The 56336-nt window shown below is 61.0% G+C and carries 54 protein-coding genes and 1 tRNA gene (1 of these 55 running past the window's edge); 24 read left to right on the top strand and 31 right to left on the bottom strand.

Features of this window, described 5'->3' with window-relative positions:
• Positions 1 to 6 (top strand) — tRNA-Ala (locus GOB86_RS06585) (it extends 70 nt beyond the left edge of the window).
• A gap of 137 nt (positions 7 to 143) precedes the next feature.
• Here the strand turns inward: GOB86_RS06585 and GOB86_RS06580 are convergent.
• A complete protein-coding gene (locus GOB86_RS06580; RefSeq protein WP_165991567.1) occupies positions 144 to 533 on the bottom strand; it encodes a hypothetical protein in 390 nt (129 codons plus the stop codon).
• Positions 534 to 913: 380 nt separating this feature from the next.
• On the opposite strand from GOB86_RS06580, the gene GOB86_RS06575 reads away from it, so the two are divergent.
• Genes GOB86_RS06575 through GOB86_RS06565 form a run of 3 tightly spaced genes read left to right on the top strand, consistent with a single transcriptional unit; the run spans position 914 to position 4907 of the window.
• On the top strand, positions 914 to 1375 hold the full coding sequence (locus GOB86_RS06575; protein ID WP_165991566.1) for a (2Fe-2S)-binding protein: 462 nt from the start codon (positions 914 to 916) through the stop codon (positions 1373 to 1375).
• Positions 1372 to 3582 (top strand): xanthine dehydrogenase family protein molybdopterin-binding subunit, encoded by a 2211-nt coding sequence (locus GOB86_RS06570; RefSeq protein WP_165991565.1) that lies wholly within the window; start codon positions 1372 to 1374, stop codon positions 3580 to 3582. Before GOB86_RS06575 ends, GOB86_RS06570 begins: the two co-directional genes overlap by 4 nt.
• Positions 3582 to 4907: a cytochrome c gene (locus tag GOB86_RS06565; protein ID WP_165991564.1), complete on the top strand. Its 1326-nt coding sequence runs from the start codon at positions 3582 to 3584 to the stop codon at positions 4905 to 4907. The genes GOB86_RS06570 and GOB86_RS06565 overlap by 1 nt, the downstream gene beginning before the upstream one ends.
• A 125-nt stretch (positions 4908 to 5032) precedes the next feature.
• Here the strand turns inward: GOB86_RS06565 and aldA are convergent, their stop codons facing one another.
• The 3 genes from aldA to GOB86_RS06550 form a co-directional block, all read right to left on the bottom strand.
• Positions 5033 to 6478 carry an aldehyde dehydrogenase gene (aldA, locus tag GOB86_RS06560; protein ID WP_165991563.1) on the bottom strand — a complete coding sequence of 482 codons (1446 nt, stop codon included), beginning with the start codon at positions 6476 to 6478 and terminating at the stop codon, positions 5033 to 5035.
• 101 nt (positions 6479 to 6579) lie between these two features.
• Positions 6580 to 7443: a LysR family transcriptional regulator gene (locus GOB86_RS06555; protein ID WP_165991562.1), complete on the bottom strand. Its 864-nt coding sequence runs from the start codon at positions 7441 to 7443 to the stop codon at positions 6580 to 6582.
• A gap of 13 nt (positions 7444 to 7456) precedes the next feature.
• Positions 7457 to 8293 (bottom strand): aldo/keto reductase, encoded by an 837-nt coding sequence (locus GOB86_RS06550; protein WP_165991561.1) that lies wholly within the window; start codon positions 8291 to 8293, stop codon positions 7457 to 7459.
• Positions 8294 to 8325: 32 nt separating this feature from the next.
• Between GOB86_RS06550 and GOB86_RS06545 the strand changes: the two genes are divergently transcribed.
• The gene (locus GOB86_RS06545) at positions 8326 to 8472 is read left to right on the top strand and encodes a hypothetical protein (RefSeq protein WP_165991560.1); all 147 of its coding nucleotides are present in this window, start codon (positions 8326 to 8328) and stop codon (positions 8470 to 8472) included.
• Here GOB86_RS06545 and GOB86_RS06540 read toward each other — a convergent pair.
• The 8 genes from GOB86_RS06540 to GOB86_RS06505 all read right to left on the bottom strand — a co-directional run bounded on the left by GOB86_RS06540 (position 8469) and on the right by GOB86_RS06505 (position 15139).
• Entirely contained in the window at positions 8469 to 9083 is a 615-nt protein-coding gene (locus tag GOB86_RS06540; RefSeq protein ID WP_242012532.1) for a thioredoxin domain-containing protein, read from the bottom strand. The genes GOB86_RS06545 and GOB86_RS06540 overlap by 4 nt on opposite strands.
• 33 nt (positions 9084 to 9116) lie before the next feature.
• Entirely contained in the window at positions 9117 to 10478 is a 1362-nt protein-coding gene (locus GOB86_RS06535; RefSeq protein WP_165991559.1) for an outer membrane beta-barrel protein, read from the bottom strand.
• 170 nt (positions 10479 to 10648) lie between these two features.
• Positions 10649 to 11146 (bottom strand): c-type cytochrome, encoded by a 498-nt coding sequence (locus tag GOB86_RS06530; RefSeq protein ID WP_165991558.1) that lies wholly within the window; start codon positions 11144 to 11146, stop codon positions 10649 to 10651.
• A 2-nt stretch (positions 11147 to 11148) separates the two neighbouring features.
• Positions 11149 to 11739 (bottom strand): methylamine dehydrogenase (amicyanin) small subunit, encoded by a 591-nt coding sequence (mauA, locus tag GOB86_RS06525; RefSeq protein WP_165991557.1) that lies wholly within the window; start codon positions 11737 to 11739, stop codon positions 11149 to 11151.
• The gene (locus GOB86_RS06520) at positions 11726 to 12331 is read right to left on the bottom strand and encodes a redoxin family protein (protein ID WP_165991556.1); all 606 of its coding nucleotides are present in this window, start codon (positions 12329 to 12331) and stop codon (positions 11726 to 11728) included. Before GOB86_RS06520 ends, mauA begins: the two co-directional genes overlap by 14 nt.
• The gene (locus GOB86_RS06515) at positions 12328 to 12918 is read right to left on the bottom strand and encodes a MauE/DoxX family redox-associated membrane protein (protein WP_165991555.1); all 591 of its coding nucleotides are present in this window, start codon (positions 12916 to 12918) and stop codon (positions 12328 to 12330) included. The genes GOB86_RS06520 and GOB86_RS06515 overlap by 4 nt, the downstream gene beginning before the upstream one ends.
• Positions 12915 to 14111, bottom strand: coding sequence for an amine dehydrogenase large subunit (locus tag GOB86_RS06510; RefSeq protein WP_165991554.1), 1197 nt, complete (start codon positions 14109 to 14111; stop codon positions 12915 to 12917). Before GOB86_RS06510 ends, GOB86_RS06515 begins: the two co-directional genes overlap by 4 nt.
• A 140-nt stretch (positions 14112 to 14251) precedes the next feature.
• On the bottom strand, positions 14252 to 15139 hold the full coding sequence (locus tag GOB86_RS06505) for a LysR family transcriptional regulator (protein ID WP_165991553.1): 888 nt from the start codon (positions 15137 to 15139) through the stop codon (positions 14252 to 14254).
• A 61-nt stretch (positions 15140 to 15200) separates the two neighbouring features.
• On the opposite strand from GOB86_RS06505, the gene GOB86_RS06500 reads away from it, so the two are divergent.
• From GOB86_RS06500 to GOB86_RS06485, 4 genes are all read left to right on the top strand, one after another.
• Positions 15201 to 15704 carry a PACE efflux transporter gene (locus tag GOB86_RS06500; RefSeq protein ID WP_242012531.1) on the top strand — a complete coding sequence of 168 codons (504 nt, stop codon included), beginning with the start codon at positions 15201 to 15203 and terminating at the stop codon, positions 15702 to 15704.
• A 159-nt stretch (positions 15705 to 15863) separates the two neighbouring features.
• Entirely contained in the window at positions 15864 to 16100 is a 237-nt protein-coding gene (locus GOB86_RS06495) for a (2Fe-2S)-binding protein (protein ID WP_165991552.1), read from the top strand.
• A gap of 83 nt (positions 16101 to 16183) precedes the next feature.
• Entirely contained in the window at positions 16184 to 17146 is a 963-nt protein-coding gene (locus GOB86_RS06490; protein ID WP_165991551.1) for an NAD(P)H-dependent glycerol-3-phosphate dehydrogenase, read from the top strand.
• A gap of 263 nt (positions 17147 to 17409) precedes the next feature.
• Positions 17410 to 17943 (top strand): Dps family protein, encoded by a 534-nt coding sequence (locus tag GOB86_RS06485; protein WP_165991550.1) that lies wholly within the window; start codon positions 17410 to 17412, stop codon positions 17941 to 17943.
• Between the two features lie 116 nt (positions 17944 to 18059).
• Here GOB86_RS06485 and GOB86_RS06480 read toward each other — a convergent pair whose 3' ends face one another.
• On the bottom strand, positions 18060 to 19691 hold the full coding sequence (locus GOB86_RS06480; protein WP_165991549.1) for a bifunctional aspartate transaminase/aspartate 4-decarboxylase: 1632 nt from the start codon (positions 19689 to 19691) through the stop codon (positions 18060 to 18062).
• 136 nt (positions 19692 to 19827) lie between these two features.
• Positions 19828 to 21039, bottom strand: a complete 1212-nt coding sequence (locus GOB86_RS06475) for an AI-2E family transporter (RefSeq protein ID WP_253543766.1) — start codon at positions 21037 to 21039, stop codon at positions 19828 to 19830.
• Between the two features lie 216 nt (positions 21040 to 21255).
• On the opposite strand from GOB86_RS06475, the gene GOB86_RS06470 reads away from it, so the two are divergent.
• Complete coding sequence (locus GOB86_RS06470) at positions 21256 to 22017, top strand: TetR/AcrR family transcriptional regulator (protein WP_165991547.1); 762 nt, start codon at positions 21256 to 21258, stop codon at positions 22015 to 22017.
• A 45-nt stretch (positions 22018 to 22062) separates the two neighbouring features.
• Here GOB86_RS06470 and msrB read toward each other — a convergent pair whose 3' ends face one another.
• Positions 22063 to 22470 carry a peptide-methionine (R)-S-oxide reductase MsrB gene (gene msrB / locus GOB86_RS06465; RefSeq protein ID WP_165991546.1) on the bottom strand — a complete coding sequence of 136 codons (408 nt, stop codon included), beginning with the start codon at positions 22468 to 22470 and terminating at the stop codon, positions 22063 to 22065.
• A 340-nt stretch (positions 22471 to 22810) separates the two neighbouring features.
• Here msrB and GOB86_RS06460 point away from each other — a divergent pair, with 340 nt between their 5' ends.
• The 4 genes from GOB86_RS06460 to GOB86_RS06445 are packed head-to-tail and all read left to right on the top strand — an operon-like array spanning position 22811 to position 28571.
• Positions 22811 to 24265 (top strand): sodium:solute symporter, encoded by a 1455-nt coding sequence (locus GOB86_RS06460; RefSeq protein ID WP_408737332.1) that lies wholly within the window; start codon positions 22811 to 22813, stop codon positions 24263 to 24265.
• 39 nt (positions 24266 to 24304) lie between these two features.
• On the top strand, positions 24305 to 25282 hold the full coding sequence (locus GOB86_RS06455; RefSeq protein WP_165991545.1) for an N-acetylmuramic acid 6-phosphate etherase: 978 nt from the start codon (positions 24305 to 24307) through the stop codon (positions 25280 to 25282).
• Positions 25282 to 26310: an N-acetylglucosamine kinase gene (locus GOB86_RS06450; RefSeq protein ID WP_165991544.1), complete on the top strand. Its 1029-nt coding sequence runs from the start codon at positions 25282 to 25284 to the stop codon at positions 26308 to 26310. Before GOB86_RS06455 ends, GOB86_RS06450 begins: the two co-directional genes overlap by 1 nt.
• Positions 26307 to 28571: a beta-N-acetylhexosaminidase gene (locus tag GOB86_RS06445; protein WP_242012530.1), complete on the top strand. Its 2265-nt coding sequence runs from the start codon at positions 26307 to 26309 to the stop codon at positions 28569 to 28571. Before GOB86_RS06450 ends, GOB86_RS06445 begins: the two co-directional genes overlap by 4 nt.
• Before the next feature lie 27 nt (positions 28572 to 28598).
• Here GOB86_RS06445 and GOB86_RS16365 read toward each other — a convergent pair whose 3' ends face one another.
• The 3 genes from GOB86_RS16365 to GOB86_RS06435 all read right to left on the bottom strand — a co-directional run bounded on the left by GOB86_RS16365 (position 28599) and on the right by GOB86_RS06435 (position 30947).
• Positions 28599 to 29702 carry a cation:proton antiporter domain-containing protein gene (locus GOB86_RS16365; RefSeq protein ID WP_253543769.1) on the bottom strand — a complete coding sequence of 368 codons (1104 nt, stop codon included), beginning with the start codon at positions 29700 to 29702 and terminating at the stop codon, positions 28599 to 28601.
• Positions 29687 to 30298, bottom strand: a complete 612-nt coding sequence (locus GOB86_RS16360; protein WP_253543770.1) for a cation:proton antiporter — start codon at positions 30296 to 30298, stop codon at positions 29687 to 29689. Before GOB86_RS16360 ends, GOB86_RS16365 begins: the two co-directional genes overlap by 16 nt.
• A 97-nt stretch (positions 30299 to 30395) precedes the next feature.
• A complete protein-coding gene (locus GOB86_RS06435) occupies positions 30396 to 30947 on the bottom strand; it encodes a DUF4142 domain-containing protein (protein ID WP_165991543.1) in 552 nt (183 codons plus the stop codon).
• A 498-nt stretch (positions 30948 to 31445) separates the two neighbouring features.
• Here GOB86_RS06435 and GOB86_RS06430 point away from each other — a divergent pair, with 498 nt between their 5' ends.
• On the top strand, positions 31446 to 31943 hold the full coding sequence (locus tag GOB86_RS06430) for a hypothetical protein (protein WP_165991598.1): 498 nt from the start codon (positions 31446 to 31448) through the stop codon (positions 31941 to 31943).
• Between the two features lie 26 nt (positions 31944 to 31969).
• On the opposite strand, the gene GOB86_RS06425 is transcribed toward GOB86_RS06430, so the two are convergent.
• Positions 31970 to 32875 (bottom strand): LysR family transcriptional regulator, encoded by a 906-nt coding sequence (locus GOB86_RS06425; protein WP_165991542.1) that lies wholly within the window; start codon positions 32873 to 32875, stop codon positions 31970 to 31972.
• Positions 32876 to 33018: 143 nt separating this feature from the next.
• Between GOB86_RS06425 and GOB86_RS06420 the strand changes: the two genes are divergently transcribed.
• On the top strand, positions 33019 to 33792 hold the full coding sequence (locus GOB86_RS06420) for an SDR family oxidoreductase (RefSeq protein ID WP_165991541.1): 774 nt from the start codon (positions 33019 to 33021) through the stop codon (positions 33790 to 33792).
• 237 nt (positions 33793 to 34029) lie between these two features.
• Positions 34030 to 36282, top strand: coding sequence for a TonB-dependent receptor (locus GOB86_RS06415; RefSeq protein WP_165991540.1), 2253 nt, complete (start codon positions 34030 to 34032; stop codon positions 36280 to 36282).
• A gap of 41 nt (positions 36283 to 36323) precedes the next feature.
• Here the strand turns inward: GOB86_RS06415 and GOB86_RS06410 are convergent, their stop codons facing one another.
• The gene (locus tag GOB86_RS06410; RefSeq protein ID WP_165991539.1) at positions 36324 to 37457 is read right to left on the bottom strand and encodes an MFS transporter; all 1134 of its coding nucleotides are present in this window, start codon (positions 37455 to 37457) and stop codon (positions 36324 to 36326) included.
• Between the two features lie 188 nt (positions 37458 to 37645).
• On the bottom strand, positions 37646 to 38185 hold the full coding sequence (locus tag GOB86_RS06405) for a DUF1269 domain-containing protein (protein WP_165991538.1): 540 nt from the start codon (positions 38183 to 38185) through the stop codon (positions 37646 to 37648).
• 201 nt (positions 38186 to 38386) lie between these two features.
• Here GOB86_RS06405 and GOB86_RS06400 point away from each other — a divergent pair, with 201 nt between their 5' ends.
• Positions 38387 to 38785 (top strand): hypothetical protein, encoded by a 399-nt coding sequence (locus tag GOB86_RS06400; RefSeq protein ID WP_165991537.1) that lies wholly within the window; start codon positions 38387 to 38389, stop codon positions 38783 to 38785.
• A gap of 202 nt (positions 38786 to 38987) precedes the next feature.
• Here GOB86_RS06400 and GOB86_RS06395 read toward each other — a convergent pair whose 3' ends face one another.
• The 4 genes from GOB86_RS06395 to GOB86_RS06380 form a co-directional block, all read right to left on the bottom strand.
• Positions 38988 to 39584: a histidine phosphatase family protein gene (locus GOB86_RS06395; protein WP_165991536.1), complete on the bottom strand. Its 597-nt coding sequence runs from the start codon at positions 39582 to 39584 to the stop codon at positions 38988 to 38990.
• Positions 39585 to 39591: 7 nt separating this feature from the next.
• Positions 39592 to 40524 (bottom strand): ribose-phosphate pyrophosphokinase, encoded by a 933-nt coding sequence (locus GOB86_RS06390; protein WP_165991535.1) that lies wholly within the window; start codon positions 40522 to 40524, stop codon positions 39592 to 39594.
• Between the two features lie 228 nt (positions 40525 to 40752).
• A complete protein-coding gene (locus GOB86_RS06385) occupies positions 40753 to 40971 on the bottom strand; it encodes a hypothetical protein (RefSeq protein WP_206752699.1) in 219 nt (72 codons plus the stop codon).
• Positions 40962 to 41099 (bottom strand): hypothetical protein, encoded by a 138-nt coding sequence (locus GOB86_RS06380; RefSeq protein ID WP_165991533.1) that lies wholly within the window; start codon positions 41097 to 41099, stop codon positions 40962 to 40964. The genes GOB86_RS06385 and GOB86_RS06380 overlap by 10 nt, the downstream gene beginning before the upstream one ends.
• Before the next feature lie 114 nt (positions 41100 to 41213).
• On the opposite strand from GOB86_RS06380, the gene GOB86_RS06375 reads away from it, so the two are divergent.
• From GOB86_RS06375 to GOB86_RS06360, 4 genes are all read left to right on the top strand, one after another.
• Positions 41214 to 42677, top strand: coding sequence for an MATE family efflux transporter (locus GOB86_RS06375; RefSeq protein ID WP_165991532.1), 1464 nt, complete (start codon positions 41214 to 41216; stop codon positions 42675 to 42677).
• A gap of 22 nt (positions 42678 to 42699) precedes the next feature.
• Complete coding sequence (locus GOB86_RS06370) at positions 42700 to 42909, top strand: hypothetical protein (protein ID WP_165991531.1); 210 nt, start codon at positions 42700 to 42702, stop codon at positions 42907 to 42909.
• A gap of 9 nt (positions 42910 to 42918) precedes the next feature.
• The gene (locus tag GOB86_RS06365) at positions 42919 to 43497 is read left to right on the top strand and encodes a YqaA family protein (protein WP_165991530.1); all 579 of its coding nucleotides are present in this window, start codon (positions 42919 to 42921) and stop codon (positions 43495 to 43497) included.
• 158 nt (positions 43498 to 43655) lie between these two features.
• A complete protein-coding gene (locus GOB86_RS06360; protein ID WP_165991529.1) occupies positions 43656 to 44663 on the top strand; it encodes an SDR family oxidoreductase in 1008 nt (335 codons plus the stop codon).
• A 108-nt stretch (positions 44664 to 44771) separates the two neighbouring features.
• On the opposite strand, the gene GOB86_RS06355 is transcribed toward GOB86_RS06360, so the two are convergent.
• From GOB86_RS06355 to GOB86_RS16355, 4 genes are all read right to left on the bottom strand, one after another.
• The gene (locus tag GOB86_RS06355) at positions 44772 to 46652 is read right to left on the bottom strand and encodes a Hint domain-containing protein (RefSeq protein ID WP_165991528.1); all 1881 of its coding nucleotides are present in this window, start codon (positions 46650 to 46652) and stop codon (positions 44772 to 44774) included.
• Positions 46653 to 46774: 122 nt separating this feature from the next.
• The gene (locus GOB86_RS06350; RefSeq protein ID WP_165991527.1) at positions 46775 to 47674 is read right to left on the bottom strand and encodes a 4-(cytidine 5'-diphospho)-2-C-methyl-D-erythritol kinase; all 900 of its coding nucleotides are present in this window, start codon (positions 47672 to 47674) and stop codon (positions 46775 to 46777) included.
• Positions 47671 to 49542, bottom strand: a complete 1872-nt coding sequence (locus GOB86_RS06345) for a tetratricopeptide repeat protein (protein WP_165991526.1) — start codon at positions 49540 to 49542, stop codon at positions 47671 to 47673. The genes GOB86_RS06350 and GOB86_RS06345 overlap by 4 nt, the downstream gene beginning before the upstream one ends.
• Positions 49543 to 49553: 11 nt before the next feature.
• Positions 49554 to 49685 carry a hypothetical protein gene (locus tag GOB86_RS16355; RefSeq protein ID WP_277875458.1) on the bottom strand — a complete coding sequence of 44 codons (132 nt, stop codon included), beginning with the start codon at positions 49683 to 49685 and terminating at the stop codon, positions 49554 to 49556.
• A gap of 38 nt (positions 49686 to 49723) precedes the next feature.
• Between GOB86_RS16355 and GOB86_RS06340 the strand changes: the two genes are divergently transcribed.
• A complete protein-coding gene (locus tag GOB86_RS06340; protein ID WP_194301111.1) occupies positions 49724 to 50569 on the top strand; it encodes a uracil-DNA glycosylase in 846 nt (281 codons plus the stop codon).
• A gap of 211 nt (positions 50570 to 50780) precedes the next feature.
• A complete protein-coding gene (locus GOB86_RS06335) occupies positions 50781 to 52721 on the top strand; it encodes a transglycosylase SLT domain-containing protein (RefSeq protein WP_165991525.1) in 1941 nt (646 codons plus the stop codon).
• Between the two features lie 282 nt (positions 52722 to 53003).
• Here GOB86_RS06335 and GOB86_RS06330 read toward each other — a convergent pair whose 3' ends face one another.
• A complete protein-coding gene (locus GOB86_RS06330) occupies positions 53004 to 54305 on the bottom strand; it encodes a hemolysin family protein (RefSeq protein WP_165991524.1) in 1302 nt (433 codons plus the stop codon).
• A gap of 255 nt (positions 54306 to 54560) precedes the next feature.
• Positions 54561 to 55772, bottom strand: a complete 1212-nt coding sequence (gene hpnH, locus GOB86_RS06325; RefSeq protein WP_165991523.1) for an adenosyl-hopene transferase HpnH — start codon at positions 55770 to 55772, stop codon at positions 54561 to 54563.
• Positions 55773 to 56336 lie beyond the last annotated feature (564 nt).

The following is a 56336-nucleotide window of genomic DNA, read 5'->3' as shown; positions in this document are numbered from 1 at the left end:
CCACCAACCGCCTTGTTCTGTTGTTATTTCCATTCAAAATTTGAATTTTTTGTAAATCCTGACCTCTCAGGTTTACAGCCTGTGCGCCCAGCGGTTGGCTCTGCCTGCCCTTAAGGCGGCAATAGCCCCCCGCCATGCCTGCATCAGTCTGCGCTGAGTGCCCCGCGTTCCAGAGCGGCTGTCATGCCAATGCTCCGCACACCGGCTGCCTTGGAATTTGCCTGAAAGGCATTTTTCAGGCTTTCGACCGCATCACGGACAAGTTGCACCATGGCATCCCTGTTCTGGTACCCCCCCAGTTCCAGCGAGTTCTGGTACAGGCTCCACACCGTGGACCAGATAATGGCGGGTGTAAGGTAGAGAGACCACTCGTTATCCGCAGGCAGTGCGTTTTTAATATCCTGCAAAAGCTGTGCAATTTCCTGCAGATCAAGGGAAATTGCTATATCTTCGCAGGCCTTGTTTTCAACACCTGCGGCAAGGTGCGCCAGCTTCCACAAAAGCGCGTCCGGTGTACCTGGGGTGGTATTCATACAGAATCGTCCTCTCATGGTTATGCAACTATATGATGGACGTGGCAGCAGAGCGGAGCAACGCCGCCGCCAGCGCAGCAGAGTTTCCGCCAGATCAGATAGCGCGTAATCCGGGCACCACCCCATAGCCACGCCAGCCAGCATGGGCACAACATGCGCGGACCAGTCCACAGGGCCGCCTTGTGGATGCAGTAAGCGCAGTGCAAAGCCCGCCGGAATAGGGGCAGCAACAGTCGGGCAGTGCTCGCATATATATGAATATATTCTTGAATATACAGATAATTTTTCAAAAAATCCGAACACTTTATCGGCTCATCCCATTTCGGAAACACACCAATTCCATTACATTGAGGAGTTCAGACCTGCCCCAAGGAGCCACCATGCTGAGCCTGAACATAAACGGACAATCCCACCAGGTGGATGTCGACCCGGACACCCCCCTTCTGTGGGTTCTGCGCGATGTTCTGGGCCTGAACGCCACCAAATTCGGCTGCGGCATAGCCCAGTGCGGTGCATGCACCGTGCATATGGATGGCCGGGCCGTGCGGGCATGCAACCTGCCGGTGGGGCTGATCGGGGAGCAGCACATCAGCACGCTCGAAGGGGTAGCCCCGACCGACCCGGTGGCAAAGGCCGTACAGGCAGCATGGGTAGCGCTGGACGTGGTGCAATGCGGCTATTGCCAGCCGGGGCAGATCATGGCCGCCATTGCCCTGCTGCGCAGTGTGCCCAACCCCACGGATGAGCAGATAGACAGCGCCATGTCCGCCAATCTGTGCCGCTGCGGCACGTATGTGCGTATTCGCGCAGCCATTCACCACGCGGCGGGAGCACTGGCATGACCACACCAACACCACGCCCCACCATGGCCAGCCGCAGGCAGTTACTGGGGGCCGGTGGCGCGCTCGTGCTGGCCACATTCTGGCCCACCATGCACCATGGCCGCGCACAGGGCGCTGCCCGCTCTGGTGGCACCGCCGCTGAACAGGGCATGCTGGTCGAAAACGCGCAGGGGGTCTTTGCCCCCAACGCCTATATCCGCATTGCCGCAGACAACCGCATAACCCTTATTCTGCCCAACGTGGAAATGGGACAGGGCATTTACACGTCTTCCGTCATGCTCATTGCCGAAGAGCTGGGCATAGACATGGCGCAGGTCGCAATAGAGGCCGCACCTCCGGGAGCCGGGGCTGAAATTACGGGTGGTTCCACCTCGGTCATGACCGAGTGGCTTCCACTCCGTCAGGCGGGGGCCGCCGCACGCAGCATGCTGGTGCAGGCAGCCGCCGCACGCTGGCAGGCACAGGTGGCGGACTGCACAACCCGCTCGGCCACAATTATCCACGTGCCTACCGGCCGTACCCTGCCCTTTGGTGCGGTGGCCGCACAGGCGGCAGCCCTGCCCGTGCCGCAAAAACCCACACTCAAGGACCCCGCCACCTACACCCTGCTGGGCAAACCCCAACACCGCATAGACAGCACGGTCAAAGTGGAAGGCCGCGCCATTTTTGGCATGGATGTGCAGGTACCGGGGCAAAAAATCGGCACTGTTGCCGCCTGCCCGGTGGAGGGCGGCACGCTGGCCAGCATGAACCGGGCCGCAGCCCTTGCCGTGCATGGTGTGCAGGCCGTTCTGGTCAATGCCCCCAACAACACGGTCTGCGTTGTAGCCGACCACTACTGGGCCGCCCGCAAGGGCCTGCGCGCGCTCAAACCCCAATGGCACTACGGCCCCAACGCCCATGTGACCACCCAGACCATATATGACCAGTTGCACGACGGGCTGAGCGGCCCCGCCATTGTGGCCAACACAAAGGGCGATGCCCCGGCCATTATTGCTCATGCCCCCACCACGTACACCGCCACCTACCAGCAGCCCCTGCTGGCCCACGCCCCCATGGAGCCCATAAACTGCACAGCCCATGTGCGGCCTGATGGATGCGACATATGGACCGGCACGCAAATTGCCGACCGCGCGCGGGACACGGCAGTCGAACTGACCGGCCTGCCAAAGGAGAAGGTAGCCGTACACTGCCAGTATATTGGCGGGGGTTTTGGCCGCAGGCTAGAGCATGAATATGTTACCCAGTGCATAGAATTCGCACGCCAGCTCCCCTACCCGCTCAAAATCATCTGGAGCCGCGAGGAAGATCTGACGCGCGACCGCTACCGCCCCGCCTATGTGGACCAGATGACTGCGGCACTGGATGACAGGGGTTTTATAACCGCCCTGACCCACCGCATTGTCGGCCCCGCCGTGGTCGCACGCTGGGACCCGCCCGAACTGACCAAGGATGGGTATGATGAGGACCTTTCCGTCACCACCATTATTACCCCTTACACCTATCCCGCCTACCGGCTGGAATTTGCCCGGCGCGAAGCCCCCGGCGTTGTTACCGCATGGTGGCGCGGTGTTGGCGGCACACGCGGCCTGTTTGTGGTCGAAGGGTTTATAGACGAACTGGCCCACCGCGCAGGAGCGGACCCCGTAGCCTACCGGCGCGCCATGCTGGCGCAAAACCCCCGCGCGCTGGCCGTACTGGACAAGGCTGCACAGCTCGCAGGCTGGAACACCCCTTTGCCACCGGGACGCGCACGCGGTGTGGCCGTGCAGTTTGCCTTTGGCTCCTACATGGCCAGCATTGCGGAAGTGGAAATGCCAGAGCCAGACAACGTAATTATCCACCGCGTGACTGCCGTGGTGGATTGCGGGCGTGTGCTCAACCCCGATCAGGTTGTCTCCCAGATCGAAGGCGGGCTGATTTTTGGCTTTAGTGCCGCTCTTTATAACGAGATCACGCTCGAAGGGGGCCGGGTGCAGCAGAACAACTTCAACACATGGCGCATCATGCGCATGAACGAAGCTCCACGCAAAATAGATGTTCTGCTCATGCCCAGCACGGAAGACCCCGGCGGCATTGGCGAAGTCGGAACCGCTGCCGCTGCCCCCGTTCTGGCCAACGCCATGGCGGCGGCACAGGGGCGGCGCTACCGCACGCTGCCGCTCCTTTCCCCCCGCAATGGGGCAACTGGCAAGGAGCAGGGCTGATGCGTAACCCCAAGCACACACGCAGCATAACCGGCCAGCCTGACACTACTCTGCCCCGTTACCCATTGGACCGTGTTTATGCCTGCCTCCGTGGTTCTTTTTCCGCCTGCCTCCTTGGCGGCGTAGCCTTGCTGGCCGCCACGCCCCATGCCCATGCCGCGCCCCCCGCAAGCGTGGAAAACGGGCGGTATCTGGCCCGCGCTGCGGATTGCGAGGTCTGCCACACAGCCGAAGGCGGCACACCCTATGCCGGTGGCCGGGCCTTCAGCCTGCCCGGAATTGGGGTTATGTACGCCCCCAACATTACCCCGGACAAAACCGCAGGCATTGGCACATGGACCGACCAGCAGTTTGTGGATGCAGTGCGCAAGGGGGTATCCCCTCACTGGAAGCACCTGTACCCCGCCATGCCTTACCCCGCTTATGCGCGCATGAGCGAAGCACAGGTCAGGGACATACGCGCCTATCTGGCAACGTTACCGGTATCTCCCCAGAAAACACCTGAAAATGCAATCAAATTTCCGTTTTCCATACGTGGGCTCATGGTGTTCTGGAACATGCTCAACGGCCCCGCCGCCAGCTACGCGGATGATCCGGGCAAACCGGCGGACTGGAACCGGGGGCGCTACCTGGTGGAAGGGCCGGGCCATTGCGCGGACTGCCACACCCCGCGCACAGCCACCTTCGGGCTGGATGGCAAGCGCGCGTTGGGTGGCAATGTGGTCAATGGCTGGCGGGCATATAACCTGACATCGGACAAACAGAGCGGGCTTGGCGCATGGAGTGATCAGGATCTTGCGCAGTACCTTGCCACCGGCCATGCGGATGGCCACGGCACGGCGGCGGGGGATATGGCCGATGTTGTGGGCCACAGCCTGCGCTACCTGAGTGCCCCCGACATCCACGCCATGGTGGTGTACCTGCGCAGTATCCCCCCCCTGCATACGGCCGAAGATACTGTGGAGCGCACCACACCCCCGGCGGGGGATGCCACATTACCCCAGACCACACGCGGCGCACGCCTGTATGCTTCTGCCTGTGCAGGCTGCCACATGCCCGATGGCACAGGCCGCCAGTCCAGCTTTGGCACCATAACGGGTGCGCGTTCGCTGGGGGCGGATAACGGGCGCAACCTTGTGCAGATTCTTGTGCAGGGCAGCGGCATGCAAACCACAACGGGTGTGCAGATCATGCCGCACTTTGCCGGTGGTGGGCTGAGCGAGCGTGATCTGGCCGACATTGCCAGTTTTGTTATGACCCACTTTACCACGGCGACACCCCACAACATGGAACAGGCCGTGCATGACGCCAAAGAGGCAAAATAACCTGCACCTAATGTAAAACCACTGCTTAACGCGGGCTTTATACCAACCACACAAACAAAAAGGCTGCGGAGCCATAATGCTCCGCAGCCTTTGCTTTTAGCCTGATAACGCGCGCCAAACGCCAATCAGGCATTCAGGTAGATGGTCTTGGTCTGCACGTAGGCTTCCAGCCCGTGCTGCCCGTCCTCCCCACCAAGACCACTGTTTTTGTAACCATGGTGGAAGCCCTGCGGTTCTTCCCCTGCTCCTCGGTTCACGTACACCTCGCCAAATTCCAACTCCCGCGTCATACGCAGCACCCGGGCCAGATCCTTGGTAAACAGGTATGCGGACAGGCCATACTGGCTCTCGTTCGCCAGTCTCAGGGCTTCATCAAAGTCACGCACCTTGAGCAGGGACAAAACCGGGCCAAAAACCTCGTTATGCACAATATCCATGCCGTGGGTCACATTGCTCAGCAGAGTTGGGGCATAGTAGGTGCCGTGGTCATACTGGCCGCCTGTCAACCGGTGGCCACCCAGTTCCAGCTTTGCCCCCTGCGCAATGGCTTTTTGCACCATGGCGTCCACCTTTTCCAACTCCGCCAGACTGACCTTTGGCCCCATGTCCGTGCCCTCCTGCATGGGATCTCCCACTTTGAGCTTTTCCACGCGCGCACGCAGGCTTTTTGCAAACTGATCGTACACCGCCTCATGCACGTAAGTCCGCTCGTTAGCGGTGCAGACCTGCCCGCCGTTAAAAAAGCGCGCACTGACCGCAGCTTCAATCGCTGCCTCAATATCCGCATCGTCCATAACAATAAACGGTGCCTTGCCACCCAGTTCGAGCCGCACTTCCTTCAGGTGTTCAGCCGCCGCCGCCATGATTTTTTTGCCCGCAGGAGTGGAGCCGGTCATGGTAATAAACGGCACATTCGGGTGGGCCACCAACGGCACGCCAACATCGGGGCCATCGCCCGTTACCATGTTCAGCACACCTTCTGGCAAGCCTGCCTCCTGCGCCAGCGCCGCTAGCGCCATTGCAGAGAGTGGGCTTAGCTCATGGGGTTTGACAACAATGGTGTTACCCGCAGCCAGAGCGGGGCCAATTTTGCGCGCGCACAGTGCGAGCGGGAAGTTCCATGCCGTAATAGCCCCCACAACGCCGTGGGGCACACGGTCGATCAGGATTTTTTCGCCCTCACGCTCACCGGGAATAATTTCGCCTTGCAAACGGCGCGTATTTTCCGCGGCAAAGCGCAAAAGCCCCGCGGCAAAATCCACTTCCACCCGTGCCTCCGCAATGGGTTTTCCCATTTCGGACGTAATAATGGTGGCCAGTTTTTCCTTGTCCCGCACAAGAAGGTTTTCAAGTGCGTACAGATAATCCGCCCTGACGGAGGCTGTTTTGGCACTCCACGGCCCAAAGGCCTTGCGGGCAGCGGCCACGGCCTTGTCCACATCCGCAACGCTGCCTTTGGCGGCAGCAGCCACCTCCACCCCATTTGCCGGGTTTTTGATGGTTACGTACTGGCCGGATGCAGGTTTGACCCACTGGCCGTTTATAAACAGATCATGTTTTTTAACAGACATTTCCAATAGTCTCCTTACCGTTCTGGTCATGAGTATTGGGGATGGCGCACCACTTTAAAAGTGATGATATGTGAGCAATAAACTCACAAAAAATGAATTCCCTATTCAGCGCAGCCGCGCAGATGGTCCACAAAGCGTATGAGCAGCGGGGTTGCCCCATCGCGCCGCCACACGCAATAAACCGGGGCTGCGGGCAGGTCTGGCGGGGTCATAACGTGCAGACCCTGTGCTTGGGCGGCTGGTAGCATTACATCGGGGCAACAGCAGACCCCAAGGCCCGCGCGCACGCAGGCAAAAATAACCTGATAGGACTCAATTGTCTGAATCCGCCTTGGCGTAACCCTGTTCTTTTTCATCCAGCTTTCAAACACGCTGCGATAAAAACAATCCGAGTTGAACAAAAGGACATCCGTGCGGGCCCAGTTGATAGCAGCAACAGACGGCACATGGGCCGGTGCGACAAGCCGCAGATGCTCCGTAAAAACCAACCGGCTTTGCAGCAATGGGTGTTCGATCGGCCCGTCGGTCAGGGCCAGATCAAGCTCACGCTCCATTAACATCTGCTCCAGCGTGTAGCTCGCACGTTTGAGCAGGTGCAATTCCACATCCGCGAACGCCTGCATGAAGGAAGGGAGCCGCTGGGGCAAAAAATGGTGTAACGCCACATCCAGCGCCCCCAGCCGGAGCACGCCACGGGGCACGTCGGGTTCAAAAAAATGCTCAAGGGCCGAGGCTTTTTGCACAACCTCATGCGCCTGAGCGTAAAACGCCCGCCCTGCCGGGGTTTCGATCAGCCGTCCCTTTTCCCGCAGGAACAGGGGCTGGCCAACAATCTGCTCCAACTCCCGCAGGCGAGCCGTTACGTTGGAGGCAACACAGTTCAGGCGGCGGGAGGCAGCCACAATCGAGCCTGCCTCCATAACGGCGCAAAAAAACCTGAGCTGTGCGAGCTTGAGGCTATCCATGCCCCAACGGCTCTTAGAACTCCTCGTACGTTGCGGGGTCCTGCCCGAAGGAGCGCCCATCGGGGCGGGCGAGGGTTGCAATATCCTTCATGTCCTGATCCGTCAGTTCAAAGTCGAACACGGACATGTTTTCAAGCTGGCGCTCCCGGTGCGAGGCTTTGGGAATGGGCACGGACCCGACCTGCACATGCCAGCGCAACACCACCTGCGCCGAACTTTTGCCCAGCCGTTTGGCAATGCCCGCGATCAGGTCATCAGACAGAATTTTGCCACCACGACCAATCGGGCTCCAGCCTTCGGTCACAATGCCGTGCTTCTGGTGATAGGCCCGCATATCGTCCTGCGGGAAGTAGGGCGAAAGCTCGATCTGGTTGATGGTGGGCAGCACCCCGGTCTCGGCATTCAGCTTGTCCAGATGCTCGGCCAGAAAATTGCACACGGCAATGGAGCGCACATAACCACGCTTTTGCGCCTCGATCAGGGCCTGCCATGCCTCCACATACAGCCCCTGCTTGGGGTTGGGCCAGTGGATGAAGTACAGGTCGTAATAGTCCAGCCCTGCTCGGTAGAGGGATTCCTCAATACAGGTCAGGGCCTCATCATATTTCTGGTGGCGGCCGGGCAGTTTGGAGGCAATGCTCAACTCCTCGCGCGAGCGTCCGCTTTTGCGCACGGCTTCGCCCACGGCTCCTTCGTTTTCGTAATTAAAGGCGCTATCGAGCGCACGGTAGCCAACGTCCAGCGCGCTCACCATGCCTTGCACGCCCGCTGCGCCGTTCAGTTTGTATGTACCAAAAGCTATAAGTGGAAAGCTCCGGCCATCGTTCAGGGTTAGTTCAGGAATGCTCACGCCTGCGTTCTCCTTGATTATGGATGGACCCTGTGCAGTCCCCCGCACGGATTATTCTCAACGCTTCTGTGTGCATGAAGGTTCCGCCATCCACAAGGCGGGATCAGGCAGGCCGGGTACGCATGGTAAGCTGGCACGCAGCCACAAACAGGGCCACCAACCCGGCCTTGCAGCCTTAAACGGTAGCCCGGCCAGCTTTGCGGGTATGGGTAATATAAGCCTGCACCGTGCCAAACCCGCTCTCCCACGCATTGAGCAGACTTTCCAAGTGTTCACGGTTGTTCACCAGCCCGCGTGCAATCAGTTCGCCCTGCTGGTCCAGCAAAAAGGCGGCGGGGAGTTTGTCCACCTCCAGCGCCCGGCCCAATGCGGGGTCATTGATAAACCGGGCGGGCGGCGTACCCGTCTGCTGTGCAAAATGGGCCTGCACTGCCGGGTTATCATCCCCCGCCAGAACCAGCTCCAATTGCTCCGCCGCGCAAAAGCTGCGGGCAAGAGGGATAATTTTGCGCGAGATCGGGCACGTGGCGGACACAAACAGAAGCAGGCGGGGCATGGCCCCACCGGCTAGCGCCATGCTCTGCCCATCCAGCGTTGCAAACGCACCTGTGGGGCAGGCATCCCCCGGCTGGGGGCCGCGTGCGTTGGTTAACGCACCCACGGGGGCAATTTCCTGAAAAAGCCTGCGCAGCCTTAGCACCATGCGATACGCTACAAAAAACGCCGCACAAAGCAACAGGCTCAGCATACCATTCATGAGAACAAGGGTTTGCAGGCCTGCCTGTGTCATGCTTCCGCCCCCTCGCCCTTCCGGCCTGTGCGATCAGTAAGACCAGATGGCATCGCAACTGAACCAGAACATGTTGTTGGTGCCGTTGTTGGCGTAGTTGACGGTCGGGTCATCCGTGGGAGAAACGCGGTTGAACGGACGGGTGCCGTTGAGCGACTTGTCCAGCCGCACTTCGGGGCGGATGGAAAAGCTGCCGCGTGGCAGTTTGAGGAACTCTGGCCGGTAGGTCACACCCACGGTCAGTTCCCCATAGGTGGTGCCCGGTGCGTAATCGTAGGAGTAGCTGCGCCCGCGCAGTTCGTTCACGTAGGACATGGTGGAGGTATTGTTGTCCACCACGTCGCCGTTATTATCCCGGAAAATTTCGCCTCGTGCATTGAAGGTGAGCCAGGGCGAGAAGTCATGCGAGAAGTAGGTGGTAATGCCGTACACGTCGTCCTGTAGGTAGTCATCGTGGAAGTAGGTGGCATTGAGCGTAATGGAGCTGGTGTCGTTCAGTTTGTATGTCGCCAGAATATCGCCAATATATTCCATTTTCTGGTTGGCTCGGTTGCCAATGTCATACACGCTCTGCTGCGGGCCAAGGTAACCGATTGCCGCCACATCCAGCTTGCCATCCATAAGCCCGCTCAACTGCACGCCAAAATACCCTTTGGGGCGCTTGTTGTTTTTGGCCCCGCCAAACGTGGTGGAGTTGCCTGCGTTCACCCCCATAACCCACGCAACCGTGTCGGTCATGTGCCATGTGGCCAGCACGCCCACGGTTTCGAACGGGACAATGTAATCGGATGAATAGTTGTAGGAATAAAACGGACGTTCCAGCGCATCCGTCCCTTCAAAACCCTGAATACCGTATTGCTGGCCAATCTGGAGGTCTATGCCCCCCTTGCTCAGCCATGGCAGATGCGCATCAATATGGGCCTGTGTGGGAGCCCACTGGTACATGCCCGTCAGGTTGCCATCGCCCATGCCAATGGTCGGGTTAAAGCGCGCATCCGAACCGTACAGCACCTCAAACACAAACCCTATGCCGTAGCCCCCGCCAATATCGGTCGTGGGGTGGGAGAGTGTGCCTGTAATCTGGTTAAGTGTGGCGGTGTTGGCCCGGTCCACGTAGGACTGCGCCCAGTTGCGGCCTGTGTGTGTCCACGGGTTACCGTTAACACCGGCTTCGACCACAAGGTGGCCTTCCAGATCGTCAAACCATGTGTGGTTCTTGGTGGGTTTAAGATTAACCTCTTCCTTGTCCGCCTGTGCTTTTTCCGCCGGGGTTTCTTCCAGCACCAGAGGGCGAGCGGCATCACCGGGGGTTATTTTTTCCTGCGCCAGAGCGGGCAGCGCCGCCAGTTGCATGGTCAGCCACATGCCTACAGGCAAAGGACGGCGAAGAAACATTCGTTTTTAGCTCCACAAATCAGAACGAAAAGGTCCGGCAAAGCGGGTGAATAGAGTTTGTGCTTGGTACAGGCTGGATGAGGACTGATCAAAAGTCATTTTAAGTTTTCATGTCATCTGGCACTCTTGCCGTCCGTGCTGTGGCCTACGGGCCACAGCACCCGTAACGCTCAGCCCTTGCCCGGTCTGTGCGCGCAGGCCGCAAGCGAGCGCTCCAGCACATGTGCGCGCAACGCCATAAAGTCCGGGCCAGAGAGCGGATGTGCCCGCCACGTATGCACCTCGGCCGCCGTATAGGGCTTAAAGTCCGGCGGTGTGCTGGTTCCACCTAACGTGATCAGCACAAAGTTCATAACATCCGCGAGTGTCTGGTCATCCCGGATGAGGGACATGGACACACCGGGCACACGCACCAGATAGGACCGCCCTTCCTGCGTGCAGGCAAAGCTGCCCACACTATTGCGCAGCATGGGCACAAAGGTCGGGCCGGATATGCCCTCTATCCCGTGGCACCCACCACAGTGCGAAACATAAACCGACTGTGTGTGGCTTAAAGTTGTCGCACCTACCACGGCATCTGGCACCGCATGGGCACGCACGGCACCAGCCATAAGAGCCAGCACCGTAACGCAGGCAGGCAGAACACAACGCAACAACGCTGCGCGCATGATCAGGAGGCTTTCCCGATCACGGCTGCGGTGGAGCAGTTATACATTTCCGACGTGCCGGTGCCAAAGCACCAGATAATGTCGTTATTGGCCATGGGGCGGTAGGAAGGCTGGTCGCCATCCGTGCCAAGGCAGGTCACCTCGTTACACGAATCCTGACCACAGCAGTCACGGTAGGCAATCATGTAGGAATTGCCATCCTGCGGGTTGTAGCAGCTCCCGATCCACGATGTGGGGGACGGTGCCGTACCCGGCGGGCAGCTATGCACACCACCACCACAGGAGGTGCAAAGATTGCCGTCAATGGCGCAGTAACGCCAGTAATCGCACGCATTGGGGTCCTTGACCTGCGCCTTGGCCCCAAACGGCGTTGGGGCTTTGGATGCAACCTTGCCCGCGGCAGACGTTGCGGCCGAAGCACGGCTGACCGGCAGCAGGGGGAACAGCGGCACAGCCGCCGCAAGCCCACCCAGACGGGCCACCACACCACGGCGGGACGTGCGGCCTGCAAAATGGCGCAGCACGGATTCAGTCAGACGGTCGAACAGGGACACGCCCTGTTCCGTTTTTTGAGTGTGTTCAGAAGGCAACATGCGCATTCGCTCCTGTATCGGCTGGCGCTGCGGGGTGGGTGGAGGCCACGCCGTCCAGCACCCCTTCAATCTGCCGGCGGGTATTAACAAGTTTTTTGGCCAGTATGGTGCCGCGCTCATCAAGCAGCACCACGGATGGCATACGATTGATCTGAAGGACCAGAGCCAGTTCAACCCCGGTCACAAGGGGCACGCCCTGCATTTCTGGTCGGGCCTGCTGCATGGCTTTCAGTTCGGGCTCGGGACCGTCCCCCACAAACACAAGGTCCAGCCCGCGTTCGGCAGCAATCTGGCGCGCAATGGGGGAAACCCGTTTGCACACAGGGCACTCCGCCGCCACAAACAGCAAAAGCTGCCTGCGGCCTGCGGGAAGCACATCCCCCACGGTAAAGGGCGCGCCATCAAGCGTGTGCAGGATCAGACGCGGAACAACCTGCCCCACATCCAGACCGGGCTTGACCTCCTGATCCCCCAGTGGGGCAAGCCGTTCGTGCAGCACACCAATCTGGCGGGCCAGTGCGACCAGCACCACGGCAAGCACCAGCACCAGCAGCACAAGAACCGCCTGCCACACGTAAAGCAGAACGATCATGCTCCGTGCTCCTGCCCTGCCGAACCGGGCACCTGCACCGGCGGGAGCACCTGCATGGCCTGCCACAACAGGTACACGCACACACCCCCCACAACACCCTGCCCCCAGACCAGAGGCAGAACCCCATGCCCGAACGCAAGGCCCACATACGGCACAAGAGCAACCCCGGCACAGGCCAGCGTACGCAGCACTACCGCCCATGAAAGCTTTTGACCGGCAACACCGGGCGTGCAACCACAGGACAGGTCCGTGCGCCCACGCAGCACGTTCATGCCCATGGCGCAAGCAAACACGACCAGCAAAGTTGCCGCCGCAATGCTACCAGCAGACGCCCCGATACCTGAAAACAGCAGGATAGCTACGCCAGTTTCGGACAGGGCAAGCGCCCATGCCGCACTTTCGTAAGACCAGTCCGGTAGCAGACGGTATGCGGCCAATGTGCCCAAAAACGTGTCATGCGCACGCAGTTTGGCAACACCGGCGACCAGAAACAGCGCACCCACGCCACCAGCACACAAAGCCGCAACCAGTTGCCCTGCCTCAGCGCACCATACAGGCACCACGGAGACTGACGCCTGAAGGCTCATCCTTCACCCGGCGCAACCGTGAAAATTAAAGACGTGCCAAGCCCTTTCATGGTCCGCAACAGCTTGCCGGTGCGGGCGTCGGAGATAAAGAAGTTCCCTTCCTCATCCGCCGTAAACATCAAAGGAGCCGCATCCTGCGTGATGCCAACCATGGTGCTGGCGACCTTGAGCGGCATGCGGCGGATCCGCTTGTGCGTGTCCGTGTTGTACACCCATACCTCGGTCCCTGCATCCTTATGGGTCCAGAAGGTGCCACGGTGCATGAGCACGTACAGTTCGTGTGCCTCTTTGTGCAGGGCGGACATCTGCCACCCACCCGGACGCCATGTGACCTCAAACGGTGCGGTGGCATCGGATGCGGGTTTAAGCCCGGCCCCTTCCTGCAAGGACCATGCAGGTTGCACAACACTATTGGCGGACAGGGTGGTTGGGTAAACCTTGCCGCTATAGCTGATAAAATACGTTGCGCCGTCTTTGGCCACACTGGGGCTTTGTTCAAAAATACCGTCTTTATCGGGCTCAAAGAACGCAGTGCTGTGGGTTACACTGGCTTTGCCATCGGCCTCGATGCTGACATTGCTCAGCGTACCATCACCACACAGGGAAGAAAAACCGGCATTGCCCCAGGCGTAGGCCAGTGCGCAACCGGGGATTTCCACCGTATGGGTAACCTTGTGTTCCTTTGTGTCCACCACTTCCACCGCATTGGCGGGGCTCATCTGGTACACATAGACCCGTGCGCCATCGGCACTGATGGCCAGATTGTTGCGCTTGGGCGTAACCAGCGCGCGCGAGGGCAGTTTTTCGTCCGCCGTGAGCTTGAGCGTCTGGGCATCGTATTCGGCCAGCAGGTCATTGCGCGCGCCACGATTGCCGCGCTCCCATGTGGTTTCCCCCACATAAAAGTGGCTGGCGTCGGGGGTGAGCACCACGTTGGGGTTGTAGGCGGCCTGCACCATGCCCAGCAGAACGCCACGGTCGGCGTCCACCACATCCACACGGCCATCCTTGTTATGGGTGTAAACCGCGTCTTCCACCAAAATGGTGTGGGGGCTGTAGGGCTTTAGGGTGACCACGTCGCTCTGCTCGGTTTGCAGGACGGGTTCGGCGGCCTGAACGGTGGCTGCTGAAAAAAAGGCCGCACTGCCAAGAAGCAGGCCAAGCCATGATTTGCGGGGGCTAAGAACGGACATGCAGACCTGTTTTTTCTCTCGTTTCCATCAGGATTTTCGTATCATAGCCGTTACTGTTGCCTTTTCAACACAAAATTAAAGACACATGTCGGGAACCCGACACAACTGCGGATCGGTCGGCCGAAGCTCCCCCCTCCAGTCTAGAAATTCCCTTCTTTTTTGAAGAATCGTTGCAAAAGCCACCGCGCAGCAACCCCGTGCGAACCCTTGGCGTGCCAGACCACCGCAAGAGGCACCAGACGGTCCCCGGCATCAAATTGTTGCTCAAGTGCAACTATATCGGGCGCTGCGGGGGAGGCCGCCAGAACATGGTCGGACACAAAGGCCCAGCCTATGCCGTGGCGCACCAGTTCCAGAATGACCCAGTGGCTTTCCACCCACCAGACCTCCCCCGCCACGCGCAGGTAATGCCGCTCACGCTCGCGCCCACGCGCAGCCACCAGAATCTGGCGGTGGCGTTTAAGGTCCTCCCACGCCACGGGGCCACCTTGTGCGAGCGGGTGGTTGCGCCCGCACACCAGTTTGAGCGGCACCCGCCCAATGGTGCGGAACGCAAGCTCGGGCGGCATGCGGTGCTGCTGCCACATAACGCCAAGCTGGGCCGCGCCATCACGCACAAGCTGGCCCACATCCTCCATGAGCGGGAACAGGATTTCCATTTCCACATGAGGGAAGGCCTGTGCGAACTCGGCAAAAACCGGGCCAAGGGCGTGTTCTGGGTATAGTTCGTCTATGGCGACAACCAGTTTGTTCTCCACCCCGCTTTCCAGCGAGCGGGCAACGCCTATCAGATGTTCGCGCCGGTCCAGCACCACGCGGGCCTCACGCAGCAGGCGTTCGCCATCCACGCTCAGCACCGGGGTGCGCCCCGTGCGCACGAACAGGACCACCCCAAGGTCCACCTCCAGATTGGCCACATGCGTGCTTATGGCCGACTGCGCCCGCCCCAGCGCGCGGGCCGCAGCAGAAAAAGACCCGGCATCCACCGTGGCCACAAAGGCTTCAAGCTGTTCGAGAGAAACGTTCATCCATCTGTTTTTCTGATAGGTTCCATCTTTTCTTTACTATCAGGCGCGATAGATTGCCGCCATGTCAACTTACTCCTCCACCCACCCCACGGCCCTGAGCACGGCAGGGCAACCCGCAACGCAAGCCGCCCCACCTGCGGTGCCCATGCGCTCGGGCATGGACCGCCTGCGCCATGTTCTGTTGTTTGAGGCCTTTGCGCTGGCCATTACCATTCCCTCTGGCAGCGCCCTGTTTGGCCTGCACGAATCCGCCATGGGCGTTATTGGCATTGGCAGCGCCATAACCGCCATGGTGTGGAACTACCTGTACAACATTGCCTTTGACCGGGTGATGGGCCGCCTTTACCACACCACGCGCAAGACCATGCGGGTGCGCGTGGTGCATACTCTGGTGTTCGAGGCAGGGTTGCAGCTCGCACTTGTGCCGGGCATTGCGCTGTACACCCATGCCTCCATGGTTGCCACACTGCCGCTCTCGCTCTCGCTCGCCCTGTTTTATCTGGCCTACGCCTTTTTGTTCAACATGGCTTACGACCGGCTCTTCCCCCTCCCCCACCGGGGTTGACCCCACGCGCGACCGTGGAACTGGGGGCCGAGCCCCTTCCCCCGATCACTTTTTGGAGGCGTCCAGCACACGATATGCGCAATATGCGCAGAAAGTATTGCGACTAATTCTCATTTATGGTTGAGTAGGATCAGACTCGCAATCTTGAGGTGCAAAGTAATGGTTGTCTGCTCCTGCAACCTACTGACTCATAAAGACGTTGAAGCCGCCGTGGCCGATGGCGCAAACCACCCGCGTGAGATTTATGCCGCGCGTGGATGCAAGGCCCAGTGCGGCAACTGCGTTAAAGGCGTTGTGTGCCTGCTGCGTGAAGCCAAGCTAAGGCACATCCAGCAGGCTGAACTGGCCGCCCATGCGGCACGCCAGCAGGGTGTGGCTCTGGCAGCCTCCGCCTGAATACCAGCACGCCCGACCAACACCTGCCACCCCCACCTTTCCCACGCTTGCGCAGGAGCCGGGCTTCTGGCACCGATGCGGATATGAGCGATCCTGTTTTTGTATTGGGCGGGGGGGCATGGGGCACTGCACTGGCCCTGCACGCCACGCGCACCGGAGTGCCGGTGTACCTGTGGGCGCGCAACGCGCAGACCCTACCCAACGGGGCCATGCCGCGCCTGCCGGACTACCCGCTCCCCCCCACCATTCACCCCTGCTCCACACTGCCACAGGTTGCACCACGCTGTGTTCTGGTGGCGGTGCCCACGCAGTATCTGGCCTCCGTCCTGCCCATGCTGCCCGCAGGCGTTGCCGCCATACTGTGCTGCAAGGGCATAGAGCGCAAAACATTGGCTTTTCCGCTGGATATTCTGGCGCGCGAACGCCCCGATGTGCCCGGTGCCGTGCTGTGCGGCCCCAACTTTGCGCGTGAAATTGCCGCGGGCCTGCCCGCTGCCGCTGTGCTGGCCGCCCCCGATGCCGCGCGGGCACAAAGCCTGAGCAGCCTGCTGTCCACCCCCCTGTTCCGCCTTTATGCCAGTACGGACTGTGTGGGGGTGCAACTGGGGGCTGCCGCCAAGAATGTTATTGCCGTGGCCTCCGGCGTGACCATTGGCGCAGGTCTGGGCGAGAACGCCCGCGCTGCCCTGATTACCCGTGGGCTGGCCGAAATAACCCGGCTGGCCATTGCCCTTGGCGGGCAGGCCGCAACACTGGCAGGCCTTGCGGGGTTGGGGGATCTGCTGCTGACCTGCACCGGAGCCTCCTCTCGCAATTATCAGATGGGTCTGGCACTGGGGCAGGGCATGACCACCCACACAGCACTGAACAGCCTGCCCGGCGTGGCCGAAGGGGTTACAACGGCTGCCGCTCTGCAAGCCCTTGCCCGCGCACATGGGGTGGAAACCCCCATTACCGACTGCATTGCCGCCTTTATGGAAGGGCAGATCACGTTGGCCCAGGCCACACACAGCCTGCTCAGCCGCCCGCTTAAAAGCGAGGTGTAACCAACCCACCACCCCGAACACTCCGTGCTCCGTGCTCCGTGCTCCGTGCTCCGTGCTCCGTGCTCCGTGCAGCACCTACGCACAGGCCGGGGGCAAGGCAAAAGTCTGGCGGGGTGGGGTTACGGGTTTGTCACGTTTATGTGAGAGCCGGAGTCTTTGCCCATGCGGGGTTGCATCTGCGCACGCGCTTTCCACGTTGAGTGTAGCGGCGGAGGAACTCCTCGGTCCGCAGACTGACATTTATTGGAAAGGCTGGCATTCCCATGACCAAACCCAATGCTTCGGAACTCCACATCAAGGAATATCTTGGCACCCCCACAGACCTGAAGGCCGACAAGGTCAAGGCTGTTGCGGCTGGTCTGGCCGAGGTTCTGGCCGATGTGTTCGCCCTGTACATCAAAACCAAGAACTTCCACTGGCATATGAGTGGCCGCCACTTCCGTGACTACCACCTGCTGCTGGACGAGCAGAGCCAGCAGATTTTTGCCATGACCGATCCCATGGCCGAGCGTGCGCGCAAAATTGGCGGCACAACACTCCACTCCATTGGGGAGATCGGCCGCAAGACCGCCATTTTGGATAATGACGCGCTCTACGTGACCCCCGAGGACATGCTGGCCGAACTGCGTGAGGACAACCTGACCCTGACCAGACGCCTGCGCGCGGTGCATGACCTGTGTGATGATGCGCACGACGTAGCCACCGCCAGCCTGCTGGAAAACTGGATTGACGAAACAGAGCGCCGCACATGGTTCCTGTTTGAAAGCACGCGTCCGGTCTTTGGCAAAAACGACTGACACGTCTCCCCCTCAAGTGGCCCCAAGGTGGGGCAGAGGGGGCATAACTGGCGGGTTGGAGCAGGGTTATGCCCTGCCCCGGTCCATGCCGCTCCGGCTTACTCCGCCCTTGGCCCCTAATGCGCCAAGGGGGCGGGGGCTTCGGCCTTAACCCCTTTTTCCGTGCAGTAACGGGCGTAATATTCATCTGCCATGCGCCGCAGGGCCGTGCCTATGGCTGCGTACTGGTGCTCGTTCAGATTGGCGAGCGAGGCGCGGGCCGAAGGGCGTTTGACGGCAAACCCATCTCCGGGCAGCAGTACAACGCCCGTTTCCTCCGCAATGCGGAACAGGATGGTCTGGTAATCCACCTTGGTCATCAGCCAGCGTGCAAAGCGACGGCCATAAAGCTGGGTCACCACGTTGGACAGGTCGATCAGCGTGTAATAGTGGGTGCTGCCCTCATCATCGGGCGCATTAACGCCAAGGTCGCGGTACAGGGCCAGTTCGCGCCGGTGCAGCAGGCGTTTGAGCGCGGATTTATAGGCATCGCGCCCATCCATAAGGGCAAAGAGCGCGAACAGCACCATCTGCACCTGCTGGGGGGTGGACAGGCCCGCTGTGTGGTTAAGGGCTACGGTGCGACTGTCAGCTACCAGCCGGTCAATAAACTTAAGGCCGCGCACATCGGGGGTCAGGGAGGCGTAACGCTTGTCCAGTTCCTGCTTTTCGGCCTCGGGCAGAGCGGCTAGCGCACGGTCCAGCACGTTGTTCTGGTGCATGGCCACAGCCCCAAGCCGCCAGCCGGTCGAGCCAAAATACTTGGAGAACGAATAGACCAGCACCGTATTGTGCGGGCAAATGGCGTAAATGGAGCGGAAGTCATCGGCAAAGGTGCCGTACACATCATCGGTCACAATAATCAGGTCGGGGCGTTTTTTTACAATTTCGGCAATCCGGGCCAGCCCCGCATCGCTCATGCGCACCGATGGCGGGTTGCTGGGATTGACCACCAGAAAAATCTTGACCGAGGGGTCAAGCAGCTTGTCCAGCTCCTCTGGCGGGTACTGCCACCCGGCCTCGGGGTCCGCGTTAATGGCCACTTCGCGCAACTGGTAGTCCCGCAGTTCGGGAATTTCCACGTAAGGGGTAAAGACCGGCATGCCAATGGCGGCCTTATCCCCCGGGCGGATCAGCCCGTTCTGGCGCAGGGAGGCAAAAATATAGCTGATGGCCGCAGTCCCCCCTTCCAGCGCAAACAGGTCTGTTGTGCTTTCGGGCATGGTCCCGCCTGCCATTTCGTGCAGCAGGTAGTGGCGGACTACTTTTTCCGCATAACGCAGCATGCGCGGGGGCGTTGGGTAGTCACACCCCAGAATACCCGCTGTTGCTTCCAGCAAAAAGGCATCGGCGGGCAGGCCCATCTGGTCACGCACATAGGACAAAGCACGGCGCAGGAACGCAACGCCGGGCACATTTTTGTTGGCAACCAGAAAAGCCTCGAACCGTGCCTCTATACCCTCACGCCGGGGCACGCCGCCCACGCCCTCCGCCATGCAGGAGAATGTGAGGGCGGAATCGGCTGCGGCAAACATACCAAGCTGAAAAAAGCCCTGCCGGGGTAGTGTTGCCAAAAAGTTGGGGTTGCCCCGCCCTGCGTCCAGCATGGCCCGCTGCGCCCGCCCCGAGGCCAGCCGGATCAGTTGATCCTTGAGTTCAAACGGGCTGAGGTGCCGGTATTTTTGAAAATCGTCGGCTGGGCTGGACATCCCGTGCTTCCTTCAAGCGGATATTCTTGTTGTGTGGAATGTGCATGCACACAAGCGGGAAAACCACCCCCAAAAACGCAGATCGTGCCTGTTTTGTCCTGTTTTTTACCTTTTTATGCTAAAATATAGAGTTGGGTCAGACCTGTTCGTCCTCTGGCAGCGGGGTGGTCAGGTGGTCTATGACCGCCAGCAGCACAGCGGTAATGGGCGAGGCAAAGGCAAAGCCCCACATACCCAGAAAAGCGCCAAAAATGGTCTGGGACAAAATGGTCAGGGCTGGCGGCATGCTAACCGCCCGTTTTTGAATGAAGGGGGACATGACATACCCCTCAAACGCCTGAATAAAGGCATACAGCCCCGCCACCATAAGAGCCTCACGCGGGCTGATGGATAACGCGATCAGCAAGGCAGGCACCGCCCCGATAAACGTGCCCAGATAGGGAATAAAATTGGCCGTGCCCGCAACCAGCCCCAGCGGAAAAGCCAGCGGCATGCCCAGCAGGGACAGACCAACCCACGTGAGCACACCCACCACGGTCATATCCAGCAACTGCCCCGCAACCCAGGCGGACAGCACATGCGCCGTGGTTCGGATCAACTCACGCGCGGTGCCACGGTAGCGGGTGGGCACAAGCCGCAGCAGACCATTGGCATACAGGTGGGGGGAAAGCGCAAAATACACCCCCGCGATCACAATAACCACCAGAGTGCCCGCAGACCCGAAGGTGGACGTCAGCACGTTGGTCATGGACCCGGCAAAGTCCATGCTCCCCCCGGCCCCTTCCGAGCCAAGGGGGCCGGATGTCTGGTTGCCGCCAAAAAAGCGGGGCATGTGGTTGAGCACGGAATGCCCAACCGGATTTTTGTCCAGTGCGGCATGCAGCGCATCACGCTCATGGGTCAGGGCGGCATACAGGTGGGAAAGCTGGGTCACCAGTTCGGGGCCGGACACATGCACCACAACCGACACACCGCCAACAAGGGCAGCAAGGAACAGCACCACCGCCACCCATTGCCGCACGGGCAGCACCCGGCAGATCAGCCGCGCAGCACCATGCAGGACCACCGCAACAAGGGCTGCGGCAAACACGACCATAACCACCGCCCCACCGGCGTAAATGAACAGCCCCACACACAACGCCGCCACCACGGCCACGGCAAGCTGGTAAAAGCGCCGCAGAATACGCTCCAGCTTTTGCACGCCATACGCCAGAACAGCGATCTGCTCCGCGCTGGCCGTAATCCCGGCATCCGGGCCTTGGGGGGGGGCAAGCCCCGCGCGCGCACTGCTCTGGTCCGCCGGTTCGGACCTATGAGCGTCTTTGCTCTCAAACGTCTGCTGTTCCACTGGGGTTATTTCCTGACATGATCGCGCACCACATGGTATGTGTGTTTTGTGTGTGGCGGAAAAGGGCCGCCGCAACACCCCCTTTTTCTTGCAACACATTCTTGCGCTGCACGGAAAGACCTCGAAATAAAAACACGACACGGGTATAAAACGGCCACATTGCAGATGTGTTACCATACCCCCACCCAACACCTGCTAACACAAAGCGGATAATCGTTGTCTAAGCCCCCTGCCCCCCGTTCACCCAAAGGGTACCTGAGCAAGGCCCTTACCTTTGCCGCCCGTCCCCTGGACATGGCAAACCCCTGCCTGCAGGGGCGTAAGCGGCGCTGTGGACGGCCCACAACCGATGTGACGGAAGATCTGGACCAGTATCTGCTGGAAATAGCGGCGGGCCTGTTTGTGCAGCATGGCTACGCGGGCACCTCCATCGACCAGATCGCCCGCAAGGCCTGTGCGAGCAAACAGACAATCTACCGGCGTTATTCCTCCAAGGAGGCGCTGTTCATTGCGGTTGTGACCAATCTGACCGGCTCCGTTCTGCGGGCTATGGAACAGACCCCCCTGACCAACCCGCTGGAGGAGCTGCGCCACATCAGCCGCCTGATGCTGGACCTGACCCTACGGCCCGATGCGCTGGGCACCTACCGGATTCTCATAGCGGACGGCCACCGCCACCCCTCCTTGCAACAACAGGCGGTAGCGGCCATTGGGCAGCCTTTTCACAACAACTTTGTCCGTCTGCTCAAGGCAGCGGAGCAGAAGGGGCAGATCAACCCCGGCCACGCAACGGACACAACCGCCCGCCTGCTGACCGGTATGGTAACCGGCTGGCCAATGGAAGACAGCCTGTTCGGCCTTGACCCGCTCAAGACCGAGGAAGAGCGCGAAGCGTTTTTTAGCAAGGCGTGGTCTTTTTTCCTTACCGCCGTGGGGGGCGGGCAAACGGCCGACGTTGCGCAGGACGTGCAGGCCTGAGCGCAAAAGCGGTTCGGCGGCCCCACCATTCGGGGCGTGGAGCGTTCAGGTGTTGTCTGGCGCGTCGGGCCTGAAGTCCAGCGCAAGGCCGTTCATGCAGTAACGCAACCCCGTGGGCGGTGGCCCATCGTTAAAAACATGGCCCAGATGGCCCTCGCACTGCGCGCAGTGGGCCTCCTGCCTTACCATGCCGTGGCTTGTGTCCCGCCGGGTGGCAACTCCGCCGGGCTCCGCCGCCCAGAAGGATGGCCACCCGCTCCCGCTCTCATACTTGGTGGTCGAGCGGAACAGCAGCGTGCCGCACGCAGCACAATGGTATGCGCCTTGCCGTTTTTCATCATTCAGTGGGCTGGAACCGGGGTATTCCGTACCGTGGCCGAGCAGGATCTGCTCCTGCTCGGGGGTCAGGGGGGCGCGGAGGCCACACCCGCCAGACGTGCAACTGCTGGTCATAACGGTTCCTTTACAGGCATGGGTCGGTCACGGGCACCAGCCAGTCCGCCCATGCCGGGGTAACTGTTCCACGGCAGGTTACCGCCTGCGCCCCCCCCCGCGCCAAGCCCTCTGTTTTTCACACCCGGGCGAGGGTGCTTGCCACAAACCACACCAGCGGGCGGACAGAGCAGATAGAGGGTTGATACCCCCGCACGCTGTTCCTAAAGTTTGTACCCCGCCATGCCCGCCGCCAGCACTCCATGAGGCATGGCCCGCCCTGTATAATCCCCCCGGCTGGCCTACACGGCCTGCCCTTTGCCCCCTCTGTGCCGTCACACGGCATGAACAGGACCACACCATGAGCCCTACCGACCTGCTGGTCATGCTGGCCTATCTGGCGGCCATGCCGGTTGTGGCCCTTGTGCTGGCAGGCCGTCAGTCCTCCCCCACAGCCTATCTGGAAGGGCACAAGGACCTGCCGTGGTGGGCGCTGTGCCTCTCGCTCGTGGCAACGGAAACCTCCACCCTGACCGTGATCAGCGTGCCGGGCATTGCCTATGGGTCGGGCATGGTTTTTGTGGGGCTTGCTCTGGGCTACCTTGTGGGCCGCGCCATTGTGGCATGGTGGTTCCTGCCCCTGTACCAGCAGGGCCATATGCTGAGCGCGTATGACTGGCTTGGCCAGCGCTTTGGGGCTCCCATGCAACGGCTGGCATCGGCCACGTTCCTGATCACCCGCCTGCTGGCCGAGGCCGTGCGCCTGTTTGCGGGTATGCTGCCCCTTGCCACCATGCTGGCGGTCCTGCATGTGCGCATTCCCCAGCCCCTGCTGCTGGGAGCCATTATGCTGCTGACCCTGTTTTACACCCTATGCGGTGGCCTACGCGCCGTGGTCTGGTCGGATAGCATTCAGTTCGGCCTGTACCTGTTTGGAGCCACGGCCTGCGCGGCCCTGTTGTGGCATGGCGCACCTGCCGGCACATGGCACACACTGCAACAGGCAGGGCGGCTCCACCTGTTTGCCCATAACGCCTTTGTGCTAAACAGCCCCTTTACCCCCCTTGCCGCCATTGGCGGGGGGGCTTTGCTCTCCGTCGCATCCCACGGGACCGACCAGCTTATGGTCCAGCGCATGCTGGCCGCGCGTAGCCTGCGTGATGCACGACTGGCCCTTATGGGCAGCGCCCTTGGAGTGGGCTTACTGTTTGCCCTGCTCAGCCTGACCGGTGTTCTGCTCTGGGTGCGTAACGGGGGGCAAACGCTCGCTCAGGCTGGTTTTGCCAGCCCGGATGCCATTTTCCCCACCTATATCGTGCATGACCTGCCACCGGGCCTGCGCGGGCTTATGCTGGCGGGTATTCTGGCCGCCACCATGGGTTCGCTCTCGGCAACACTTTCGGCCATGACAGCGGCCAGCATGGGCGATTTTGCGCCCCTGTGCGCACGCGCCGCCCGTGCCATGCGCTGCTCCGCACTGGGCTTTGCCCGGCTGGTAACCGTGGCATGGGCCTGCGCGCTGGTGGCCTGTGCCGGGCTGTTTGCCCATTCCAGCCAATCCGCCATTATGTTAGGCCTGTCCATTGCCGCATGCGGGTATGGCCCCATGCTGGGTACGTTTGTTGCAGGCATGGCCATGCCCCGCGCCACGGCCCGCACGCTGGCCCCCGCCTTTGCGCTGAGCGTGCCCCTTATGGTGTGGGCCATGCTTGGCCCTGCACCCCAACGGGCATGCTCTGGCCTTTCCATGGCTGATCGTGCTGGGCATGGTTGCCCTGTTCGGACTGGCGGGGTTGTTCCATATCATGCACCTTAGCCAGAACCCCCTGCCCACCCGTAACCGGAGGCCAAGACCATGACCACACAACAGAACCTACACCAGCCCCCCCGCACGGAAATGCAGGACCCACGTTATGACGGGCTGGATACATGGCCCACCAGTACGGTGCTGGAAAGTCTGCTGGAAAGCCAGCTTGCCGCAACAGCCGCCGTCAAATCCGCTCTGGTGGACATGGAGGCCGCCATTGCGCAGGCCGTCCCCCGGCTGGAGCGGGGCGGACGCCTGTTTTACGTAGGAGCGGGCACATCCGGCCGGATTGGTTTGCAGGACGGGGTAGAGCTTATCCCCACCTATGGCTGGCCCTCCGAAAAGCTGGTGCTGCTTCTGGCGGGGGGAGAGGCGGCCCTGTTCAGCCCCGTTGAGGGGGCGGAGGATGACGAGGACGAAGCCCAGCGCGCCATAACCAACTACACCCCCACCGCGGATGACGTGGTGATCGGCATTGCCGCAAGCGGGAACACCCCTTACACCTGCGCAGCCCTTGCCAGCGCGCGCTTTTGTGGCAGCCTGACCATTGGCCTGTCCTGCACCCCGGGCGCACGCCTGCTGGCCGAAACGGACATTGGCATTCTGACCGAAACCGGGCCGGAAGTCGTCGCGGGCTCCACACGCATGAAGGCTGGTACGGCCCAAAAAATCTGTCTCAACCTGCTCTCCACCACCCTGATGATCCGCCTTGGCCACACATGGCGGGGGCATATGGTGGACATGCGTATTGTTAACGCCAAGCTGGTGCACCGCGCCCTGCGCATGATTACCCAACTGACCGACTGCTCGGACGAGCAGGCACAGGCCGCACTGCTCAAGGCGGATGGGTCCATCAAACTGGCTATCTTGCTGCGGCAGGGGCTGGAACCCGCACAGGGGCGCATGCTGCTCCGCCTGTGCGACGGGCATTTACGCCGTGCGCTGGAACTGCTGGCCGTACAGGCCGCCCGTGGCGTTGGCCCCGCCATGCAGAACCACTCCCAGCCTGAGCCAACCGTGTTCTAATGCCCCAGACACAGACCATTCTGGCACTCGATGGCGGGGGCACCCACACACGGGTTGCCCTGATCACCCGCCATGATGCCCGCGTGCTGGCCCACGCCACCGGTCCCGGCTGCAACCCCTATGACCGGGCGGAATGGGCCAATAACCTGCATACCCTGCTGCGCGCACTCCCCCATACCGGCCTGTGTGCCGCCGTGCTGGGCATGGCCGGGTATGATGCAGCACGCCCCTCCTCCCACCAGCAGAGGGACGTGGCCCGCGCAGCCCTTGGGCCAGACATACCGCTGGAACTGGAAAACGACGTGCAGACCGCCCACCGTGGAGCCTTTGCCGGGGGGGCTGGCGTTTTTGTGCTGGCGGGCACCGGCTCCGTAGCACAGGCCAGCACACAGGACGGGCGCACTACCCGCGCAGGAGGCTGGGGCTGGCTGTTTGGTGATGAAGGGGGAGGCTACTGGATAGGCTGCCGCGCCCTTAACCACGCCGCCCGTTTTCTGGACGACCCAGACGTTACCTTTGCTCCTTTCGCACGGGCCGTGCTGCACACGCTGGGCCTGCCCACCCAAGGAGCCAACGCCCCGGACGCCCTGCGCGAATGGCTGCGCACGCGCGAACACCCACGCTCCGCCGTGGGAGATGTGGCAACAACAGTCCACTCTCTGGCCACCGCACATGACCCGCACGCCCTAGCCATACTGCACGCAGCCGGTACGCATCTGGCCGAACTGGCGCGCACGGCCTGCCACGGCCTTGGCACTGGCACTGGCACTGGCACTGGCACAACACCTGAACACGCATCTGTCCAGACCATGCCTGACCTGCCGTGGAGCTATGGCGGCAGTGTTATGAACAACCCTCTGGTCCGTGCCCGCGTGGCGGCAATGCTGGGCCAGCCCGCAACGCCCCCCACCCTGCCCCCGCTAGGCGGAGCCGCCCTGCGCGCCGCCCAACTGGCCGGATGGGAAGTGGACGCGGCATGGGTGCATGCTCTCTCACTCACACTCCTGGCGCAAAAAACACAGCCATGACCGCAGATTTTTTTAAACACATCTCAGCCAGAACCCTGCTCCTGTGCGGCCTTGCCCTGCTGGGCCCCCCCCCCTGCCCAACAGCATGGGCGCAAGGGGTAGCGGAACCACACGCCACCGATCTGCCCCCCGCCTTTGTGCGCAACATGGTGCGCGCGCCACTGGTCATGCCCGCCCCGGCTGTTTTGCAAACATCGGGGGCGGCCTTTGCCCTCCCCCAAAACCTGACTGTGCACTGGGACAGCCCACCCACCCCGCTTTTGCTGCGCGCGCTGGAGCGGCTACGCATGCGGGTCGGACTCCTTGCTGGCAGGCCCATAGACTTTACGCAATCTCCTCCCCAGCCGGGTGGGTTGGTGCTGAACATCCGCACAGCAAAAGACCCCGCATTCCCCGGTCCCGCCATGCAGGAGGGCTATACGCTGGACGTGGCCCCTACCGGCATAACCCTGACCGCCCAAGGCCCGGCAGGTGTGCTGCACGGCCTGACCAGCCTGAGCCAGCTTGTGCGGCAGGAACTGGATGGCCCGGTGCTAGCACAGGCCCATATTGAAGATACGCCCCGCTTTGCATGGCGCGGGCTTATGCTGGACACCAGCAGGCACTTCATGCCGCTGCCCGACCTGCTACGCCAGTTGGACGCCATGGAAATGGTCAAGCTGAACGTGCTGCATATTCACCTCTCCGATGGTGCGGCCTTCAGGGTAGAGAGCAAGGTTTTTCCACGCCTGCACACCATTGGCAGCCACGGCGAGTATTACACGCAGGAGCAGATCCGCCAGCTTGTGCGTGAGGCCACGGACCGGGGCATACGCGTGGTGCCCGAGTTTGATACACCGGGCCACAGCTACGCCATGCTGCTGGCCTACCCGCGTTACGCCGCCAACGCACCACTCAACACCACCGACCGGGCGGAGATCAACCGCGCAGCACTCGACCCCACAAACCCCGCTACATCAGGCTTTGTAAACGCCGTTTACGCCGAAATGGCCGCCCTGTTCCCCGACCCGGTGTTCCATATTGGCGGGGATGAGGTCGTGGCCAAACAATGGGCACAGTCAGCCCATATTGCAGCGTATATGAAGCAGCACCATGTGGCTTCCGTTGCGGCTTTGCAGGCGGACTATACCCGCCACGTGGCCAGCGCCCTGCGCCTGCGCGGCAAAACCGTCATGGGCTGGGATGAAGTGCAGGAAGCCGACATTCCCCCCGACACCATTATAGAAAGCTGGCGTGGCCCCGCCCACACCGCGCAGGCCACAGCAGCAGGCCACGATACGGTTATTTCCGGCCCCTATTATCTGGACCGCCTGCTCCCCGCGAGTGCCTATTACACCACAGACCCGCTGGACATGCGCAAGGATGCAGCCGAGGCACGGGCCGCCGCACAGACCACCGGCCCCACTCCGCCCGATGCCCTACCCCCGCCCCCCACCAGCACGGACAAGCCGGAGGACGCCCCACTCCCACCCCTGACGGATGCGCAAAAAACCCACGTGCTGGGAGCCGAAACCGCCCTGTGGGCCGAAGTTGTCTCCCCCGATATGCTGGACGGACGGGTGTGGCCACGGGCGGCGGCGCTGGCCGAGCGATTCTGGTCCGCACCAGAGCGCTGCAATGCCACAACCCTGTACCCCAGACTGGCCATTATGGCCGACCGGCTGGACCTTTTAGGCCTGAAGGCCCACGCCAACACCCAGCGCATGCTCGAACGGCTGGCACCGGGCGAGACGGAGGCCACAGACGTGCTGCTTAAAGCTGTCTCACCCGTGCGGAACTACGCGCATAATCATGAATTTTTGCAAATACGGCACAAACAGACCGCCACCTTGCAACAGCTTGGCACCCCGGCCGACATAGCCAGCCCTGACAGCTTTGAGGCCGAAACCTTTAATGCCGAGGCGCAGGCTTTTATTGCCGGTCATACCGAACTGCGCCATGACCTTGAAACCATGCTGACCCGCTGGGCCAATAACGACAGCGCATTTGCACAAGCCGCAGCCCATAACGCGGGGCTGACCCCGGCCCTGCCGGCCTCCGCCCAACTGGCCCGGCTGGCGCGCGCAGGTCTGGCCGCCCTGGGGGAAGGCCATACCCTGAACTGGCGGGAAAACGCACGCACAGCTCTGGCTGATGCCAAAAAGGACATTGCAGCCTCGGCCAGCATTCATGTTGTGACCAACACCCCCCAACCCGCGGGCGATCTGATCCAGCGGATTGTGCCGGGGGTGGAAGTGCTGCTGGATCAGGCCATACCGTAAGCGGGCTCTGCCGGGGCCGGGGTTAGCTCAGACCTCCCGCGGGAGGCGCTGGGCAAGAGCGTGGATAACTTCTTCCTCGTAATCCAGTTCTTCCTGAAGTTTCCATTCCGTCTGGTCATTAATTTCCTGCTGGGCGACCAGTTCGCGCATGGTCTGGCGCTCCGCACGCAGGATTTGCAGGCGCAGGGCCAGTTCCATGCGTGAATGCCTTATGGCGTTCCGCCGGTCCGCCTGCGTAATGCGCGGGGTTGCATCCTCCTGCTCCAGACGGCTCTGGTAGAGCTTGGTCAGGCGGTCGATCACCTCCAGCCGGGCGGCCTCCAGTGCGGCCTTTTCCTCCTCGGTTTCGGGCGGGGTTTCTATGGCGGGCACGGTTTCCGCCTTGTGCAGCAGGTCAAGGGCTGCGCGCAGCAGCTTCTGGCGGGCCATGTTTTCCTCCTGCGCGCTTTTGTCCACCAGTTCGGCAGGGATGAACTTAAGGCACAAAGGAATAATCACGCTGGCAACAAGCAGGGAGAGGACAATCACCCCCGCCGCGATCACCACCACAGGCTCACGCGTGGGGAAAGACATGGTACCATCCTCCCCCGTTGGCAGGGACAGCACCGCTGCCAGCGTAACCGCGCCGCGCACGCCAGCAAAGGTCAGCAGCAGGCTGGCCGCAAGCCCCGTAGGGTCAAACGGTATGTGGTTGATCCGCGCCGAAGCCCAGCGGCAGGCAATGGACAGCCAGATGCCCACAAAGCGCATGACCAGCATAATGCCGTAAATTTCCACCACCAGCAGGCCAAGCCGCCACATGCCCACATGCCGCGCCAGCACCAGACTATGCGCACTTTGCAGCAGGCTGGGCAGTTGCAGCCCTAAAAACAGGAAGATCAGCGCATTAAAAACATAGCTGACCATGGTCCACACCGTGGTCGATTGCAGGCGCGTGGTGGTGGAAGCATCCTCGATAATGCCCGAGAGCTTGACCACCATGCAGCCCGCAACGGCGGCCAGAATGCCCGAGCACCCCACAGCCTCAGCCAGAGCATACATCAAGAACGGCAGCAAAAGTACCAGCACGATCTGGGACTGTGTCTCATCATACCCTGAGCGGGTGAGCATCTTGTTCAGTCGCGCGGCCACCCATGCGCCACCACGGCGCCAATGGCCAGCCCCCCGCACGCCACCAGCATGAATGTGCCAAATGCCTGCTGGTAGGAGAACTCACCCGTAAGCGCATCCGCCATGGCAAAGCGGAAGCAGACAAGACCCGATGCATCGTTAAACAGCGCCTCGCCCGACAGAAGCTGCAACAGCCTTGTGGGGACGCGCCTGCCCTTGATCAGGCTGGACACGGCAACCGTATCCGTGGGGGAAAGGGCCGCCGCCAGCGTAAAACAGACCGGCAGGGTTAAAACCGGCAGAATCCAGTGAATGGCGTATCCGCACAGCAGGGTGCTGAGCACCACCAGCCCAAAAGCCAAAAACAGGATTGGCCCACGCAACTGCCCGAATTCGCGCAGCGGCATACGAAATGCATCCGCGAACAGAAGAGGGGGCAAAAACACGAACATGAACAGTTCGGGGTGCAGGCGTACATTCATGCCCGCAAGCCCGGCCCCCACGCCCAGCGCAATCAGAATAACAGGTTGCGGCACCTTCTGGCGGAACCGCAGGGTGAGCAGGCTGCTGACGGCAGTCAGCAGGAGCAGCAGCAGAATGATTTCGATTGTCAGCATGGTGCATGCCCTTTGCGGGGCTTCATGTTTTTGTGCAAGCAATTATCAACTTGAAGCCACATAAAGGGCTGCATGCGTCTGGCGCGCGCCGCTGTGCTTAGTGCATAACAGTCTGATAATCAGCCAATCTGGTCTGCACGTCCCGCGCAATTGTGACCAGATCAGGATTTTTGGATGTGGCGATCAGGCTGGCAAGCACCGGCTTGATTTTAGCATGCGCAGCAGCAAAGTAGCGGATATAGCGTTTGTCAAACGCTGCACCCTGCCAGTGCTGCAAACGATCAATCTGCTTTTGCTCGGCAGGCAGGGGCTGGGCTGGCAGGGTCAGGCCATGGGCGGTGGCAACCTTGGCGAGCCGGGTCTGCATGGCAGTCAGATCCTTGGCTATGGTTTCACCCAGCACAGCAATATCGCTCCGCGCGGCATGGGTTCTGGCGGCGTTGGCCGCGGCAATCTGGGTCAGGTCCAAGGCGTTGAGCTTTTGCACAAACACGGCATCCGCCGCACTGAACGGGGCGGGTTTTGCCAATGCGGGCAAGGGCGGAGCCGCAGGCTGTTCGGGCGTAATATAGGCACACCCGCCAAGCCCGACCAGCATGAGCATGAGGGGAGAGAGCGCACGCGCCTTATGGCGGAACAGGAACGACATAACCGGCAGTTCTCCCTTACAGGGGCCAAAAGCGGTGTGGCTGGCACACCCAATATTAAAAACAGTGTTTGCAACAGGCAGACAGGCAGACAGCACTTGTAATTTTTACATCCGAAACAGATGCCATGCCCATGTAGCCATATACACTATGATGAAAGCATATAACACGGAAGGCAAGACCGGGATGGACGCATTTATTTGCAACAAACCCCACAAGGATGATCTGGCCCACGCCCGATTTATAATGGCGGCAACCGCACACTTTACTGGTTAGGATATATTTTACACTTGGTTTGCGCCTTGCATCCTGCGCACAGAACACAGTAGGCTTATAGCGGAAGGTATGCCGTGCGGAGGCATGCGCCAGGTCTGGCTGTTGGGATATTCCGTTACATGAACTGTCGTCTTTTTAGCATCCTTGCTGTTTCCTCCCTCTCTTTGGGGTTGAGCGGATGCGGCTATTTTGACTCGCGCGCAGCGCATAAGGCGCAGGTCACCATGATCGGCATGACATCATACGACCTGCAAGCCTGCGCCGGTCTGCCGTCTGCCACCAAACAGGTGAACGATACCACCCAGATTTTTGTCTATAATGGCACACAGCCGCAGCCCAGCTACGGCGGCTCCACGCTTATTCCCATTGGGGATATTATGACAACCGTGGGCCAGCTTGGTGGCGGTGGGGGCACCACCTGCTCTGCCGTGATCCGGCTGGACCACGACCGGGTGGCCGACGTGCATTACACCGGCAACAATGATGAACTGATTGGCACGGACGGGATCTGCTCCATTATTACCCGCGGCTGCTCCCGCCAGCCTGAAGGCACAATGAACAAAAACACCGGCAGCCTGCTGTTTGGCCCGGTTTCCGCCTTCCATGAGCCCAACGGTCCCAACCAGTCGCCCGGCTCCACCTATTCCTCCCAGTCTGGCACGGTCCAGCTTAACCCGGCCCCCAATTCCACCAACCCGGTTATTATCCCCCGCATGCCATAAGGCCACATGCCGCGCGCAGGGGCAGATTAGCGCAGATGGGGGGTCAAAAGCCCTTCCAGCCAACCCGCGAACACCTGCAGGCGGGAGGAGAGATGCCGCCTGTGGGGGTATAAAAGACTGACCGGCATGGCGGGCGCGCACCACTGGGGCAGGACCACACATAACTGCCCGCTCTGCACAAGGGGGCGCACATCATACCCCGGTACCTGAATAAGCCCCAGCCCCGCCAGACAGCAGGCGATCTGTGTTTCCGCACTGTTGACCGTAACAGGGCCGGGCAGGTCCAGCGTATGGAGTTGCTCGTCCTCCTCCCACTCCCATGCCTCCACCCGCCCGTTGGCGGGGGACATGTAGCGCACGGCCACATGCCCATCATGCGCCAGATCAGCCGGAGTCTGGGGTATGCCGTGGCGGGCAAGGTAGGCCGGACTTGCCACGTTGAGCAGGGTCATCCACCCCATACGCCGTGCGATCAGCCCTGAATCGTGCAGCGTGCCAACCCTTAGCACGCAGTCCAGCCCTTCCTCCGTTAGGTTGACCGGTCTGTCCGTTACCCCCATCTCCAGCTGTATGCCCGGATGGGCGGCTACAAACTCCGGCAGGGCCGGGGCCACAATCAGGCGGCCAATTCGGGCAGGCAGGTTAACCCGCAGCACCCCGCGCACATGCCCGCGCTCGCGGCGGAACAGGTCCTCCGCCTCGTCCATATCCGCCACCAGCCTTACACAATACTCGTAAAACGCATGCCCATCCGGCGTTGGGGTAACCGAGCGGGTGGTGCGGGCCAAAAGCCTAGCCCCCACGCGCGCCTCCAGCGCCTGCACGGCGGTGGATACGGTGGAGCGTGGCTGGCCCAGTGTTTCCGCCGCACGGGTAAAGCTGCCCGTCTCCACCACCCGCGCGAATATGCGGCACTGATCTATACGGTCCATTGGCCCGCCCTTATCCAATATTGTTCGCAAAGTCTGACAGGTCTTATCATATATGAGAGCTTTATTGCATTTTTGGCGATGATACTGTGCAGACAGTAAAGACAGGCCTACACCTATTTGCCCCAATACAAGGCGAGACAGATATGACCACACACAGCATTGCAGGAAAAACCGTGCTTATTACAGGCGGGGCCAAAAACCTTGGCGGAATGATCGCCTGTGACCTCGCCCGGCAGGGCGCCAAAACAATTATTATTCATTACCATAGCCCGGCTGGCGAGGCCGATGCGCAGGCCACTCTCAAGGCCGTGCGGACTGTGGGCTCACATGCACTCGCCATTCAGGCAGACCTGACTCAACCCGGATCCATAGCCGAACTATTTGAAAAAACTGTAGAGGCTACCGAGGGTTTAGACATTGCCATTAACACCGTGGGCAAGGTGCTTAAAAAACCCATAGCCGACACCACGGACGAAGAGTTTGACGCCATGTTTGCCGTTAATACAAAAGTGGCGTTCCAGTTTATCCGCGAAGCCGGAAAACACCTGAACGACAACGGCAAGCTCCTGAGCATTGTCACCTCCCTGCTGGGGGCATACACCCCGTTCTACAGCACCTATGCTGGCTCCAAGGCAGCCGTTGAACACTTTACACGCGCAGCCTCCAAGGAACTGGGCGCACGCGGCATTTCGGTCAACGCCATTGGTCCCGGCCCCATGGACACGCCGTTCTTTTATGGGCAGGAAGCACCCGAAGCCGTGGCTTACCACAAGACGGCGGCAGCTCTTTCCTCCTTCAGTCACACAGGGCTGACAGATGTGGAGGACATTGTGCCGCATGTGCGCTTTATGGTGTCCGATGGCTGGTGGATGACCGGGCAGACCATTCTGGTCAATGGTGGCTACACCACAAAATAATCCGATTTTACAGGTTTTTTTTGCAGGCACCTCCCTTTACCGGCAATACCGGGGGGAGGTGTTTGCATTTGGGCCTTGCCTGTGAGCCCGCTCTTTTGGCCACCCTGCCATGCGTTGCACAAATGCAACAGACAGCTTGCCGGATTATGGCAACGTCCATAATTTGATTGTTATGTTATAATATAACCAATAGCTATGCGGCCCTTGGCTCAACTCCAATTCAGGCGGCATGCAATTATGACCTACCGACCATCTGGTCTTCTCCTCTGCTCTTCCTTTTTGAGCAGCCTGCTGGCAACTGGCCATGCAGCAGCAGCCCAGACGGCCACGACCACCACGCAGGTCACAGCCCCAACCAGCACCAGCACCAGCACCAGCACCAAAGCCGCCACAAAAACCCCGGTGCGCAAAGGGACGGAAACCGTGCAGGTTATTCCCCAGACCACCACGCATGAGGCAGAGCAGGTTATTGTGACCGCGCATCTGGACCGCGCCCGCTCCGAGCTTTCCCCCACCACGGGGGCCAGCGTGTACCGCTTTAGCCGTCAGGCGCTGGAAAACATTCCCGGTGGGGATAACGCACCACTTAATCAGGTCCTTTTGCAAGCTCCCGGCGTAGCACAGGACAGTTATGGGCAGATTCACGTCCGTGGTGACCATAACGAGGTACAGTTCCGCCTTGATGGCGTGCAACTCCCCGAAGGGCTGAATGTGTTTGGTCAGGCACTCATGACACGCTTTGCCGATAACATGTCCCTCACCACAGGGGCACTACCCAGCCAGTTTGGGTTCCTTCAGGCCGCTGTGGTGGACATTACCACCAAAAACGGCACCACCAATGCAGGGGGTAACCTGTCTATTTACGGTGGGGCACGGGATTACTTTTTTCCTTCCCTGCAATATGGTTTTCATAAGGGAAAGTGGGATTTCTTTGCCACGGCGGACTTTGTGCATGACCGGGTCGGCATTGAGAACACCACAGGGTCGTTCAACGCGCCGCATGACCTGAGCAACCAGTACCACTTTTTGGGTCACACCCGTTACACAGTGGATGAAGACACGCGCATAAGCCTGATTGCAGGTATTTCCAACGCGGAATATCAGTTGCCCAACAATCCGGGCCAAACATGGCAATCCGGCTACACACCCCCCGCAGGCTCCATAACCAGCAGCGATAGCCTGAATGAGCACCAAAAACAGATTACCGACTTTGCAGTGCTCGCCCTGCAAAAGGAAGTTGGTGCATTCAGCCTACAGGATTCCGTATTTACCCGGTACAGCTCCCTGCGTTATTCCCCCGACCCGGTGGGGGATCTGCTCTATCTGGGCAATGCCCAGCAGGCGGCCCGGTCGGTTTTTTCCACCGGCACGCAACATGACGTAACATGGCACGCAGCACGCGACCACACCGTGCGCTTTGGCCTTCAGGCCTTTGTGGAGCGCAATGTTTCCAAAACAACGTCCAACGTCATCAACACCCAGACCAACCTGCCCGTAACCCTGCATGATGGAAGCGGCAAAACAGGCATGGTCTATGGCATTTACGCACAGGACGAATGGCAACCCCTGCGCAACCTGACCATAAACTACGGCCTGCGCTTTGATGGTGTGAGCGAATACACAGCCGAACACCAGTTTAGCCCGCGCGTGAACGTTGTGTGGAAACCGTGGCACGGCGGCACCTTGCATGCAGGGTATTCGCGCTACTTTACGCCCCCACCGTTTGAGGTTGTCAGCACCACCTCGCTCACCCAGCTTGCAAACACAACAGCCGCTCCCAACTCCACCACAAACAGCAAGGTCCGAGCCGAGCGCGACCACTATTTTGATGCGGGTTTTGACCAGACCATTCTGCCCGGCTGGCATGTAACATTCGACGCCTACTACAAACTGGCCAAAAACCTGATTGATGAGGGCCAGTTTGGCGCCCCCATTATTCTGAGCGGCTTTAACTACCGCCACGGGCAGGTAAACGGGTATGAGGTCAGCACCTCCTACGACCGTGGCCCCCTCTCCCTTTACGGCAATTTTGCATGGTCACGCGCCATAGGTAAAAAAATTACCAGTGCCCAGTTCAACTTTGATCAAGGAGAGCTCAATTACATCAGCAACCACTGGGTCCATCTGGACCACGACCAGCGCTGGACGGCCTCCGCTGGGGCTGCCTATACGTTCTTCCACAAAACCCGCGCTCCCCTGCGCCTGTCTGCCACCATGGTGTATGGCAGCGGCCTGCGCGCGGATGACGAGGCAAATGGCATACCCAATGGTCTTGCGTTAACGCCTTACGCCACCGTCAATTTTTCCGCCGTGCAGACCATCCACAACACCTTTGGCAAGGCATGGCAGGGCGATACGCAACTGCGGCTGGATGTGATCAATCTGGGTGATCATACCTACATGCTGCGCGATGGCTCGGGCATTGGTGTGGGCGCGCCCCAATACGGCCTGCGCCGGACCATTCTGTGCGGGATTTCACAAGGGTTTTAAACCACGGGGGCGGGCGGGGACATACCCTGCCCGCTCATCCCTTATTTTGCAGGCCTGACAACAAACCGCCCAGCCGCCAGCACCAGCAGGGCCAGCACGGCAATGCCCGCACTCCAGGCCAGAACCGCATAAGCCCCGGCCGAGCCCAGAACCACCCCACCACACAAGGCCCCGGCACCAATACCCGCGTTAAAGCCGGTCACACTAAACGAACATGCGGCCTCACGCTCGTTGGGGGCCAGTTCCATGGCGTAGTTCTGTGGCGCCATGTTCATGAACGCACTCACAATCCCCCACACGACCATATCCACCCAGACCAGACCGGGCAGCCAGCCCGCCGCCACCATAACCCCATGGCTGGCAACAAGTGCCGCCGTTGCCATACCGATCAGGCGACCAGCCGAGCAGGGTAGACGCGCCCCCACCCAGTTGCCGCCAATCCCCGCAACACCATAAACCAGCAGCAGAACGGGAATAAGCTGTTCAGGACTGTGCGGAATGCTCTGCAATAGCGGAATAACGTAGGTGTACGCCGTAAAATGCGCGGTAATAACCAGCATTGTCAGCACCGCAATATAAGCAAAAACCGGCTGGCGGAGCAGACGCCACAGATCAAGGTGCCTGCGCTGGGCGGGCATGGGGGGCAGCAGCACCAGCGCTGCGGCAAACACCACCAGCGCCCCAACGCCACAGGTCGCAAAATCTGCACGCCAGCCCAGCCACTGCCCAATGGCGGACACAAGGGGAATACCCCCCGCAAACCCCACGGCAACCCCCGTAAAGGCCCAGCCCGTGGCCCGCGCCACAGGAATGTCCGGGGCCAGCCGAACCGCAACCCCCGCAATAACCGACCAGAAAATACCATGCCCAAGTGCCAGCACCACACGTAGCACGGCCATGACCGCATAATTGGTCACAAAGGCGCAGGCCACATCCACACTGCCAGCCAGCAGCAGAAGGCTGGCAACAAGGGTCCGCCGGTCCACGCCAGAGGTCAGCAGGGTCAGGGGGATGGCGGTCAACGCCACCAGCCAGGCGTAACCCGTAACCAGCAGCCCCACTCTGGCGGGGGAAACTTGCAGCCCCTGCGCAATATCGGTCAGCAGCCCAATGGGCATAACCTCCGTCACTAGCCAGATAAACGCTCCGACCGAGAGCATGACAAGACGTACCATGGCAGCGCAACCCGACATAAAGGAAAAGAGGCAAACCTGCCCCTACTATGCCACGCCAGCGCGCACAACAACGCGCCAGATTAAACTCCACCCACTGGCCCACACACCCAACACTCCCCACAAAAAAGGGCTGGTGGACATACGCCCACCAGCCCCGACTTGCACCCGGAAGTCAGATTTTACCCGGTTTATGCCACCGGCTGTGCGGGAGCGGCTGCGTCGCCCAGAGCAGCCTTGAGCCTTGCTTCTGCTTCGGGGGAGAGGGAGGTCTGCAAAATACGGGAATGGCCCTTGAACTTTTGCAGATCAGCCAGAACCTTGTCCGGCTGGGACTTGCGCACCAGCACAAACAGGGCGGAAGTGTTGGGGGGAATGGTGTCACTCAGTTTGGTAATAAACCCGTCATCAATCCCGTAATCGGACATTTTGCCTGCCAGAGCGCCCGCGCCAGCCCCAACCGCGCTGCCAATTACAAAGCCTGCCAGCGGGTTAAGGCACAAAAGCCCCACAACAGCGCCCCAGAACCCGCCAGAGAACAGCCCCCATGATGCCCCCGCCTTTTCCAGATTAATGCTCTGGTGCAGATGCGCCTTGCCATTGGCATCGCGCGTGACCACAACGGCATCTTCCAGGTCCAGCAGGTATTCCTTCTGGAGTGTGCGGCATTCGCTCAGCACCTTGGCTGCGTCATCAATATGGTCAAAGCCCAGCACGATCAGATCAGACATGGTATTTCCTTGCTTTTGTGGCCCGCCCCCAAACGGGGTCAGCCACGTGTACCATCCATAATGTAGGGAGCGGCCCAGACCTTTGCCAGAGCGCTACACACAGGGCTGCCAGATGTTTTTTATTTAATCTTTTACCACGCAACTCCACCAGCCCACGGCCCGTTGCAGAGGTATCTCCTTTTTTAACAACAGGGGGCTACCATGACATTCCTTAACTCAGTCACCAATGCCATCACGCATGTGGGGGACTTCATTACCGGTGCCACGTCCGACAAATCCGGTCTGATGACCGCCCTGAACGAGGTGCTCGGCCCCATCCCCCGACCGGACCGGCCCAGCAAGCTGGAAAAACGCGCACAGGCCATGGGCATGATCAGCTCTGTCCGCCGCTGGCAGAGTGCGCCCCACAGCCCACCCGCAACCGAGGCGGAAGTGCGCGGGTTCTTTTTGCAAGAAGAACTGGACTGGTTTTCCGAACAGACGGGCCTGTCCGATCTGGCGACCATGCGGATGATCCGCCAGATGCTGCCGCAATGCGTCAGACTCCGGGCCATCCATGACCCATCCCTTTTTCCGCAACCGCCCACAGTGCGGGAATAAAGGGCAACAATACCTTAAAGCGGTGTGGTGGCCCAACATCTGGCTCCACACCGCGCATGGCGGCCAGCCGGAGCACAATGCTGCATGAGCCCGGCAGCATGCCAGATTTGGCGCAACACTCCATGCAGACGTTCAGACGTTCAGACGTTCAGACGTTCAGACGTTCAGACGTTCAGACGTTCAGACGTTCAGACGTTAACAATCAGGGAAGTTCGCTCAGAGTCCAGCCCGTATGTGCCTCATGCACGGCACTAAGCGGAATGGCGTTGGGCAGGCGCACATTGGCCGGTAGGGCCATGACCGCGCGTAGCGCCCGGAACAGCGCGCCATGGGCGACAACAAGTGGCAGTCCATCCTGCTCGGTAGCACGGTTGAGCGCGCGGGCCGCACGACTTTTGAGCTCGGCAAACCGCTCTGCACCCGGGGGCGTGTACTGCTCGGCTATCCAGTCATCATACCAGTCGGCAATTGGCTGGCCTTCCTGCTCGCCAAAACAGACTTCTGCCAGATCATCATCCACACTCAGCGGGAGCAGCGGCAGACCGTGTGCCACCAGTTCGTCACGCACAATGGTGGCGGTCCGGTGGGCACGTTCAAGGGGGGAGCAGACAATACGGGTAATGGCACCCGCCCCTTGGGCTCGCACAGCCTGCTCAATAAGCCTGCCTGCCTCCACCGCCTGTTCAATCCCGGTCTCGTTCAAAGGCACATCCGTGCGCCCTTGCGAAAGACCGGCCCTGTTCCAGTCCGTCTGACCGTGCCGTAGATACCAGTATGGACGGGGGAGAAGCACGGTCATCACACCTTCAGTCAAACAGGGAGGATACGGAGCTTTCGTCCGAGACGGCACGCATGGCGCGTGCCAGCAGGCCGGAAATGGTGATCTGGCGGATATTGCTGGCCGCCATGACCGGTGCCGTGGCCTGAATACTGTCTGTCAGGGTCAGCATTTCAATCGGAGAATCGGCAATACGGGGCACAGCCTGCCCGGTCAGCACACCGTGGGTCACATAAGCCCCAACCGATGCCGCACCCTGTTTGGCAATGGCGCGCGCCGCGTTGCACAGTGAGCCGCCGCTATCCACAATGTCATCCACCAGCAGGCAGTGGCGGCCGCTTACATCCCCGATCACGTTCATGACCTCGGACACGCCTGCGCGTTCACGCCGTTTATCAATGATCGCCAGATCGGTGTTCAGCCGCTGGGCAAGCTGGCGTGCACGCACAACCCCGCCCACATCGGGGGAGACAATCATAAGGTCACGGTCGCCGTACTGGGCGCGAATGTCGCGCACAAACAGCGGGGCCGCATACAGATTGTCCACCGGAATATCAAAAAAGCCCTGAATCTGCATGGCGTGCAGGTCCAGTGTCAGCACACGGCTTGCCCCGGCTTCCACCAGAAGGTTGGCGACCAGCTTGGCGCTAATGGGCGTGCGTGGGCCGGATTTGCGGTCCTGACGGGCATAGCCGAAATACGGAATAACCGCCGTAATACGTTTGGCCGACCCACGACGCAGCGCGTCGAGCATGATCAGCAGTTCCATCAGGTTGTCATTCGTGGGCGTGCAGGTGCTCTGGATGACAAACACATCCTCGCCGCGCACGTTTTCATGAATTTCAACAAACACTTCCATGTCCGCAAAGCGGCGCACGGTTACGTTACACAGGGGCAGGTTCAGCTCTGCGGCAACGGCCTGGGCCAGTGGCAGGTTGCTGTTACAGGCGACGATTTTCATGACAAGGACGGTTCCCGGCCTCAGCTGTTACACGAATTAGGAAGGAAGACTGCAGCGAGGGGGGGGTTTAGCAACCACACGCCCCATTGTCATCCATCCTTGCGCCTGCGCGGTGCATCTGGGGAGCAGGCGTGCCCTAAAAGCCGCGCATGCCTTGTGTGTCCTCTATCCTTAACTTGCGCAAATCCGCCCTTTTCTCTAAGTGGGAGCGTTGCGGTCAGGGCTGGCTTATGCCCCACCCACCCAGTCTGCCCCTGCCTCCGGCTCTGGCAGGTATGGCCCGCAGTCCATATCCTTCTGGCGCAAAACCTTGTGGCGGTGGCTGTTTGCGGCCCCTTTGCCGCAACATCGCCCGTCTGGCGCAGGTCTGGTCGGCCCCTTATGCGCCAGTCCGGTGCGGTTCTGGCGGCATGTGGGCATGACGCGGGAGGTATCCGTTAAACGCATATCATGTGCGCGTTTTCCGCATAACTTCCAAGGCAACTCTCAAACAGGTGCGCCTGCTCCTGCTGGCTCGCCCATGCCGGGCAGGTCCGGCAGACCTTTGCCTCCACGCCATAAATCAGCCGAGCCATGCGGTTTAATCCACGAACAGGTTATTCGCAGCGCCGCCCGGACGTGACATACTGCCCTGCTCTACGTCCACCCGAGCGCCCCCATACGCAAGGGCAAGCCCCAACGGAGCCAGCATGACCCGGCCATCCTCGCCCGGCAGCCGCCATAAAGCCTGTTTTACAACAGGCAGCATCATGCGGCATGTGCTGGTCATGGCCGGAACCGGGGCCATTGGGCTTATGGCCGTGTTTGCGGTCGATATGCTCAACATGGTGTATATCAGCCACCTCAACAACACTGCCATGACCGCGGCCATTGGCTTTGCCAGCGCGGTTATCGGGCTACAGATTGCCATTTCCATTGGTCTGACCATTGGCATAAGTGCCGCCACCGCGCGTGAGATCGGGGCCGGACGGCATGAGGAAGCCCGCTGCCTTGCCGCCTCTTCCATGATTGTGATGACCGGAGTTACCGGGGTGCTGAGCCTTGCCACGGCTCTGGGAGCGGCCCCCATACTCAGCCTGTTTGGCGCACAGGGGCAGACACTGGTCGAGGCCACGGCCTACCTGCGTATTCTGAGTGTGGCATTGCCCCTGATCTGCATTGGCATGGGCTGTTCAGCCCTTATGCGTGTTGTCGGAGATGCCAAAGGCTCCATGCACATTACCCTTATGGGGGCCGTGGTGGCGGCAGTGCTGGACCCGCTGTTTATTTTTGGGCTGCATGAAGGGCTAATGGGGGCGGCCATCAGCACGACCCTCTCCCGCGTTGTGGTGGCCGGGGCTGGCCTGCGCGGGGCTTTGGGGCACAGCATGCTGGCCCGCCCATGCCTGCGCCGCATTGTGCCCGATACACGCCGGGTGGCGGGCATATCACTGCCTGCCATACTCACCAATCTGGCAACGCCTGCGGGCGGGGTGTACGTAACCCGCGCCATGTCCGGCTTTGGGCTGGAGGCCGTGGCCGGGCAGGCCTCGATCGAGCGCATGGTGCCGGTGCTGTTCTCGCTCGTATTCGCCCTAACTGGCTCTGTTGGTCCGATCATGGGCCAGAATGTGGGCGCAGGCCGCCCCGACCGTGTGCGCGAAACGCTGGCCGCGGCCCTTAAACTGGTTGTGCTCAGCGTGGGGCTGACATGGGTGCTGCTCTACTTTGCGCAGGATCTGATTATTGCCATGTACAATGCACAGGGTAATGCCGCCGCCCTTTTGCACCTGTTCTGCACATGGACCATTGGCAGCTACCTGTTTGTGGGCATGCTGTTTGTGGCCAATGCCGCGTTCAACAACCTTGGCTTTCCGCTTTACTCCACCGCATTCAACTGGGGGCGGGCAACACTGGGCACAATTCCGTTTGTGCTGCTGTGCGAACACTATGGCCCACAAGGGGTGCAGGTGGGTCAGGCCATAGGTGCGGTGCTTTTTGGTACATTTGCGGTCTTGACTGCGTTCCGCGTCACGCGAACACTCACATCCATGCCCGCGTCGCACCCTCCGACGCTGGATACGCGGAGCACGCCAGTTTCCGACGTGCCAACCACCAGTGCAGAAGCCGCCATGGCGGAACTGGACGAAGTGGAAAGTGCCTCCGACCTTTAACCGAGGGAACAGGAATACGCACATGTCCAAGCTGACCACGGCTGAACGCAACGCCCTGCCCGATAGTGCCTTTGCCCTGCGCGGCCGCCGCTACCCCATACCAGACGCAACCCATGCAAGGGACGCCCTTGCCCGCGCGAGCGAAATGCTGCATCGGGGCAATCTAACACAGGCGGAATACGACCTGATCCACAGCAAGGCCGAAGACGTGCTGCGCCAAGAACAACTGTAACGGACCTGAATGCTCGATAGACTCTACGCCCGCGTTCTGCGGCACGCCGCCAGCCCCCACGCGCCCCTATGGCTGGCGGCACTCGCTTTTGCAGAAGCCAGCTTTTTCCCCCTCCCGCCCGAAACGCTGCTTGTGCCCATGGTGCTGGCCCAAAAGGACAAGGCGTGGCGGTACGCTGCCATCTGCACCGTGGCCAGTGTTGCGGGGGGGCTACTGGGCTGGCTGATTGGCGCACTACTGCTGGATACGCTGGCAAAACCCATTGTACACTTCTACCATGCCGAGCACACACTGGCCGCCTTGCAGGACAAGTTCCGCCAGTGGGGGGTATGGATTATCCTGTTCAAGGGGCTGACCCCCATCCCCTACAAGTTTGTGACCATTGCCAGCGGCATGGCCCACTTTGCCATTATCCCCTTTATATGCGCGAGCCTTGTGACCCGTGGGGTGCGCTTTGCGCTGGTCGCTGGCCTGCTGCGCCGCTTTGGCCCGGCCATACAGAACTTTCTGGAAAAACGCCTGCCACTGGTTACGGGCGTGTTCGCCATAGCGCTGCTTGGCGGTTTTCTGGCTCTGCGCTACCTGTAAACACAGGTTCGGGGCCGCTACCCCCCTTATTCCATGGCGCACAAGGCAGGGCCGCTCTGGCACGCCTTGCACTCCACCCCCTGCTCGCGCAGGTAGAAAAGACCAGTTTTTAACAACCCATCCACACCACAAAAACCAACGCGGAAGGCACAACAGGCATGGCAACTCAGATTGCGGTCATTACGGGAGCAGGGTCGGGCATTGGCCGTGCGGCGGCCCGCGCACTGGGGCGCGCAGGGTTTGACGTGGCCCTGCTTGGGCGTGACGAGGAACGCCTGCAGGCCACGGCGCAGAATCTGGCCCAGCATTCCATCCGCACCCTTGTGCTCAGTGTGGATGTTGCCGACGCGCAGGCCGTGCAGGACGCCGCCCACCATATTGAGAACGAACTCGGCCCCATTTCCGTCTGGGCCAACTGCGCGGGGGCGACTGTTGTCGGGCAGGTTGCGGGCCTGAACGCGCAGGACATCCAGCGCGCAACACAGGTGACCTACCTTGGCAGCGTCAATGGCACGCTGGCGGCCCTGAATGTTATGCGCCGCAGGGGACAGGGGGCGATCATCAACCTCGATCTGGCCCCCACCCTGCGCGACCTGCCCCTACAGGCAGCGGAAAACGGCTCCCGCGCCGCCCTGCGTGGCTTTTGCAACAGCCTGCGCACGGAACTGCGGCACGATGCGGACCGTATTCGCATTGTTATGGTGGACCTGCCCGCCATTAACACCCCGCATTATAGCTGGACCCGCAACCTGACCGGCAAACGCCTGAAACCCTTTGGCCCGGTCTATGAACCAGAGGTGGCGGCAGAGGCCATCTGCCGTGCGGCCTTTACCACCAGCCGTTCGATCTCCATTGGCTGGGCCAACAGCTTTTCCGCCCTGTGGCGCTTTGCTGGCCCTGGCTGCCGCGAGGCCCGGCTGGCCAGCCACGGCTACAAGGCCCAGATGAGCCACGACTGGGCAGAAGGCCCCCAGCCCGATGACCTGTACAAACCCGTGCCCGGCGCCTACGGAGCCGAAGGACCGTTTGAGGCCAAAGCCCGCAGGCTGAACAGCCCGTTTACGGTTTTTGTTTCCTCCGGCCTGCGGGCCAGCCTGTTTGGCGCACTGGCTGCCATGGGGCTGAGTGCGGCCCTCAACCACATACGGCAATGCCGTAAATCCTGATCCTGCCTGTATGCCCCCTCCCCCGCACCAGCCCCTGAGTGTTCTGGCGGGGGGGGGATGCGCAACAATTATAAAAATACCTTTACGAAAAAAGAGTTTTTCCGTCCATTACGCGCGCAGCTTATCTGTTTCCGCACTGGCGGATGGTGCCACAACAAATGGCCCCGCGGCATGGACCTGAATGGTCAGTAACCCCATCTGCCCTTCCTTCATGCCTTTAAGTGGGAGTTCGGCATAACCCGTGGTCCAGCGGCTTACGGCGTTGGCTTCCAGAGCGTGCCAGCCCGGCCATGCCCCACCCTCCGCCCGCAGGTGCCAGCCCTGCGCCACGTAACGACCACCGCTGAACAGGGTTACCTCCCCCACCGCCACCCCAAGCATACGTCGGTCATCCACATAAGGACCGATCACCACCGATGGCTGGCAACTGCGCGAGGCCAGAAAAACTTTTTTGACCCCCGCAGGCAGCATGTAAAAGCACTGTTCCCCATCCCGGCGCAGCAGCCTGACACGCTGCCCCTTGTCCGTGACCAAAAATAGGTCCGGGTCCATGCTCAACTCCGGCGTGCTGACCAATGGCCTGCACCCCGGCACACTGCCCGCGCGCGTGCGCAATTGGGCAAATACTGCGGCCAGTGCCGCGCGCTCCACCTGCGGGAGGGGGAGAACCTCCTTCTCCCATACATGTGGAGCCGCACGGCCCACGCGCACCACGCCACCAGCCCAGCCTTCCGCCCGCCCGGCCTGCTGCGCCAGATAAGATTCGGTCGGCACACCGTTGGCGACAAGAACAGCATGTGTTTCTGTTTGTACAAGGGTGTAATCATATCTGGTAATACTATGGTCGTAAAAAATACTGCCACCGTTAACCAGCATACGCACGGGCACAAAGCGCCCATTATGCAACACCGTATGCTGGGGCGTTAACAACAGGTCCCGTTCAGGCAGATTCTGCCCCAGCGCATGGCGTAAAACCCGAATGGGGTACCCCGCCTCCTCCTCCGGCAGTTCGGGTCGGACCTGCACATGCCCTCGACCGACCCACAAAAGGCGTTGGGTGCTGGCGCCATCCCTCCCCCACACATCCACAAGGCTACCGGTCTGGAGTGTGTCCAGCCCGACATTGGCACCTTGTGTATGAATATCCGTGCCTTCAATAAAGCAGGCTCTGGTGCAGGTCTGGGCTTTTTCGGGGGCGATGCGCAGGGGGCTGTGCCTGTCCGACACACGGTATTCCCCGGCCTCCAGCACTGCGCTATGGGCCAGTTCCACGGTAAACCGCCCGACTTCCTCACGGTCCTGAGCATACAGGACAATGCTCCGGCAATGCCGATCCGCACTCACGCTATAGGTCGCAACAGACCGGGCCATATTACGGACCTCGATCATGGCATGGTCGGGGGTGTACCCCATGATCACCGTGCCAGACAGGTCAAACGCCGTGTGGTCCGCGTTGACCACCAGTGTGCCGCCGCCCGGCCCAAAGCGTACCGTGGCCCCGCACAGCACATCGGGCAGGCCCATGCCGCAGGTAAACACGCCGCCATTGGCAAGGCCCAGTTCCATGCCATCCAACGTGGCACCCTGCTCCGTGGGGGCAAACATGGCGCACCCGCCCGCCACATGCACCCGCAGCCCCGCAGGCGCACCCAATGCTACGCCCAGCAGGGCATTGCCACCAATATAGAACGCACTACCCGCTGGAACATGCCCCGTGGCCGGGCCTATGCCAAACGTGGCATGCACCCCCGGCGGCACAATATAGGTTCCGCCAGCAGGGGCGGGAACCGCACAGGGCAGGCCACGGGCACCCAGTATGACGTTGCCATTAGCCTGTCCGCCAAAAATGGCGGGATGAATGACCCCGGCATAAATGCGCGCGCCATCGGGGCCGGTAATAGCAACACGGTAACCATCGCGCACCCCCAGAAAGCCCTGATGGTCCGTGACCGCGTAGGTTACGCCATTGGTATTGACATAGTTTACCATTGCCCGCGCCTTCCCCTTCAAAATACCCTGAAGGTGAAGGAGTAATGGCCGAATTATAAAAATTGGTTAATAATTTTTTGCAAGCTATACGTGTTGACGATAAATTAACTCCGCAGGCGGGCTTATACCAACCCGCCGCCCCAGACCCACCATGCCGGATGGACATCTTCCAGCCGGTCTGCCGCCTGCCGTGCAGCCTGCGGCGTGGCGAACAGGCCAAAACATGTGGCACCAGAACCGCTCATACGCGCCAGCAGGCATCCCTCCTGACCACCAATGTCGGCCAGCACATGGCCCACAGGGGGGCAGACGGCGCAGGCTGCATCTTCCAAAGAGTTCCCCTGCTGTTTGAGGAACGCCACAACATCTGCAATATCCGCCCAGCTTTCGGGCAGAGCCGCGCGGGGTAGAAAAGCCCCATCCCTGCGGCGGAATACTTCGGGGGTGGAGACAGCCTGCCCGCAATTGACCAGCACCATCCCGCATTCAGGCAGGTGGGCGGCGGGGGTCAGGTTTTCGCCTATGCCTTCCATCCGCATGGTCTGGCTGAGCAGGCACACGGGCACATCGGCCCCCAGTGTCTGGGCCAGCGCAAGCAGGTCTGTCCGGCTGGCCTGCACGTTCCATGCCCGGTCCAGCAGGCGCAGGGCGGCGGCGGCATCGGCCGAGCCCCCGCCAATGCCCGAGGCCACGGGCAATTTTTTTTCCAAAACCAGTGTGCCGCCCTGTGCCTGCCCTGCGCGTAGCCCCTGCAATGCATGGGCCGCCCTGAGCACAAGGTTGTCCGCCCCGGTGGCTGCTGCATCCAGCACACGGCCAAACCGACCTGTAATCTGCAGGTTCAGGGGTTCGGGGCCGGGCTGGTAATGCAGCACATCTCCCGCTCCGGCAAACACCACCAGACTGTCCAGCAGGTGGTACCCGTCCGCCCGGCGGCCGGTTACATGCAGGTACAGGTTAACCTTGGCAGGTGCTGCCTCTGTAAATGCAAAGGTGGAAACATCCAATGCTGCAACAGTCACGGCGTGTGCTTTCCTTGTTCCTGAGCGGGTTGGGCGGGAGCGGGCGTGGCCACGGGAGTGGCCGATGGCGCGACCACGGGGGCGGTCAGCCCGGTTGGGGGCGTGGGGGGCACACCCGCTTTTTGCAGGGCCGCACGGATCAGGCTTTCATCCGCCGGGCTGGGGTGCAGGCCCAGTGCAACATTCCACTGATCCACGGCCTCGGCCTTGCGGCCCACGCGCCAGTAGGCCTCGCCCAGATGGTAATTGACCTCCGGGTCCTCTGGCGTTTGTTCGGCGGCTTTTTCCAGCAGGGGAATACCCCCCGCCAGATCACCCTGCTCCACACGCACCCAGCCCAGACTATCTGTTATGGCGGCGTCCTGATCGTCCAGCGCATGGGCCTTGCGCAAAAGCTGTTCCGCTTCCGCCAGATCCTCGTGCTGTTCAACCATGCCGTAACCAAGGAAGTTGAGCAAAAGCGGTTCATCTGGCGCGTAGGCCAGTGCTGCGCGGGTATCGGTTTTGGCGGCCGCCCAGTCCCCGGCCTCGTGGTAGGCCATGCCGCGCAGGAACAGGAGGGTCCAGTCCGGGCTTTTCTGCGCGTTTGCCAGATCAATCGCGCGGGTATAGGCGGCTATGGCGGCCTTCCAGTCCTTGGTCTGGCTATATGCATTACCCAGTGCCCGCTCGATAACAATCTGGCCCGGCGCCTGCTCCAGCAGGTGCTGCAACAGCGGTATGGCATCGGCGGGGTGGTCGTTGGTTGTTTCGAGCACCGCAAGGCGGAGCGTGGCTACTATAGCCAGCGGGTCCTGTGGGGGCACACGCACCAGCGTTTCCCGCGCGGCGGCAAAATGCTGTTCGTCGTCCTGAATTTCGGCCAGCATCAGCCGCGCATCCACCAGTGTGGGGTCCATGGCCAGCGCAAAGCCCAGCATCAGGCGTGCGGCCTCGTTAAACTGGAAGAGGTTGAGTGCGCTTCCCTCCCCCCCCGGTCCCTGCTGTGCCTGCTCACGCGCCTGCTGGCGGAGCAGGAAGGCGGTCAGCACATACGCACGGGCAATGCCCTCCCGCGCGGAGGTTACGGGGTAGCGGGCAATATTGGCCTGTAGGGCGGGGCCAGCCAGCCCCAGAATGGAGTCCGTTTCCACCAGTTTGCGAATAACGGCCCGCGCCTTGTCCTGCTGGCCGTGGGTCCACAACCATGCCGCATGCGAGCGGGTCAGCAGCATGTCATACCCCGGCATGACCTTCTGCGCCTGTTCAAACAGGGACTCCGCCCGGTCGGACTGGCCAGCCACCTGCGCAATAAGACCGGCATGCAGGGTGTAAAACGGCATAAGAACAGAACCGGGCCCATGCAGCAGGCTTTCAATCGCCTCATCCGCATGGCCCTGCGCCTGCTGGCACCACGCCAGCAGCAGCGGCATGATCAGGCGGGCCATGGGGTCCGCCCCCGCGCGATGATAATACTGCACGGCCTCGGGCCATGCGCCACGGACTGCCGCGTCATCCCCCAGAACCAGGGCGGAGATCACACTCCTGTCCTGTGGTGTTTTGTCCACGACCCGCGCCAGTTCCACCGCCTGCGGGTCACCCACCATGACGCTACGCACAAAGGCCTGCCGCAACAGGTCCATGTTTGCCGGGTCTGCCAGCAATGCCGTGCGGAAGGCCTGAGCCGCCTCCAGATCATCCCCCAGACGCACGGCCACAATCCCGCGCAGGTAGGCTTCCGAATCGACACGTCCGCTCCCGGCCTGCTCAACCGGTCCGCCTTTATGGTGCAGAACATGCGCAGGCTCGGGTGCCGCGGCCAGCACGGGCGACACCAGCATGGTGGCGGACAACAGGAAAACCGTAGGCATAAGACGACAAAACAGCATAAGAACCCTATTCAGGCTGAGGCGGCAGCACCGGGTTGCCGCGGCAGGCGCCCCACATCTGCCAGCATAGCAAAGAGGAACGACATGAACGGCTGGCTTTTCTCTACCGCGCTCATGCCAAACCGCCAAACCATCCGCTCCATATTCTGGTCCACCCCATGGTTGTGGTAGGGTTGGAATAATGCACGATGCCCTCTCCCTCCTCCGCCTCTATACCGAATGGGGGGTGGATACCGCCGTAACCGACCACGCCACGGACCACCGCCAGAGTGGAGCCGGAGCGTTCCGCCTGCCCCAAGCAGCCAGCCCCCGCGCTCCGCGTCCTGCGGCAGCCCCTTTGCCATACCCCGCAACACCGGCCACCACCAGCACGCAGGCACAGCCCACACCCGCCACAGGGGCCGAAGTGGGCATTACCAGCCTGAGCGAGTCCGTAGCCCTTGCCCGGCAGGTGGCCGCGCAGGCCGCCACCCCCCATGCCCTGCGCGCGGCCATGGAGCAGTTTGATGCATGCTCCCTACGCGGCACGGCCATGCATACACTTATACCCTCCGGCCCGACCAACGCCCCGCTCATGCTGATCGGGGAGGCACCCGATGCGGATGAAGACCGGAGCGGGCATGTTTTTTCCGGCCTGTGCGGCACCTTGCTGGACACGCTGTTAGCCCCACTCCCCCTTGAGCGCGACCAGCTTGCCCTTGCCACGGCCCTGCCATGGCGCCCCCCCGGCGGTCGCACCCCATCGGATGCCGAGCAGCGGATCTGCCTGCCTTTTCTCCAACGCGCGATAACCCTGTTCGCTCCCCGCCGTCTTGTGCTGTGCGGCCGCCTGCCCGCAACCATGCTGCTGGGCAGGGACACCCCCACCACCCGGCGCGAATGGGGCACGCTGGAGCTACCGGGGCACGGGGCCATTCCGGTTCTGGCCATGCGTCACCCACTCCAGCTCCGGGCCTCCCCCACAGCGCGGCGGGAGATATGGCAAACGCTGATGATGGTGATGAAAACACTGCGGGACGCGCCCTAAAGCAACCATTGCCACGGCGGCAATATCCCCACTGCCGTCACAAAGAATTACAGCATGAAATAACACCAAATACCTTTGGAAAACAAAGAACTCCACATGGAACAACCGTGGCGTTACGCCAAAGCACGCAACGGTTTCTCAAACGCGTCCACCAATGTTTACACAGAGTAAACTTGCTTTTTGCGCGCAAAACGCCTAGACCCCGCCAGCCATGCGAGCGATAGGTCAAATTCCTCATCAGATCGCGGCAAAAGCCTTTTTGGCTGGCGCCGCTCTTTTGGCCAGCGCTTCCGTCAACACGACGAGAGCCCATGCCAGTTCCCCGGACCACGGGGCGGAACCGCACAGCGAAGAGCTGGCGATGGTTCTGCCGCGCCGGGCTTTTCCGGAAGGCGATGATCTTGTTCTACCCAGACCACTGCCACAGGATGTAGCCACCAACATCCGTGCCGTTTTCCGCCTTCAGCGCATGGGTGCGTTTGCCGAGGCGATCAACAGCACCACCCATCTGACCGATTCACTGCTGCTGGGTGAGGTGGAGGCAAACCGCTACCTCAACCCAAGCTACCACCCCAGTGCGACCGAGCTGCGCAACTGGCTCAAGCAATACACCTCCTACGCGGATGCTCCGGCTGTGTGGGCGCGCCTTGCCGCCCTGCCCGACCGCGGTGGCCCCATGCCTGCGGCCCCCTCCACCGAGCATCTGGCACCCGAGCACGCAGCCCTTGCGGCCGGGCCGTTGCAGGAGTTCACCCGTAACCCCATGCTGGACCGCACCTTGCGCGAACGCACGACATGGGGCCTTAAGGGTGTGCACAGCGCACTGCACCTGATCAGCATAACGCCGGGTATGACCCCCGCTTATGCGGCCCAGTTGCAGGCGGAAACGGCACAGGCCATGCTGGCGGCGGGTGAAACCGATCTGGCACTGGACATCAGCCGTACAGCCAACACCGTATCCCACGGGCGCAATGCGCTGGCGGGCTATGTGACCGGGCTGGCCCTGTGGCAAAAACAGGCCTACGCCGAAGCCACACAGTTTTTTGAACGTGCCTCCCACGCACCGCGCGCCACGCCGGAAATGCGGGCCGCAAACGCTTTCTGGGCCGCACGGACATACGAAAAAGCCAATAATCCCCACAGCCAGCACCTCTGGCTCCAGCATGCCGCCACCTTCCCACGCACGTTCTACGGGCTACTGGCGACCACCATGCTGCGCACGGGGGCCACAACGCCCCACAAGCTGAGCGAACGCCACGGCCTTGCCAGCTTTGCCCCGCTGGAAAGCACGGGGGGGACCAGCCAGAGCACGGCCTCCGCTCCGGTGCTGACCGAAATTGATATTGAAGCTGTGGGCAATACCGAAGTGGGCCGCCGCGTGTTCGCCCTGCTTCAGGTCGGGGAACCAGAGATAGCGGAAAACACCATGCGCCGCGCATGGCCCAGCCTGCATGACCTAACGCTCGCCCGCTCCTTCCAGCTCGTAGCCGGTGCTGCCGGGCTGCACGATCTGGCGCGCGAGATGGAAGATTCCCTGCAAAGCCAGGCCACCACTGCGCAGAATCTGGACGACGCCCCCCTGCCGCAACTGCGCCCGCGCAACGGCTTTACCATGGACCCGGCCCTTGTTTACGCACTGGCCCGTGTGGAATCCAACTTTGACGCCCGCGCCGTATCTGGTGCTGGCGCGCATGGGCTGATGCAGATCCGCCCCATAACGGCGGACTTTGTCACCAGCGCTTCCACCAGCAACCCCAACCACCGGTTCGAACGCTCGGCCTCCGCCCTGCACGACCCCAGCCTCAATCTGGAAATCGGGCAGCGCTATGTGCAGTATCTGGCCAAGCTAACCCAGCAGGCCAACCATACGGAAGCACGTGGTGGGGACATTATTCGCCTGCTGGCCAGCTACAACGCAGGCCCCAACGCTCTGGCGCACTGGGAAAATCTGGCGGCATCCTCCGATGACCCGCTGATATTCATGGAACTGCTGCCTAATCAGGAAACCCGGAATTACGTCCACCGGACCCTGACCTACCTGTGGCGCTACGCGGCTAAAATGAAGCTGCCCACACCCTCGCTGAGCGCTCTGGCACACGGCACATGGCCCGACTTTGCGGATGAAACCGCTCTGGCCAGCACCCTGCACTAACTACCCCCACAGGCTGTGCCGCTCAGAGGCGCATCCTGCGCGGGCTGGCTGCTCCTGCGCCAATGCGCATGGGCCATACAACAAAGGGGCGCCAGCTTATGCTGGCGCCCCTTTGGCTTATCCAAACCCTGCCTGCGCGCTACAGCACTACATGGGCCTATAGAGCCCCCCCCCACACTGCCCTACATAGGGCACAGGGCAGCATCGTAGCTTTACGCTGTGTGGCACGCACCCACAGCCCTACCAGCCAGACATGCCCCCTGTGGAGGCCTCCCCCCCCCTTCAGTTCTCAGCCAGCGCCTGACGGCTGGCCCGCACACGGGCCACGCGACGGCCCTCCACTTCCAGCACCTCAAACAGCCAGCCATCATAGGCGACCTTGTCACCTGCTGCAGGCACGCGCCGCAACAGGGCCAGCAGCAGGCCACCCAGCGTGTGGTAACTCCCTTCCTCCGGTAGCGAGCGCAGGCCCAGCATGTCCTTGATCTCATCCACCGAGGCCGTGCCTTCCAGCGAGATCACGGCGTCAGGCGCTGGCACGTTGGCCGCATGGTGGCTGGACTGGGGCTGCTCGTGCGAGGTCTCGCCCACAATGGCGTCAAACAGGTCGGCGGGGGTGACCACCCCTTCAAACGCGCCGTATTCGTCCAGCACAAAGGCCATGCCCAGACTGATGCTGCGCATGCGTTCGAGCATATCGAGCGCGGAAATACTGTCTGGCACCACCACCATGGGCCGCATACCGGCCTCAATGGAAACAGGCATGCCCTCCAGCACCCGGTCCAGCATGTCCTTGGCCAGAATAACGCCCACCGGATTGTCCACCCCACCTTCGCACACCACAATACGGGCGTAGCTTGTCTGCTTGAGCACCTGCACCAGTGCCTCGCGCCCGGCGTGGCGGTCTATCCAGCACAGTTCGTTCCTTGGCGTCATAATCGCGCGTACAGGCCGGTCCGCCAGCCGCAGGAGCCGCTCGATCATGCTGCGCTCCTCGTGCTCCAGCACGCCCAGACGCGCCCCTTCGGCTATGTAGGCCTTGAGTTCCTCTTCCGTCAGGTTCTGGTTGACCGCATCACTCGCGCCCATCAGGCGCAGCACCATGTTGGAGGAGGCCCGCAGCAGCATGACCACAGGGCCGGTCACACGGGCCAGTACCTCCAGCGGCATGGCCAGACGGGCGGCCATTTTTTCGGGCTCGCGCAGGGCAAGCTGCTTGGGCACCAGTTCGCCCAGAACCAGCATGATGGTGGTGATGAACACCACAACCACGGTCATGGAAAGCTGCGGCGCAAAGGGCTTGAGAATGGCAAACTGTTCCAGAATGGGGGTCAGATGCGCCTCGATCTGCACCCCGCCAAACGTGCCTTCCAAAATGGAGACCAGCGTCATGCCCACCTGCACCGTGGGCAGGAATATCTGCGGGTCCTCGGCCAGCCGCATGGCCCGGTCAGCACCACGCACGCCGCTCTCCTGCAACTGCGCCAGACGCGGCTTGCGCACGGAAATAAGGGCCAGTTCACCCATGGCGAACACAGCGTTGAGGAAAACCAGAAAGAAAATAACAAGAATGGAAAGTGCCATGGGTAAAACCAACACGCCTTTTGCTGTAGCGGGCTTTGCGCGACAAAAGCCCCGTGCGCACGATAGGGGATGATCCGGCGCGAGACCAGCGCCGAACATACGACCCTCCCTACCGGCCATGTCCATGCAGGGGGTGAATGCCTGCCCATCGGATAAAGCGGACCAAATCGGTATTCTTTTTGCGGCGGGCACAAAAAAACGGCTCCCGAGGGAGCCGTTCCTTGTCACGCATAACCGATTCGCACAGGTGGGGAATCAGTCTGCGGCAGTGCTTTCTGCCGGTGTGGCAGCCTTGGGGGCCTCGTCATTCGCACCTTCGGTACGCACGACCTTGACCCGTGGAGCCTTGGCGGGCTTGCGCGCCGCAATGGCTTCCATCTGCTCTTCCACCTGCTTGGAAAAGACGTACTGGGCAGGGCGCTGGTTGGCCAGCGAGATTTCCGGCACCATCGGCTTTTCGGTTTCCGGCCCCATCAGCGCGACCTTGGCAATGTGCCATGGGCGGCGGACGGCATCCATAACGGCTGTGGATTCATAGCCGGAGTGGACCATGCAGTCAGCGCATTTTTCGTAGTTGCCGGTGCCGTAGTCATCCCACTTGGTATCGTCCATCAGTTCGCGGAAGGACTTGGCGTAGCCTTCGCCCAGCAGGTAGCACGGACGCTGCCAGCCAAACACGTTACGCAGGGGTTTGCCCCACGGCGTGCAATGGTACTGCTCGTTACCGGCAAGGAAGTTCAGGAAGAGCGGAGACTGCGTAAACCGCCACTTCTTGCCCTTGCCCAGACGGAACACGTCCCGGAAGAGCTGCTTGGTTTTCTGCCGGTTGAGGAAGTGCGCCTGATCGGGTGCACGCTCGTAGGCATAGCCCGGAGCGGTCATGATCCCGTCCACGCCCATGGCCATCACTTCATCAAAGAAGTTGGCCATACGCTGCGGGTCCGCCCCGTCGAACACGGTGCAGTTGATGGACACGCGGAAGCCGCGCGCCTTGGCCTTTTTAATGGCCGCAACAGCCCGCTCGTACACCCCGTCCTGGCAGACGGAGGCATCGTGCATGGTTCTGTCGCCATCAAGATGCACATCCCATGAAAAGAAGGGGGATGGTTCATAGTCATCCATCTTCTTTTCAAGCAGCAGGGCGTTCGTGCACAAATAGACGTACTTTTTGCGCGCGATCAGCCCCCGGATGATTTCGGGCATTTCCTTGTGCAGCAGCGGTTCCCCGCCTGCTACGGCAATGACTGGTGCCCCTGCTTCCGCATCCGCATCCAGACATTCCTGTACGGTCATGCGCTGGTTGAGAATAGCCGCTGGGTAATCGATTTTTCCGCAGCCTGCACAGGCCAGATTGCAGCGAAAAAGCGGCTCAAGCATGAGCACCAGCGGATAGCGCTTGCGCCCCGTAATATGCTGTTTGACAACGTAACTGCCGACCCTGACGGCCTGCATTATCGGTACGGCCATAAACCCCCGCTTTGGCGCATCCACTTAACGCCTGTATCGTGACTGGTAGTAAGACAAGTCAGTATTGAGTATGTCCATAAAGCGCGCGACCAGACCTGCTGCCAGCTTGGCCTGCTACTCCACCAGTGGACTGTTTGAAGGAGCAACAGGCGCGGAACATGTATAGCCACGCGTGTATGAGGTATTCGCCTGCATATAGGTGGCCTCGTTTGTCAAGCTCAAGTCTTTTTCGACCCCTGTTGTAAAAAAGACACAATCGGCAGTGACTTTTGTTTCTATGCTTGCGTTCTTTCACAAAACATTAAACCAAACCCCATTGGTTCGCGATGTCTGTCGGCATGTTAACGCGATGTAAGGCACGCCGGGGGGCGTCGCACACTGCCTTTAAGGGGCAGTTCTGTGCCGTTTCCCGCTAAAAAGAAGATGGAAACAATCGCATGGACAGTTCTAAAAACCAGAACGCCGCGTCACCGATTCCCACTCTTGGCCGTTTTCCCGCACTGGATCGTGTTCGCGTTCCCGCGGACCTGCGCAACCTGTCTGTTGAGCAGCTCAAGCAGCTTG

It is taken from the genome of Acetobacter lambici (genome assembly GCF_011516885.1).
Taxonomy (GTDB): Bacteria; Pseudomonadota; Alphaproteobacteria; order Acetobacterales; family Acetobacteraceae; genus Acetobacter; species Acetobacter lambici.
The sequence above is the reverse complement of the archived record's forward strand: the minus strand, read 5'-3'. Positions and strand labels throughout refer to the sequence as shown.

What these genes read in the sequence shown, in the direction of transcription:
- GOB86_RS06580 (WP_165991567.1), bottom strand. Translation starts at nt 533, where the DNA reads ATGAATACCACCCCAGGTACACCGGACGCGCTTTTGTGGAAGCTGGCG.
- GOB86_RS06445 (WP_242012530.1), top strand. Translation starts at nt 26,307, where the DNA reads ATGACCGCAGATTTTTTTAAACACATCTCAGCCAGAACCCTGCTCCTG.
- GOB86_RS06400 (WP_165991537.1), top strand. Translation starts at nt 38,387, where the DNA reads ATGACATTCCTTAACTCAGTCACCAATGCCATCACGCATGTGGGGGAC.
- GOB86_RS06555 (WP_165991562.1), bottom strand. Translation starts at nt 7,443, where the DNA reads ATGGATAGCCTCAAGCTCGCACAGCTCAGGTTTTTTTGCGCCGTTATG.
- GOB86_RS06460 (WP_408737332.1), top strand. Translation starts at nt 22,811, where the DNA reads ATGAGCCCTACCGACCTGCTGGTCATGCTGGCCTATCTGGCGGCCATG.
- GOB86_RS06510 (WP_165991554.1), bottom strand. Translation starts at nt 14,111, where the DNA reads ATGTCCGTTCTTAGCCCCCGCAAATCATGGCTTGGCCTGCTTCTTGGC.
- GOB86_RS06340 (WP_194301111.1), top strand. Translation starts at nt 49,724, where the DNA reads ATGCACGATGCCCTCTCCCTCCTCCGCCTCTATACCGAATGGGGGGTG.
- GOB86_RS06330 (WP_165991524.1), bottom strand. Translation starts at nt 54,305, where the DNA reads ATGGCACTTTCCATTCTTGTTATTTTCTTTCTGGTTTTCCTCAACGCT.
- GOB86_RS06375 (WP_165991532.1), top strand. Translation starts at nt 41,214, where the DNA reads ATGACCCGGCCATCCTCGCCCGGCAGCCGCCATAAAGCCTGTTTTACA.
- GOB86_RS06535 (WP_165991559.1), bottom strand. Translation starts at nt 10,478, where the DNA reads ATGTTTCTTCGCCGTCCTTTGCCTGTAGGCATGTGGCTGACCATGCAA.
- GOB86_RS06575 (WP_165991566.1), top strand. Translation starts at nt 914, where the DNA reads ATGCTGAGCCTGAACATAAACGGACAATCCCACCAGGTGGATGTCGAC.
- GOB86_RS06365 (WP_165991530.1), top strand. Translation starts at nt 42,919, where the DNA reads ATGCTCGATAGACTCTACGCCCGCGTTCTGCGGCACGCCGCCAGCCCC.
- GOB86_RS06390 (WP_165991535.1), bottom strand. Translation starts at nt 40,524, where the DNA reads ATGAAAATCGTCGCCTGTAACAGCAACCTGCCACTGGCCCAGGCCGTT.
- GOB86_RS06355 (WP_165991528.1), bottom strand. Translation starts at nt 46,652, where the DNA reads ATGGTAAACTATGTCAATACCAATGGCGTAACCTACGCGGTCACGGAC.
- mauA (WP_165991557.1), bottom strand. Translation starts at nt 11,739, where the DNA reads ATGTTGCCTTCTGAACACACTCAAAAAACGGAACAGGGCGTGTCCCTG.
- aldA (WP_165991563.1), bottom strand. Translation starts at nt 6,478, where the DNA reads ATGTCTGTTAAAAAACATGATCTGTTTATAAACGGCCAGTGGGTCAAA.
- GOB86_RS16360 (WP_253543770.1), bottom strand. Translation starts at nt 30,298, where the DNA reads ATGCTGACAATCGAAATCATTCTGCTGCTGCTCCTGCTGACTGCCGTC.
- GOB86_RS06565 (WP_165991564.1), top strand. Translation starts at nt 3,582, where the DNA reads ATGCGTAACCCCAAGCACACACGCAGCATAACCGGCCAGCCTGACACT.
- GOB86_RS06435 (WP_165991543.1), bottom strand. Translation starts at nt 30,947, where the DNA reads ATGTCGTTCCTGTTCCGCCATAAGGCGCGTGCGCTCTCTCCCCTCATG.
- GOB86_RS06520 (WP_165991556.1), bottom strand. Translation starts at nt 12,331, where the DNA reads ATGATCGTTCTGCTTTACGTGTGGCAGGCGGTTCTTGTGCTGCTGGTG.
- GOB86_RS06430 (WP_165991598.1), top strand. Translation starts at nt 31,446, where the DNA reads ATGATCGGCATGACATCATACGACCTGCAAGCCTGCGCCGGTCTGCCG.
- GOB86_RS06495 (WP_165991552.1), top strand. Translation starts at nt 15,864, where the DNA reads ATGGTTGTCTGCTCCTGCAACCTACTGACTCATAAAGACGTTGAAGCC.
- GOB86_RS06480 (WP_165991549.1), bottom strand. Translation starts at nt 19,691, where the DNA reads ATGTCCAGCCCAGCCGACGATTTTCAAAAATACCGGCACCTCAGCCCG.
- GOB86_RS16355 (WP_277875458.1), bottom strand. Translation starts at nt 49,685, where the DNA reads ATGGAGCGGATGGTTTGGCGGTTTGGCATGAGCGCGGTAGAGAAAAGC.
- GOB86_RS06345 (WP_165991526.1), bottom strand. Translation starts at nt 49,542, where the DNA reads ATGCTGTTTTGTCGTCTTATGCCTACGGTTTTCCTGTTGTCCGCCACC.
- GOB86_RS06360 (WP_165991529.1), top strand. Translation starts at nt 43,656, where the DNA reads ATGGCAACTCAGATTGCGGTCATTACGGGAGCAGGGTCGGGCATTGGC.
- GOB86_RS06505 (WP_165991553.1), bottom strand. Translation starts at nt 15,139, where the DNA reads ATGAACGTTTCTCTCGAACAGCTTGAAGCCTTTGTGGCCACGGTGGAT.
- GOB86_RS06380 (WP_165991533.1), bottom strand. Translation starts at nt 41,099, where the DNA reads ATGGCTCGGCTGATTTATGGCGTGGAGGCAAAGGTCTGCCGGACCTGC.
- GOB86_RS06410 (WP_165991539.1), bottom strand. Translation starts at nt 37,457, where the DNA reads ATGGTACGTCTTGTCATGCTCTCGGTCGGAGCGTTTATCTGGCTAGTG.
- GOB86_RS06420 (WP_165991541.1), top strand. Translation starts at nt 33,019, where the DNA reads ATGACCACACACAGCATTGCAGGAAAAACCGTGCTTATTACAGGCGGG.
- GOB86_RS06490 (WP_165991551.1), top strand. Translation starts at nt 16,184, where the DNA reads ATGAGCGATCCTGTTTTTGTATTGGGCGGGGGGGCATGGGGCACTGCA.
- GOB86_RS06335 (WP_165991525.1), top strand. Translation starts at nt 50,781, where the DNA reads ATGCGAGCGATAGGTCAAATTCCTCATCAGATCGCGGCAAAAGCCTTT.
- GOB86_RS06415 (WP_165991540.1), top strand. Translation starts at nt 34,030, where the DNA reads ATGACCTACCGACCATCTGGTCTTCTCCTCTGCTCTTCCTTTTTGAGC.
- GOB86_RS06450 (WP_165991544.1), top strand. Translation starts at nt 25,282, where the DNA reads ATGCCCCAGACACAGACCATTCTGGCACTCGATGGCGGGGGCACCCAC.
- hpnH (WP_165991523.1), bottom strand. Translation starts at nt 55,772, where the DNA reads ATGGCCGTACCGATAATGCAGGCCGTCAGGGTCGGCAGTTACGTTGTC.
- GOB86_RS06385 (WP_206752699.1), bottom strand. Translation starts at nt 40,971, where the DNA reads ATGCGTTTAACGGATACCTCCCGCGTCATGCCCACATGCCGCCAGAAC.
- GOB86_RS06485 (WP_165991550.1), top strand. Translation starts at nt 17,410, where the DNA reads ATGACCAAACCCAATGCTTCGGAACTCCACATCAAGGAATATCTTGGC.
- msrB (WP_165991546.1), bottom strand. Translation starts at nt 22,470, where the DNA reads ATGACCAGCAGTTGCACGTCTGGCGGGTGTGGCCTCCGCGCCCCCCTG.
- GOB86_RS06515 (WP_165991555.1), bottom strand. Translation starts at nt 12,918, where the DNA reads ATGAGCCTTCAGGCGTCAGTCTCCGTGGTGCCTGTATGGTGCGCTGAG.
- GOB86_RS06530 (WP_165991558.1), bottom strand. Translation starts at nt 11,146, where the DNA reads ATGCGCGCAGCGTTGTTGCGTTGTGTTCTGCCTGCCTGCGTTACGGTG.
- GOB86_RS06455 (WP_165991545.1), top strand. Translation starts at nt 24,305, where the DNA reads ATGACCACACAACAGAACCTACACCAGCCCCCCCGCACGGAAATGCAG.
- GOB86_RS06570 (WP_165991565.1), top strand. Translation starts at nt 1,372, where the DNA reads ATGACCACACCAACACCACGCCCCACCATGGCCAGCCGCAGGCAGTTA.
- GOB86_RS06500 (WP_242012531.1), top strand. Translation starts at nt 15,201, where the DNA reads ATGTCAACTTACTCCTCCACCCACCCCACGGCCCTGAGCACGGCAGGG.
- GOB86_RS06395 (WP_165991536.1), bottom strand. Translation starts at nt 39,584, where the DNA reads ATGACCGTGCTTCTCCCCCGTCCATACTGGTATCTACGGCACGGTCAG.
- GOB86_RS06540 (WP_242012532.1), bottom strand. Translation starts at nt 9,083, where the DNA reads ATGACACAGGCAGGCCTGCAAACCCTTGTTCTCATGAATGGTATGCTG.
- GOB86_RS06425 (WP_165991542.1), bottom strand. Translation starts at nt 32,875, where the DNA reads ATGGACCGTATAGATCAGTGCCGCATATTCGCGCGGGTGGTGGAGACG.
- GOB86_RS06405 (WP_165991538.1), bottom strand. Translation starts at nt 38,185, where the DNA reads ATGTCTGATCTGATCGTGCTGGGCTTTGACCATATTGATGACGCAGCC.
- GOB86_RS06370 (WP_165991531.1), top strand. Translation starts at nt 42,700, where the DNA reads ATGTCCAAGCTGACCACGGCTGAACGCAACGCCCTGCCCGATAGTGCC.